General features: G+C 70.9%; 41 protein-coding genes, 1 pseudogene and 2 riboswitches. Of the genes and pseudogenes, 20 read left to right on the top strand and 22 right to left on the bottom strand.

Features of this window, described 5'->3' with window-relative positions; genetic code table 11:
- The 7 genes from E1166_RS07355 to solA form a co-directional block, all read right to left on the bottom strand.
- Positions 1 to 781, bottom strand: a 781-nt coding sequence (locus tag E1166_RS07355; protein ID WP_132336908.1) for an aminotransferase class III-fold pyridoxal phosphate-dependent enzyme, incomplete at its 3' end; no start/stop codon positions are given.
- A complete protein-coding gene (locus E1166_RS07350; protein ID WP_132336906.1) occupies positions 778 to 1644 on the bottom strand; it encodes an ABC transporter permease in 867 nt (288 codons plus the stop codon). The genes E1166_RS07355 and E1166_RS07350, both read right to left, overlap by 4 nt.
- Positions 1641 to 2537, bottom strand: a complete 897-nt coding sequence (locus E1166_RS07345) for an ABC transporter permease (protein WP_132336904.1) — start codon at positions 2535 to 2537, stop codon at positions 1641 to 1643. Before E1166_RS07345 ends, E1166_RS07350 begins: the two co-directional genes overlap by 4 nt.
- Positions 2538 to 2542: 5 nt before the next feature.
- A complete protein-coding gene (locus tag E1166_RS07340) occupies positions 2543 to 3673 on the bottom strand; it encodes an ABC transporter ATP-binding protein (protein WP_207914060.1) in 1131 nt (376 codons plus the stop codon).
- Positions 3666 to 4757 (bottom strand): ABC transporter substrate-binding protein, encoded by a 1092-nt coding sequence (locus tag E1166_RS07335; protein ID WP_132336902.1) that lies wholly within the window; start codon positions 4755 to 4757, stop codon positions 3666 to 3668. Before E1166_RS07335 ends, E1166_RS07340 begins: the two co-directional genes overlap by 8 nt.
- Before the next feature lie 31 nt (positions 4758 to 4788).
- The gene (locus tag E1166_RS07330; protein ID WP_132336900.1) at positions 4789 to 5778 is read right to left on the bottom strand and encodes a M14 family metallopeptidase; all 990 of its coding nucleotides are present in this window, start codon (positions 5776 to 5778) and stop codon (positions 4789 to 4791) included.
- Between the two features lie 50 nt (positions 5779 to 5828).
- Positions 5829 to 6959: an N-methyl-L-tryptophan oxidase gene (solA, locus tag E1166_RS07325; RefSeq protein WP_132336898.1), complete on the bottom strand. Its 1131-nt coding sequence runs from the start codon at positions 6957 to 6959 to the stop codon at positions 5829 to 5831.
- A 239-nt stretch (positions 6960 to 7198) separates the two neighbouring features.
- On the opposite strand from solA, the gene E1166_RS07320 reads away from it, so the two are divergent.
- Entirely contained in the window at positions 7199 to 7948 is a 750-nt protein-coding gene (locus tag E1166_RS07320) for an IclR family transcriptional regulator (RefSeq protein ID WP_207914059.1), read from the top strand.
- 160 nt (positions 7949 to 8108) lie between these two features.
- Here E1166_RS07320 and E1166_RS07315 read toward each other — a convergent pair whose 3' ends face one another.
- From E1166_RS07315 to E1166_RS07305, 3 genes are read right to left on the bottom strand one after another with little or no spacing between them, the layout of a single operon-like run.
- On the bottom strand, positions 8109 to 9584 hold the full coding sequence (locus tag E1166_RS07315) for an NAD-dependent succinate-semialdehyde dehydrogenase (protein WP_243710233.1): 1476 nt from the start codon (positions 9582 to 9584) through the stop codon (positions 8109 to 8111).
- Positions 9581 to 12424, bottom strand: a complete 2844-nt coding sequence (locus E1166_RS07310) for an FAD-binding and (Fe-S)-binding domain-containing protein (protein WP_132336896.1) — start codon at positions 12422 to 12424, stop codon at positions 9581 to 9583. The genes E1166_RS07315 and E1166_RS07310 overlap by 4 nt, the downstream gene beginning before the upstream one ends.
- Positions 12421 to 13680, bottom strand: coding sequence for an aminotransferase class III-fold pyridoxal phosphate-dependent enzyme (locus tag E1166_RS07305; RefSeq protein ID WP_132336894.1), 1260 nt, complete (start codon positions 13678 to 13680; stop codon positions 12421 to 12423). Before E1166_RS07305 ends, E1166_RS07310 begins: the two co-directional genes overlap by 4 nt.
- A 159-nt stretch (positions 13681 to 13839) precedes the next feature.
- On the opposite strand from E1166_RS07305, the gene E1166_RS07300 reads away from it, so the two are divergent.
- A complete protein-coding gene (locus E1166_RS07300) occupies positions 13840 to 15501 on the top strand; it encodes a PucR family transcriptional regulator (RefSeq protein ID WP_165944270.1) in 1662 nt (553 codons plus the stop codon).
- An 18-nt stretch (positions 15502 to 15519) separates the two neighbouring features.
- Here the strand turns inward: E1166_RS07300 and E1166_RS07295 are convergent, their stop codons facing one another.
- Positions 15520 to 18261: a Tat pathway signal sequence domain protein gene (locus tag E1166_RS07295; protein WP_132336892.1), complete on the bottom strand. Its 2742-nt coding sequence runs from the start codon at positions 18259 to 18261 to the stop codon at positions 15520 to 15522.
- A 160-nt stretch (positions 18262 to 18421) separates the two neighbouring features.
- Between E1166_RS07295 and E1166_RS07290 the strand changes: the two genes are divergently transcribed.
- Both E1166_RS07290 and E1166_RS07285 read left to right on the top strand, forming a co-directional pair.
- Positions 18422 to 20371, top strand: a complete 1950-nt coding sequence (locus E1166_RS07290) for a DUF2264 domain-containing protein (protein ID WP_207914058.1) — start codon at positions 18422 to 18424, stop codon at positions 20369 to 20371.
- Positions 20372 to 20431: 60 nt separating this feature from the next.
- Positions 20432 to 21499, top strand: coding sequence for a LacI family DNA-binding transcriptional regulator (locus tag E1166_RS07285; RefSeq protein ID WP_132336888.1), 1068 nt, complete (start codon positions 20432 to 20434; stop codon positions 21497 to 21499).
- 18 nt (positions 21500 to 21517) lie between these two features.
- Here E1166_RS07285 and E1166_RS07280 read toward each other — a convergent pair whose 3' ends face one another.
- From E1166_RS07280 to E1166_RS07265, 4 genes are all read right to left on the bottom strand, one after another.
- Positions 21518 to 23158: an extracellular solute-binding protein gene (locus E1166_RS07280; RefSeq protein WP_132336886.1), complete on the bottom strand. Its 1641-nt coding sequence runs from the start codon at positions 23156 to 23158 to the stop codon at positions 21518 to 21520.
- A 28-nt stretch (positions 23159 to 23186) separates the two neighbouring features.
- Positions 23187 to 24065: a carbohydrate ABC transporter permease gene (locus E1166_RS07275; RefSeq protein ID WP_132336884.1), complete on the bottom strand. Its 879-nt coding sequence runs from the start codon at positions 24063 to 24065 to the stop codon at positions 23187 to 23189.
- A complete protein-coding gene (locus tag E1166_RS07270) occupies positions 24062 to 25063 on the bottom strand; it encodes an ABC transporter permease subunit (RefSeq protein ID WP_243710232.1) in 1002 nt (333 codons plus the stop codon). Before E1166_RS07270 ends, E1166_RS07275 begins: the two co-directional genes overlap by 4 nt.
- Positions 25064 to 25491: 428 nt before the next feature.
- Positions 25492 to 26847 carry a glutamine synthetase family protein gene (locus tag E1166_RS07265; RefSeq protein WP_243710231.1) on the bottom strand — a complete coding sequence of 452 codons (1356 nt, stop codon included), beginning with the start codon at positions 26845 to 26847 and terminating at the stop codon, positions 25492 to 25494.
- A gap of 124 nt (positions 26848 to 26971) precedes the next feature.
- Between E1166_RS07265 and E1166_RS07260 the strand changes: the two genes are divergently transcribed.
- From E1166_RS07260 to E1166_RS07225, 8 genes and pseudogenes are all read left to right on the top strand, one after another.
- The gene (locus E1166_RS07260) at positions 26972 to 27553 is read left to right on the top strand and encodes a MarR family transcriptional regulator (RefSeq protein ID WP_207914055.1); all 582 of its coding nucleotides are present in this window, start codon (positions 26972 to 26974) and stop codon (positions 27551 to 27553) included.
- A 203-nt stretch (positions 27554 to 27756) separates the two neighbouring features.
- Entirely contained in the window at positions 27757 to 29121 is a 1365-nt protein-coding gene (locus E1166_RS07255; protein WP_132336878.1) for an aminotransferase class I/II-fold pyridoxal phosphate-dependent enzyme, read from the top strand.
- Positions 29122 to 29397: 276 nt separating this feature from the next.
- On the top strand, positions 29398 to 29976 hold the full coding sequence (locus tag E1166_RS07250) for a sigma-70 family RNA polymerase sigma factor (protein ID WP_132336876.1): 579 nt from the start codon (positions 29398 to 29400) through the stop codon (positions 29974 to 29976).
- A 71-nt stretch (positions 29977 to 30047) separates the two neighbouring features.
- The gene (locus E1166_RS07245; protein WP_132336874.1) at positions 30048 to 30815 is read left to right on the top strand and encodes a zf-HC2 domain-containing protein; all 768 of its coding nucleotides are present in this window, start codon (positions 30048 to 30050) and stop codon (positions 30813 to 30815) included.
- A gap of 96 nt (positions 30816 to 30911) precedes the next feature.
- Positions 30912 to 31514: a copper chaperone PCu(A)C gene (locus E1166_RS07240; protein ID WP_132336872.1), complete on the top strand. Its 603-nt coding sequence runs from the start codon at positions 30912 to 30914 to the stop codon at positions 31512 to 31514.
- Entirely contained in the window at positions 31511 to 32752 is a 1242-nt protein-coding gene (locus tag E1166_RS07235) for a Dyp-type peroxidase (RefSeq protein WP_132336870.1), read from the top strand. The genes E1166_RS07240 and E1166_RS07235 overlap by 4 nt, the downstream gene beginning before the upstream one ends.
- A pseudogene (locus E1166_RS07230) lies at positions 32725 to 33168 on the top strand (copper resistance CopC family protein); the annotation flags it as partial. The gene E1166_RS07235 and the pseudogene E1166_RS07230, both read left to right, overlap by 28 nt.
- Before the next feature lie 185 nt (positions 33169 to 33353).
- Positions 33354 to 34817, top strand: a complete 1464-nt coding sequence (locus tag E1166_RS07225; protein WP_132336866.1) for a PepSY-associated TM helix domain-containing protein — start codon at positions 33354 to 33356, stop codon at positions 34815 to 34817.
- Between the two features lie 139 nt (positions 34818 to 34956).
- Here the strand turns inward: E1166_RS07225 and E1166_RS07220 are convergent, their stop codons facing one another.
- Genes E1166_RS07220 through E1166_RS07205 form a run of 4 tightly spaced genes read right to left on the bottom strand, consistent with a single transcriptional unit; the run spans position 34957 to position 37534 of the window.
- Entirely contained in the window at positions 34957 to 35802 is an 846-nt protein-coding gene (locus tag E1166_RS07220) for an ATP-binding cassette domain-containing protein (RefSeq protein WP_132336864.1), read from the bottom strand.
- A complete protein-coding gene (gene cbiQ, locus E1166_RS07215; RefSeq protein WP_132336862.1) occupies positions 35796 to 36539 on the bottom strand; it encodes a cobalt ECF transporter T component CbiQ in 744 nt (247 codons plus the stop codon). Before cbiQ ends, E1166_RS07220 begins: the two co-directional genes overlap by 7 nt.
- Entirely contained in the window at positions 36540 to 36860 is a 321-nt protein-coding gene (locus E1166_RS07210) for an energy-coupling factor ABC transporter substrate-binding protein (RefSeq protein ID WP_132336860.1), read from the bottom strand.
- Positions 36857 to 37534: an energy-coupling factor ABC transporter permease gene (locus E1166_RS07205; RefSeq protein WP_132336858.1), complete on the bottom strand. Its 678-nt coding sequence runs from the start codon at positions 37532 to 37534 to the stop codon at positions 36857 to 36859. The genes E1166_RS07210 and E1166_RS07205 overlap by 4 nt, the downstream gene beginning before the upstream one ends.
- Before the next feature lie 28 nt (positions 37535 to 37562).
- A riboswitch (cobalamin riboswitch) is annotated at positions 37563 to 37735 on the bottom strand.
- A gap of 191 nt (positions 37736 to 37926) precedes the next feature.
- Positions 37927 to 38143, top strand: a riboswitch (cobalamin riboswitch).
- A gap of 119 nt (positions 38144 to 38262) precedes the next feature.
- On the opposite strand from E1166_RS07205, the gene E1166_RS07200 reads away from it, so the two are divergent.
- From E1166_RS07200 to ctaD, 5 genes are all read left to right on the top strand, one after another.
- Entirely contained in the window at positions 38263 to 40653 is a 2391-nt protein-coding gene (locus E1166_RS07200; protein ID WP_132336856.1) for a ribonucleoside-diphosphate reductase subunit alpha, read from the top strand.
- Between the two features lie 35 nt (positions 40654 to 40688).
- Positions 40689 to 41684 carry a ribonucleotide-diphosphate reductase subunit beta gene (locus E1166_RS07195; RefSeq protein WP_132336912.1) on the top strand — a complete coding sequence of 332 codons (996 nt, stop codon included), beginning with the start codon at positions 40689 to 40691 and terminating at the stop codon, positions 41682 to 41684.
- A gap of 323 nt (positions 41685 to 42007) precedes the next feature.
- Complete coding sequence (locus E1166_RS07190) at positions 42008 to 42982, top strand: hypothetical protein (RefSeq protein WP_132336854.1); 975 nt, start codon at positions 42008 to 42010, stop codon at positions 42980 to 42982.
- Positions 42983 to 43148: 166 nt separating this feature from the next.
- Positions 43149 to 43907 (top strand): alpha/beta hydrolase, encoded by a 759-nt coding sequence (locus tag E1166_RS07185; protein WP_132336852.1) that lies wholly within the window; start codon positions 43149 to 43151, stop codon positions 43905 to 43907.
- 137 nt (positions 43908 to 44044) lie between these two features.
- On the top strand, positions 44045 to 46048 hold the full coding sequence (gene ctaD, locus E1166_RS07180; protein ID WP_132336850.1) for a cytochrome c oxidase subunit I: 2004 nt from the start codon (positions 44045 to 44047) through the stop codon (positions 46046 to 46048).
- Positions 46049 to 46197: 149 nt separating this feature from the next.
- On the opposite strand, the gene E1166_RS31855 is transcribed toward ctaD, so the two are convergent.
- From E1166_RS31855 to E1166_RS30790, 3 genes are all read right to left on the bottom strand, one after another.
- Positions 46198 to 47436, bottom strand: a complete 1239-nt coding sequence (locus tag E1166_RS31855; RefSeq protein ID WP_132336847.1) for a cellulose binding domain-containing protein — start codon at positions 47434 to 47436, stop codon at positions 46198 to 46200.
- A gap of 11 nt (positions 47437 to 47447) precedes the next feature.
- A complete protein-coding gene (locus E1166_RS07170) occupies positions 47448 to 48914 on the bottom strand; it encodes an RICIN domain-containing protein (protein ID WP_165944269.1) in 1467 nt (488 codons plus the stop codon).
- A gap of 176 nt (positions 48915 to 49090) precedes the next feature.
- Complete coding sequence (locus E1166_RS30790) at positions 49091 to 49234, bottom strand: hypothetical protein (protein ID WP_165944268.1); 144 nt, start codon at positions 49232 to 49234, stop codon at positions 49091 to 49093.
- 269 nt (positions 49235 to 49503) lie between these two features.
- On the opposite strand from E1166_RS30790, the gene E1166_RS07165 reads away from it, so the two are divergent.
- From E1166_RS07165 to E1166_RS07155, 3 genes are all read left to right on the top strand, one after another.
- Complete coding sequence (locus E1166_RS07165) at positions 49504 to 50901, top strand: family 43 glycosylhydrolase (protein ID WP_207914053.1); 1398 nt, start codon at positions 49504 to 49506, stop codon at positions 50899 to 50901.
- Positions 50902 to 50961: 60 nt separating this feature from the next.
- Positions 50962 to 52359 carry a family 43 glycosylhydrolase gene (locus tag E1166_RS31435; RefSeq protein WP_132336843.1) on the top strand — a complete coding sequence of 466 codons (1398 nt, stop codon included), beginning with the start codon at positions 50962 to 50964 and terminating at the stop codon, positions 52357 to 52359.
- A 104-nt stretch (positions 52360 to 52463) separates the two neighbouring features.
- Positions 52464 to 52926, top strand: a 463-nt coding sequence (locus E1166_RS07155) for a 4'-phosphopantetheinyl transferase superfamily protein (RefSeq protein ID WP_207914051.1), incomplete at its 3' end; no start/stop codon positions are given.

Below are 52926 nucleotides of genomic sequence, written 5' to 3'. Positions count from 1 at the left end.
CCACCCGCCCGAACCCGGTGATCACCTCATCGGCGACGAGCAGGAAGCCGTACCTGTCGGCGAGGCTCCGCAACCCGGGCCAGTAGCCGTCAGGTGGGGTGAGGCAGCCCCCCCGGTTCTGCACCGGCTCGGCGATCAGCATCGCGATCGTCTCCGGGCCTTCCTCCAGGATCGCCGCCTCCGTCTCCGCCAGCAGGTAGGAGGTGAACTCGACGTCGGTGGCGAACGGCGGGGCGTGGTAACGGTTGGTGTTCGGGACGAACCGGGCCCGGATCGCCGGCCCGCCGTACGGCTCGGTGAGTCCTGGGTCATCGTTGAACGACAGCGCACCGAGGGTGAGCCCGTGGTAGGCGCCGCGCCGCGCGATGGCCTTGATCCGCTTCGGCTCACCGCGCACGGCGTGGTATTTGCGGGCGAGCTTCCACGCGGTCTCCACCGCCTCGGCGCCGCCGCTGGAGAAGAAGGTCTGCTCGACACCGTCCGGCGCGAGCGCCGCCAGGCGCTCGGCCAGCTCGACCGCCGTGGGATGTGCCGAGGCCAGCCAGAGCGGTGTGTAGCCCAACTCGGTCAACTGCCGACTCGACGCCTCGGCAAACTCTTCGGCGTAGGTGTGGCCGAGCTGGTTGCAGTACAGCCCGGAGAGCCCGTCGATGTAGCGCTTCCCGTCGACGTCCTCGACGTATGCTCCCTCGCCGCGGCGCACCACGAACAGGTCCTCGCCGACCGCGCCGTTCGCGGTCATGTTGAGCAGCAGGCGCTGCCGCTGCCCGACGGCGCTCATCCGGCATCACGCCCATGGTTGGCGATTCCGGCCGTCGCCTCCACCGAGAGCAGCGAGCCCCTCCGTCCGGAGCCGAGCCAGCGCACCAGGGCCACCAGCACCAGGGCAAGCAACGCCGCGGCGATGAGCAGCGCGCTGATCGCGGTCACGCTGGGATCGATGTCGAAGGTCAGGGAGTTGAACACCTGCACCGGCAGGGTCACGGTATCGCCGGAGGCGAGGAACTGGGAGATGAAGAACTCGTCGAAGCTGGTGATGAAGGAGAAGATCGCGGCGGCGATCATCCCCGGGGCCGCGAGCGGAAAGGTGATCCGCCGGGCCACGGTCAGCCGTCCGGCGCCCATGCTCGCCGCCGCGTCCTCCAACCGCTCGTCGATCCCACGCAGCGTCGCCACCAGGATCAGCACCGCGATCGGCGCGGCCAGCACCGTGTGCCCGAGGGCGATCGCGACCGGGCTGCCGAGCATGGCGGCCGGCTCGAAGAGCAGGAACAGGCCGAGGGCGATGACGACCTGCGGGATGATCAGCGGCCCCAGCACCAGGGCGTAGACCGCCGAGCGCAGCGGCAGTTCGCTGCGGGTCAGGGCGATCGCCGCGGTGACGCCCAGGATGAGCGAGAACACGGTGGTCAGGGCGGCGATGAGCGCACTCAGCGAGAGGGCGGCCGGCCACTTGCTGCCGTCGGCGACCAGGACCTCGTACCACTGCAGCGTCCACGAGTCCGGCGGGAAGGAGCCGAAGGCGTTGTCGCCGAACGAGGTGATGATGATGACGACCAACGGCAGCGCCAGGTAGAGCAGCATCACGGTGGCGCCGACGGTCAACGCCAGCCGCCCGGTCCGGGTACTGCGCAGCCCGATCATGAGTTGCTCCTCTGCTTCGCGCTGGCCCCGAGGGATCCGACGACCTTGAGCAGCAGCAGCCCCGCGAAGGTGATCAGCAGCAGGACGACGCCCTGCGCGGCCGCCCCGTTCCACCGGTAGTCCTTCGTCACCTGCTGCTCGATGAGGGAGGCGATCATCGTCTGGTTGGGGCCACCCATCAGCCTGGGGGTGACGTAGTAGCCGAGGGAGAGAATGAAGCTGAGCAGTCCCGCGCTGGCCAGGCCGGGCGCGACCAGCGGCAGGTAGATCCGGCGGAAGATGACCAGCCGGCCGGCTCCCATGCTGGCCGCCGCGGCGAGCAACCGCCGGTCGACACCCCGCATCACGCCGTACAGCAGCAGCACGGTGTAGGGCAGCATCACGTACGTGGTGCCGATGACGACACCGATCTCGTTGTAGAGCAGCTGGTACGGGGCACCCGGCAGGTGTACGGCCTGCATCGCCTCGTTGAGCACCCCGTAGTCGCCGAGCAGGATGATCCAGCCGTACGTGCGGACCAGCGCGCTGACGAAGTGCGGCGCCACCACGAGCACCATCGCCAGGGCCGCGAACAGGGGACGCATCCGCGACACCGCGTACGCCAGCAGGAAACCGAGGACCAGGCTCGCGAGCGCGGTCTCGGCCGAGATCCGCAACGTCGTCAACAACACGCTGAGGTTGATGCCGGTCAGCGTGTCGGCGTACCAGTGCAGCGTGAACCCGCCCTGCTCGTCCTTGAGGCTGAGCGCCAGAGTGCCCAGGATCGGGTAGACGAACAGGACCAGCAGGTAGATCACGACCGGGAGCGCGGTGAGCAGCCCGTAACGGGTCCGGCGGCTGGCCAGCGCGGCCCGGATCCGGGCCGCGGGCAGCGCGGGCGTGGAAACCGACATGGCTCTCACCCAGCCGATTCGGCGGCGAACAGGTTGATGTTGTCGGGGTCGGCGGTGATCCCGACCCGCTCGCCCACCTGGGGGGCGTTGCGGGCCGACACCTCCAGCCGGATCGAACAGTTGGCCCCGACGTTGACCACCACCCGGACCAGAGTGCCGACGTAGGTCACCGACTGCACGGTGCCGGAACAGAAGGCGTCCGCCGGCGCGCACACGTCCAGCCGGCCGGGCTGTACCGCCACGGACACCGGCGCGCCCTTGGCCAGCGCGTGCTGCCGGGCCCGCAGCAGTCCGCCGGTGTCCAGACGGACCAGGGTGTGCTCGTCGGTGTGGTGCTCGACGCGGCCGGACAGGAAGTTCGCGGCACCGAGGAAGTCGGCGACGAACGGGGTACGGGGCCGCTCGAACAGCTCGCGCGGGGTGCCGAACTGGTCGATCCGCCCGTCCCGCATCACCGCGATCCGGTCGGAGAGCACCAACGCCTCCTCCTGGTCGTGCGTGACGTAGATGACGGTGAGGCCCAGCTCGCGCTGGATCTTCTTGATCTCGGTCTGGAGCTGGTCACGCAGCTTCTTGTCCAGCGCCCCGAGCGGCTCGTCCATCAGGATCACCGGCGGCCGGTAGACCAACGCCCGGCACAGCGCGACCCGCTGCTGCTGGCCGCCGGAGAGCTGCCGCGGCTTGCGGTTGCCGAAGCCGGAGAGCCCCACCAGGTCCAGGGTCTCGAAGACCCGGCGGCGGATCTCGTCCTTCGGCACCCCGCGCAGCTGGAGCGGGAACGCGATGTTCTCCGCGACCGTCATGTGCGGGAACAGCAGGTACTGCTGGAAGACGAAGCCGAGGTTGCGCTTCTGCGGGTCCAGTCTCGTGACGTCGCGGCCACCCACCGTGATGGTGCCGGAGTCAGGCTCCACGAAGCCGGCGATCATCATCAGCGTGGTCGTCTTCCCCGAGCCCGACGAGCCGAGGAAGGTGACGAACTCACCGGCCGCGATCTCCATCGAGGCGTCCTCGACGGCGACCATAGGGCCGTATGTCTTGCGCAGGGCCACCACCGACAGCGACTTGCCGGTCGCGGCGGCCGGCTTGTCGCCGGCCCCCGCCACGGTCGGTGTGGCTACACCGAGATCAGTCACGAGCCCACTCCCGCCAGCGCTTGGAGACGGCCGACTCGTTCTTCAGCCACCAGTCGATGTCCACGTCGAAGCCCTTGTCGAAGAACTCCGGGGCGCCGGGCAGCTTCGCGCGCTCCTCGGCGGTCAGCTTGTCGTAGGCCGCCGCAACGGCCGGGTTCGCCGGGTAGAACTTGGCGATACCGGCCTGCACCTCGGGGCGCAGCGTGTAGTCGATCAGCTGGTAGGCGGCATCGACGTTGGCGGCACCCTTGGGGATGGCGTGCCCCTGGGCCTGGCGGCGACCGCCGGAGAGCTGGTAGGCCAGCGGCGCTCCGCCTGCGATCAGCTGGTCGAGCCGGCCGTGCCAGACGGTGGAGAGCGCCACCTCGCGGCGGCTGAGCAGCACGCCGGGGAGGTTTCCGGTGTCCCAGTACTTCTTGATGTGGGGCCTGATCCGGTCCATCGCCTTGAAGGCGCGATCCACGTCGAGGGGGTACAGCTTGTCCATCGGGACACCGTCGGCCAGCAGCGCGAACTCCAGCTCCGGGATGTCCGCGTCCGGGTTGCCCATGGAGCGGTTGCCGGCGAAGGCGCCGGCGTCCCAGAAGTCCGCCCAGGTGCCAGGCGCCTTGTTGCCGAAGGCCTGGGTGCTGTACGCCATCAGGGTGACGTAGTAGGACTTGCCGACGACGTGCTCCTCGACCATGTTCTCCGGCAGCTTGGCGCTCTTGAAGCTCGGAATCCGGTCGTAGTCCAGCGGCTCCAGCACGTTCTCCGGGACCCACCTGGCGAACTGGGCCAGCGAGTTGTCGATGAGGTCGAACTGCGGCCTGCCCTGCTTCATCTGGGCCAGCATCTGGGTGCCCGACAGGTTGACCACCTTGACCTCGATGCCGGTCTCCTTGCTGAACGGGGTGTAGATCCCCTTCTGGAGGGCTTCCCCGTAGGCCCCGCCACTGTTGCGGACGATCACCGTCTTGCTGCCGCCGCCGGTCGTGGCCCGGCTGGTGCCGGTGCCGCACGCGGCCAGTGAGGGTAGGACGGCGGCGGCCGCGAGGCCACCGGCTCCACGCAGGAGCGCTCGGCGCCCGAAACGGTGTTCCATTATCTGCCTCCTGGAGTTTCGTAAACGGGTTTCAGGCGGTGCTGGACGGCGGCGTGAACGGGGCGGCGATCTCTGCCAGGTGGGCACCCTGACGCACGGTCAGCCCCTGCATGCCGTAGATGATTCGGCCCGCCACCGGCGCGACGACCTTGTGCTCACTGCCGTCGACCGGATCGATGACCCGACCGATGGTCTGTCCCGAGGCGACGTCACTGCCCCGGGTGAAGTCCGGGTACCAGAGGCCGGTTGCCGGTGACTCCACGAACCCGACCCAGACCCATTCGGGGCCGTCGGTGCTGCCCGGTCCGCCGGACGGCGGCACCGCCACCACATCCAGCTGGTGCAGCAGCCGGTTCAAAGCACCGAGCAGCTTCTCCACGGCGGCCTCGTCACGCTGCCCGAGCTGGCCGGTCTCGATCAGCACGGCGGGGATGCCCTGGCGGGCCGCGGCGGCGTGACTGTTACCCCCGGAGGGGTCGGTGCCGAAGATGACGTACTCGTAACCTACGGCGTGGGCCATTGCGCGGGCCTTGGCGTCGAGGTCCGGGTCGCCCGTGAGGCGGTAGCCGACGAAGTCGCACAGCGTCTGGTCGATGCCGCCGCTGTGCAGGTCGGCGTAGGCGTCGGCGCCCGAGATGAGGTTCTCGAACAGCCACGCGGCGATCCGCTCGGTCGGGCTTCCGTCCGGATCTCCGGGAAACACCCGGTTGATGTTCACGCCGTCCACCGGCGACACGTTGAGCCGCCCCTGGTAGACGGCCGGGGGGTTCGCAACGGGACAGATGATCACCTGGCCACGCACCTCGGCGGGGTCGAGAAGTCCGGCCAGCCGGGTGGTGGCGTCGACGCCGACGAACTCGCCGCCGTGAACCCCGCCGGTGATGACCACCCTCGGCCCGGGCCGCGTGCCGTGGATCAGGGTCACCGGAATCCGCACGGTGATGGTGCCGAGGTCCGCGTCGATGACGCCCCGGATCTTGCTTCCGGCTTCGGCAACGAACGGGCCGACGGTCAAGGTCATGTCACACTCCCTCTGGTTCGAACCACGGCTGGTGGGGTGTTCGGGCTGGTTCATGCCGCCCCTCGCCCGACGGTGGAGAGGAAGTCGATCGGGTGCCGGGTCCCGCCGTCCAGAGCGAGATCGGCCGCGATGTCGCCGAAGGCGGGCGCCAGCTTGAAACCGTGACCGGAGAAACCGGCCAGCAGGATGACCGAGTCGCTGTCCGGCAGTGGACCGACCAGCGGGCGGCTACTTGCCGTGTAGCCCTCCATGAACACCGACAGCCGGATCGGGTCGGGGTGCAGGTTGGGCAGGTACCGCCGGACCTGCTCGCGGAAAATCTCCAGCTCCTGCGGCTGCACCACCCGGTCGAGAGCGTTCGGGTCGTCGACGGGGCGGTGCAGGGCCTGGGAGAGGCCGAGCTTGATGGAGATCCTGTCGTGCGAGGGCAGCCCGTAGCAGTGCGTGGGCCCGGTGCGGATGAAAGCCGGCGCCGCGTCGAACCAGCCGTCGGTGTCGCAGACGAACCAGGCGTTGACCAGCCGCTTGATCTCGACCTTCCAGTCCAGGTCCGGCAGCAGGTCGTTGATCCACGGGCCGACGGTGACCACGACCGTGTCGACGTGCTCGGTCCCGGCGTCGGTGTGGATCTCGACGCCCCGTCCGACCGGCACGATCTTGCGAACGGTGGTGTAGCGGTGGATCCGCGCGCCGAGCTGTTCGGCTCGGTTTGCCGCGCTCAGCACGGTCAGCTCGGGCCGGATGAAGCCGGCGTTGCGGTCGAGCACGGCCACGTCGCCGTCGGCGATGCGGTACTGGGGGAACCGCCGAGCCAGTTCGACGGCGTCCAGCACCTCGTGGTCGAGGCCGTGTTCGGTGATCGAGTCCAGCGCGGTGCGCATCTGGTGATGCTCGGCGGGTCCCATCAGCAGGCAGCCGGTGAGGCGCCGCAGTTCCCGGCCGGTTTCGTGTTGCAGTTCGCGCCAGAGCGTGTCGGCGTGCTTGATCAGCGGGACATAGCGTACGTCCTCGAACTGCGCGCTGCGGAACACCCGGGTCTCGCCACCGGCGGCACTGCGGTCGTGCCCCGGCGCGAACCGCTCGAAGCCGACGACCTCGGCGCCGCGCGCGGCGAGGCGCCACATTGCCTGCGCCCCCATGGTGCCGACACCGACGACGGCGACCCGTTTTCTGGTAGCCACGTAGATTCCTCCCGCCGTTGGAGCGGTGAAAGCTGATTGGTAGTGCCTCTCGCCGAGCACCCGGTCGCCGGTCTGCGTCCGAAGGGTGTTCTGAGGGGTCTGGGCCCGGTCGTTCCGCCTGGGGGGTATTCCACAATGCGGCACGGCGTGCTATGTTGTGGCACACAGCCTGGCACCGGTTGCGAATAGCTGTCAAGCCCCCCAACCTCGGGAAACACGAAAGTTACGGGAGAGCGAAGATGGAGATGAAGAGCGTGATCCGCAGCCTGCGCGTTCTGGAGGCGGTGGCGCAGCACCAGCCGGTGAGCGTCAGCGAGCTGGCCAAGCTGTTCGACCTACCCAAGTCGACGATGCAGCGGACGCTGATCACGCTCAGCGAGGCGGGCTGGCTGCGGGCCAGCCGCGGCGACCGCACACGGTGGGAAATCGGCGCACGGGTGCTCGCCGTCCGGCCCGCCGCGTTCCAGGGGTCCAGCCTCTTCGCAGCCGCGCGCGAGCCCATGCTCCGGCTCCGCGACGCCGTCGACGAGACCATCCACCTGTCGGTGCCCGACGGGCTGGAGTGCATGGTGGTCGTCGACCGGGTCGACTCCACCCAGACGGTACGGACCTTCTACCAGATCGGCGAAACCTCGCCGCTGCACACCACGGCGGTCGGCCACGCCGTCCTCGCGCACTTCTCGGCCGACGACATCAACGAGGTGGTTACTGGCAGTCTCCACCACTACGGCGCGTCCACCTTCACCGAGCCGGCCCAGCTACGGGTCGCGCTCGACCACGTCCGGCAGGTCGGTTACGCCGTCAACCGCAACCAGTTCCGGCCCGACGTGTGCGCCATCGCCGCCCCCATCCTCGACCGGTCGGGAACGCCCCTGGCCGCGGTCGCGATCTCCATGCCCGACTCCCGGTTCGACGACGATCGGCTGTCCGAGTGGGGACGCCTGGTCGCCGCCACAGCCGACGAGATCAGCACCCGGCACGGCGGGTAGCGGATCGGCCAGACGAGCCCACGAGCGCTTCCGACCGGACAGCGGAGGGAGCGTGATGTTCGAGGTGCTCCTGGTCCCCGGCAGGTCGGGCGACGGCCACCAACCTCCGCGTCGACAAGGCCCTGGCAAACCGACCTCGGTCCGCCAGGGCCTTGTCGAATCAGACCGGCACGGCGACGTACTTGTACTCGAGGAACTCGTCGATGCCGACGCGCCCGCCCTCCCGGCCGAGCCCGGACTGCTTGACCCCGCCGAACGGGGCCGCCGGGTTGGACACCAGGCCGGTGTTCAGGCCGACCATACCGACCTCCAAGCGTTCGCTGACGCGCAGCGCGCGGTCGAGATCGCGGGTGAAGACGTACCCCACCAGGCCCCACTCGGTGTCGTTGGCGACGCTGACGATGTCGTCCTCGTCATCGAAGGTGAGGATCGCCGCGACCGGCCCGAAGATCTCGGTCCGCAGCAGTTGGCTGTCATCGGCCACCCCCGCCAGCACCGTCGGCGGATAGAAGTAGCCGGGGCCGTCCGGCACCACACCGCCGACGAGCACCCGGGCCCCGTGGGCCACCGCGTCGGCGACGAGTTCCTCGACCTTGCCCCGACCGGTCCGGTCGATGAGCGGGCCGACGTCGACGCCCGGCTGCGTGCCCGGGCCGACGACCAGCGCGCCCATCCGCTCGGCGAGCCTCGCGGCGAACTCGTCGGCGACGCTGCGGTGCACGAAGAAGCGGTTGGCGGCCGTGCACGCCTCACCCATGTTGCGCATCTTCGCCACCATCGCGCCCGCCACCGCGGTGTCGAGATCAGCGTCGTCGAAGACGATGAACGGAGCGTTGCCGCCCAACTCCATCGAGGGACGGACCACCTTCTCCGCACACTGGGCCAGCAGGATCCGCCCCACCTGGGTCGATCCGGTGAACGACAGCTTGCGGATCTGACCGCCACGCAGCAGCGGTTCGACCACCTCGCCGGCCCGCGAGGTGGGGACGACGTTGAGCACCCCCGCCGGCAGTCCCGCCTCGGCGAGGATCTCGGCGAGGGCCAGGCTCGACAGCGGGGTCTGCGGAGCCGGCTTGAGCACCATCGTGCAGCCGGCGGCGACCGCCGGGCCGATCTTGCGGGCCCCCATGGCCAGCGGGAAGTTCCATGGGGTGATCAGCAGACAGGGGCCGACCGGTTGGCGCATCAACAGCATCCGGTTGCGCCCGTCCGGCAGCGTGGCGAACCCACCCTCGACGCGCACCGCCTCCTCTGAGAACCAGCGCAGGAACTCCGCGGCGTAGGCGACCTCGCCGCGCGCCTCGGCCAGCGGTTTGCCCATTTCCAGGGTCATCAGCCGGGCCAGTTCGTCGGTGCGCGACAGCACGATCTCGTACGCGCGCCGCAGGATCTCGCTGCGGGCACGCGGGGCGGTGCGGGCCCACTCGGCCTGCGCCGCGACGGCGGCGGCCACGGCCCGCTGCCCGTCCTCGGCGCGGCCGTCGGCGACGTGGCACAGCACCTCGCCGGTGGCGGGGTCCTCCACCGGCAGGGTGTCGCCGGCGAGGGCGTCGACCCACGCGCCGGCGATGAACAGCCGCTTGGGCACCGTGGAGACCACGTCGCCGGTGTCGGGCAGAGTGATCAGCGTGGTCACAACGCTCCTCCTGAGGGGTCGAGTAGTTCGGTGAGGTGGACGGTGTGTCGTGTTCCGGTGGCGAGGTGGGCCACCTGGGTGGCGCAGCTGAACCCGTCGGCGACGACACTGGCGCCGTGGTCGGGCAGCGCTTCCAGGCGGGGGCGCAGCGACAGCCCGGCCACCGCCATCGAGGTGGCGTAGTGCTCGGCCTCGAAACCGAAGTTCCCGGCCAGTCCGCAGCAGCCGTCCGCCTCGACGACGTCGGCTACGCCGAGACGGCGCAGCAGCTCGGCCGGCCGGTCGGCGCGAAACTCCGCGTACTCGTGGCAGTGCGTCTGCAGCAGCACCCGCTCCGGCAGCCCGGACGGTCGCCAATCCGGCGCCGCGAGACGGTTCAACGCGCCGGTCACCGTGTGGACCCGGGCCGCGACACGCCGCGCCGCGTCCGTGCCGAGCAGTTCCGGCACGTCCCGGCGCAGCGCCGCCGCGCAGCTCGGCTCCGGCACCACGATCGGTAGGTCCGCCTCCGGTCCCCGGTCGAGGTGCGCCACGGTACGCGCCATGACCCGGCGGGCGACGCCGAGCTGGCCGGTGCTGACCCAGGTCAGCCCGCAACACAACCCGCTACGCGGCGCGACCGGTACACCGGCGGTGGTGAGCACCCGGCCGGTGGCGGCGGCGACCTGCGGCCGGAACGCCCGAGTGAAGGTGTCGACGAAGAGCACCGCGGCGGGGCTGTCGCTGGCGAGGCCGCGCAGGTGCGCGCCGAGCGCCCGCCGGGGCGCGAAGGCCGGGACCGCCCGCTGCGGGGCGACCCCACCGACGCGGGCGAGCAGCCGGCCGAGCGGGCCGCGCAGCATCGCGTTGACCGGTCGCGCCGCGGCGGTGGCGACCCACGCGGTCAGCGGCAGCCAACCCAGCGAGTAGTGCGACCGGGGTCTGATCCGCCCGCGGTAGTGGTGGTGCAGGAACTCGGCCTTGTAGGTCGCCATGTCCACGCCGGTGGGGCAGTCGGTCGAACACGCCTTGCAGGCGAGGCAGAGGTCGAGGGCGTCGCGAACCGCGGTGGAGCGCCACCCGCCGGTGACCGTCCCGCCGCGCAGCATCTCCTGCAGCACCCGCGCCCGCCCACGGGTGGAGTCGCGTTCGTCACCGGTCACCCGGAAGCTGGGGCACATCACTCCCCCGGCGTCACTGCGGCAGCGGCCCACCCCGATGCAGCGCCGTACCGATCCGGCGAGGCCCTCGGTGTCGTGCGGGTACGTGAACGCGGTGCGCAGCCGGGGCGCGGGGATGACAGCCAGGTCGGCGTCGATCGGCGCGGGTGCGACAATCACGCCGGGGTTGAGCAGCCCGTCCGGATCGAGGATCCGTTTGAAGTCGCTGAACGCCGCCAGCATCGGCTGGCTGTACATGATGCCGAGCAGTTCGCTGCGGGCGCGACCGTCGCCGTGCTCCCCGGACAGCGTGCCCTGGTGTCTCGTCACCAGGCGCGCGGCGGCGTGCAGGAACCGGCGCATCGTCGCGCGTCCGGCCGGCGTCGCCTGGTCGAAGTTGATCCGTACGTGCACGCAGCCGGCGCCGAAGTGCCCGTACAGCACACCGGTCAGCTCGTGCTCGGCGAGGAGCGCGCGGAAGTCGCGCAGGTATCCGGCGAGCTGCTGTGGGGCGACCGCGGCGTCCTCCCAGCCGGCCCACGACTCGCCGCCGTCGAGCAGCCGTGCCGCCAGACCGGCGCCGTCCTCGCGGACCCGCCACAGCGAACGGCGCTCGCCACCGTCGGCCACCACCCGACCGGCGACGAGGTGTCCGCGCGACCGCAGCGTGGTGAGCAACTCCTCCGCCCGGGACGCCACCTCCCGCTCGTCGTCACCGTCGAGCTCGACGTAGAGCCAGGCCCGGCCGTCGGGTAGGCCGGTGACCGAGTCGGCGCCGCCGCGCTGGCGCATGGTGGCGACGATGGCCTCGTCCAGGCCCTCCACCGCGCTGGGCGAGAAGGCGAGGATCTCCGGCACGTCCTCGGCGGCGTCGACCACGTCGTCGTAGCCCAGTGCCAGCAGCGTGGCGGCGGCCGCGGTCGGCACCAGGCGTACGGTCGCCCTGACCACGACCGCGCAGGTGCCCTCGGTGCCGACCAGGGCGCGGGCGAGGTGGAAGCCGTGCTCGGGCAGCAGATGCTGCAACTGGTAGCCGGAGACCTGCCGTGGCAGGCGGCCCAGCTCGGTACGGATCAACCCGAGGTGGTCGGTGACCAGGCGACGCAGTTCGGCCGCGACCCGGGCGGCGTGCGGTTCGTCGGCCCCGGCGACCGCCCGCAACCCGGTCGGGTCGGCGATCGCGTGCAGGCCGTTCCCGGTGATGATCTCCAACGCCTCGACGTGGGCGCTGGTGCGGCCGTGGCGCACCGACCGGTTCCCGCACGCGTCGTTGCCGATCATGCCCCCGAGGGTGCAGCGGCTGTGTGAGGACGGGTCGGGACCGAAGGTGAGACCGAAACGGTCCGCCGCCGCGCGCAGGTCGTCGAGGACCACGCCCGGCTCGACCACCGCGGTGCGGGCGACCGGATCGATGGAGATGATCCGGTTCATGTGCCGGGAGAAGTCGATGACCACACCGGGGCCGACGGCGTTGCCCGCCATGCTCGTGCCGCCCCCGCGGGCGGTTACCGGGATGCCCAGTTCCCGGCAGACCCCCAGCAGGGCACGGACCTGGTCCACGGAGCGCGGAAACGCCACCGCACGTGGCGGCACCCGGTAGTTGGACGCGTCGTAGGAGTACTGCGCCAGCCGGCCCGCGTCGGTCTCCACCGGCAGGTCGGCGGCGACCCGGGCCAGCCGGCGCAGCAGTTCCGCGCTCATGGCGTCGGCGCACCGGCGGCGACCGCCGCCGTCCAGGCCCGCAGTCCCTCGTCGATCGCCTCCTCGTCGACCACCAGGGCCGGGATCATGCGGACGATGTGGTTCCACGCCCCACACAGCAGCAACAGCAGGCCCTCGTCGACGGCGGCCCGCTGCACCCGGGCGGCGGCCTCCGGGTCGGGCTCCCCCTCGTCGGTGACGAATTCGCACGCCTGCATCAGGCCCAGGCCCCGCACGTCCCCGATCCGGGGGTTGCCGGCCGCCACCGCCTCCAGCCCGGCGCGCAGCCGCTTGCCCATCACCTCCGCGTTGGCCACCAGACCCTCGTCGCGCACCACGTCGAGGGTCGCCACCGCGGCCGCGCACGCCACCGCGTTCGCGCCGTACGTCCCACCCTGCGACCCCGGCCACGCCAGGCGCATCAGCCGCTCCGGCGCGGCGATGCCGGAGAGCGGAAAGCCGCTGGCCAGGCCCTTGGCGGTGACCAGGATGTCCGGTACGACGTCGAAGTGCTCGTGGCCCCAGAACCGCCCGGTCCGGCCGACACCGGTCTGCACCTCGTCGAGAATGAGCAGGAAACCGTGCCGATCGGCCCGCTCCCGCAGCCCGCGCAGGAAGCCCTCGGTGGCCGGAACGTACCCGCCCTCGCCCAGCACCGGCTCGACGATGACGGCCGCGGTGTCGTTGGGCGCGGAGATCGTCTGCAGGACGTAGTCCAGTTCCCGCAGTGCGAACCGGGTCGCCGTCTCCTCGTCCCAGCCGTAGCGGAACGCGGTCGGGAACGGGGTGACGACCACCCCGCTCATCAACGGCGAGAAGCCGGACCGGAACCGCGTTCCGGAGGTGGTCATCGAGGCGGCGGCGACGGTGCGGCCGTGGAAACCGCCATGGCAGACCAGGATGTTCGGCCGACCGGTGGCCTGGCGGGCCAACCGCATGGCCGCCTCGACCGCCTCGCTGCCGGAGTTGGTGAAGAACAGGCTGTCCAGCTCTGCGGGCAGGACCTCGCCGAGCTTCGCGACGAGGCGCCGCAACGGCTGGTGTAGAACGGTGGTGTACTGGCCGTGGATCAGGGTCGCGACCTGCTCCTGGGCGGCCTGCACCACCCGCGGGTGGCAGTGCCCGGTGCTGGTCACCCCGATCCCGGCGGTGAAGTCGAGGAAGCGGCGCCCATCCTCGCCGTACAGGTACACGCCCTCCCCACGGACCGCGACCACCGGGGTCGCCTGCCGTAGGTGCGGCGACAGCTCTGTCATGATCATCTCCCGTTTCGAGCAGCGAGGTCGTCACTGACCGTCGCAGCCGCCGGGACGCGGAACAAGGCACAATCCGTCACCCGCGACCCGCGCCGAGCAGACGTTTTGTCACCCGCAGACCTTGCGGAGACCCCGAACCGCCTGGTTCCATTACTCACCGTGACGGAATCGCCGCCTCCCGACCGCACCCCGCTCACGGTGGCGGACGTACTACGTCTACCGGTGCTCGCCGCCGGTCAGCCCACGGTCGTCTGCGGGCACGACCGGTTGTCCCGCGCGGTCCGGTGGGTGCACGTCACCGAACTGACCGACCCCGCCTCCTTCCTCAAGGGCGGTGAACTGGTGCTCACCACCGGCATGCCCCTGCCCACCGAACCCGCCCTGATCCGCAACTACGTCGACGAACTGGCCCAGGTGGGCGCGGCCGGCCTCGTGATCGAACTGGTCCGCCGGTACCGGCAGCCACCCGACGCACTGGTCCGTGCCTGCCGTTCCCACGACCTGCCGCTCGTCGTACTCACCAGGGAGGTCAACTTCGTCGACGTCACCCAGACCGTCCACGCCCTGATCCTGGGCAGCCAGGTCGAGTCCCTTCGCCGGACCCAGCAGGTCCACGAGGCGTTCACCTCGCTGACGCTGCGCGGTGCGTCACCCGACGAACTGGTACGCGCCGCCGCCGAGATGAGCGGGCACCCGGTGGTCCTGGAGAACCTGATCCACCAGGCGATACTCCACGACACCGCCGGCCGCCCCCTCACCGACGTGCTCGGCGGCTGGGAACGACGCTCCCGGGCCACCTCCTCGCCGCAGCGCACCGATGTCTGCGGGCCGGAATCCTGGCTGGTCACCCCGGTGGAGTACCAAGGGGAACGATGGGGCCGGCTGGTCATGGTGCCCGACTCCACCTCGCCACCCACCTTCGGCGCGGACCAGGTCATGGTGCTCGAACGCGCCGCGATGGCGCTGAGTATCGCCCGGCTGGTGCACGGCCGCCCCTGGGAACGCGCCGCCCACCGCACGGCGCTGCTGGACATCGTCGAGCGGCGTTACCGCTCCGCGCCGGAGGCCCGCGCCCGCCTCGACGCGCTCGGGGTGCCGACGCACGGCCGGCAGCTCGTCATCGTCCTGGTCACCGTCGCCGAGGGGATGGGCGAACTCGAGAAAACGGTGGTGCAGGAACTGCGGGACGCGGGCGCGAGGGCACTGGTCGCGGAGATCTCGGGTACCCGCGTCGGCGTACTCCTCGCCCTGCCTGCCACCCGCACCTGGCGACCGGTGGTGGAGCGGGTGGCCAAGGCCGTCCGGCACCGGCATCCCGCCGCCGTGGTGAGCGTCGGCGGTGAGGTCGACGACCTCACCGAGGTGGCCCGGTCCTTCCAGGACGCGGTGCGAGTCGGCGAGGCGGCCGTCCCCGGGGAGCGCGCCTACGTCGAGCGGTCGGACATCGGCCTGCGGGAGCTCCTGCACGCGCTGCGCAACGAGGTGCAGCTACAGGACTACGTCGAGCGGTGCCTCGGCCGCCTGATCGAGCACGACGACCGGCACGGCGGCGACCTGCTGGCCACCCTGCACGCCTACCTCGACGCCGCCGGCAACAAGACCCTCGCCGCCCGGCGCCGATCGATCTCCCGGCAGGCGCTCTACGAGCGGTTGCACACCATCGAACGTCTCCTCGACCGGGACCTGGAGTCCGGCTGGGACCGGTCCGAACTGCACGTGGCCCTCACCGCGCTCGAGGTGCAGCGGTTGTCCGTCGGCGCGCCCGGCGGCGAGCCCGCGGGCCGACCGGCGGTGCGCCGGCCGACAACCACCGACACGTGATGACTCCTGGACCGCCCGTCAGGGCAGGTGGTCGCCGACCAGCGCGAGGCACTGGATCGCGGCGAGGCCGTACTGGGCACTGGCGTTGGTGGAGACGAAGCCGGCCTCGTCGACCGGCTTGAGCACGGCTGGCCCCTCGACCCGCACCGAGCGGAACCCGAGATTCCGCGGGTAGCCGGCGTGACCGGTGTAGAACTCCTGCCAGGCACGGGCCGCGAGGGTTCGGTCGCCGAGCTTCGCGGCGGCGTACGCGGTGAGCCGGGAGTGCGCCTGACGCAGGTTGAGGTTGCCCAACGACTGTCCGACCTCGGCGGTCTGCTCGGCCGCGGTGCCGTTGTAGAGCCGGCAGTACTGCAGCCACGCGTTGGTGAACTCGGGCATGTCGACCAGGTCGATCAGTTCGCTACAGATCTCGACCAGGCCGAACACCGCGCCGAGCGACCCGACCGACACCGCCGGTTGGGCGGGGGCGAACGTTCCCGTCTCCAGGTCGTAGCGGCCACTACCCTGGATGAAGCCGTTGGGCATGGCGGCGATGGTGCGCGCGGTGTTGAGCAGTTTCGTCCGGGCGGTCGGGTCTCCCCCGCGTTCCCACTCGGTGAGCCAGGCCGCGGCCAGGCCGCTCCAGTCGGTGCCGGTGCTGATGGACAGCGCGCGCGGGTCCGGCTCGTACGGCTCGGTGCGGATCTTGCGGATCGGGTCGAGGACGAGGAAGGTCCGGTCGGAGTCGACCAGGTCGCGCATCAGGTCACCCGCGCGTTCGTCGGCGGTGAGGAAGTAGTAGAAGCGCCGGTACGCCGCGGAGCTGATCCGTAGCTGTTTGGCGCTGTCGGCCCAGTGCAGCACACCGTGCCGGGTGCCCAGGTCGCGGTACTTGCCGAGGTGGTAGACGTCCACCTCGCCGGTGTGCCGGGTCATCGCCTCGGCGAACCGGAACACGTCGGCCCGCCCGGAGCGCAGGTAGTGGTACCACAGCCACAGGTCGGGCGACAGTTCGGAGTTGGCCCAGGCGTATCCCCCGACGTCGTACCGCCACACGTGCCGGTCGGCGTCGTAGCTGTGCATGATGTCGCCGTAGTTCCAGAACCCGTACCACGAGCGCTGTTCCACCTGGTTGCGGTGGTGGTCGAACAGGAAGTCGAGGCGGTCCTCGATCTCGCGGCGGGCCGGGGTGCTGCGGTCGACGGGACTCCAGTCGCCGAAGACACCGGCGGCGTGCAGGCTGGCCGGCGGGGCGACGATCAGCGGTGGCTTCCGGACGGCGTCGGCGAGCTGGGACAGGCGCTCGGCGGACGGCGTGCCGGCCAGTGCCCAGAACGACAGCTCGGTGGTGCGTGCCACGCCGTAGGGGCTGCCGAAGCCGGGTTCGTAGTCCTCGTACGTGATCTCCAGGCCTTCGAGCTGCTCGGGGTAGGTGTCCTGGCCCATTCCGTCGTGGTAGAAGCGCAGGTCCATCGGCGCGGCGTCGGGTGACCAGAGCCAGACGGTCACCTCGGCCGCGTCGCCGGCCGCGCCCCGGATGTCGAGCTGGCTCGGGTGCAGTTGCCAGAAGTCCTTCATGCCGAACGCGAGTCCGCCGGAGACGCCGCCGACGTACCCGAGACCGGCGGCGCGGCGGCCGGTGTCGACCTGGATCCAACCGTGCCCGGCACTGGTCCGCTTGCGGATGTCGAAACAGCCGTCGGAGAGCTGCCGGAGGCTGTAGTCGCCCCAGGCCGGTATGAGGTGCAGCCGGCTCGACACGCGGGTGTCCCAGGTGGACACGTCCGGTGTCGGACGGCCGGCGATCTGCGCCTGCCGTACCGCCGCGCCGGGGTCGCGTCGCAGGCCGGTGAGGCCACGGACCGCCTCGCCGAGCACGCCGTCGCCGTCCCCGGCGAAGCGGATGTGCCGGTCGTGGAGCTGGTCGGTCATCGGCACCTGGAAGCGGACGCCGAGGCCGCCGATGAAATCCTTCCTCTCGTCGCCGTCGAAGACGAACGTGTGCATCATCCGGATGCCGTCGCTGCCTGCGTACAGGTACAGCCGCACGGTGAACGGCAGCCACCCGCGGCGGCCACGGAAGATCCGGTGCCGTCCCTCGATGCGCACGACCGCGCGCACCGGACCGCGCTGTTCGACGGTCACCGCCCGGACCTCGCCGGTGAACCGCTCGGTGCGGACGACGGCCGGAGCATCGTCGGCGTTGTCCCTGCGCAGGCACACGAGCGTGCCGTTCTTGGCGACCGTGCGGCCGGCGCGGACGATCGACGGCACCAGAACGTAACCACTGCGGGCGATCGTGCACCGCACGACGCCGGTGTCCACCTGGATCGTCTTGGCGGTCTCGATGATCCTCAGGGGTTGGGCCGGCGCGACGGCCGCACCGGGGCGCAGCAGGTACGCCTCGGCGGGTGGGGCCTCGGTGCCGATGGCGTGGGCGGTCCACTTGACCGAGCCGTCCGGCCAGAAGCCGATCGGCCAGGACTGCACGGGTACCGCCGCACCCCCGGCGGTGGCCAGCGACAACTCCTGATTGTGGGCGAGGGTGCCGCGCGGCCAGGGCACGCCCCAGGTGGTGCCGACAAGCGCCGCAGGCGCGCCGCCCTCGAGCCAGCGCAGCGGAACGTCGGGCGGATCCGCGGCAGCGGTCTCGGCGCGGCCGGTTGGGGCGGTTGGCCGGGCCGGTGCTGCGGCGGCCGGTTGGGACAGCGGCAGCCGGGTGGCGGCGCCGGCGAAGGCGGCACCCATCAGGAGACTGCGTCTGGGCAGCTGGGACATGGCGCACTCCACGTGAGGGGATCCACGGCCGAAGACCTGTTATGGAAACGCTTACTATCATGTGCAGGTAATCAGAGGCATCGATAGCCTGTCAACACCCTCCACAGCGCCCAATCTGCTGCTTCCCACCACATTGATCGTCACCCGTGAGGTGCCTATGTTGAAACTTGCCGACACAAACGCTTTAACCCGCATTCCACCTGTCGACGGCTGGTCGTCGCCGTACACCGGGTGGACCAGGGCGCACTGGGAGACGGTGGCCGACCACCTGCTGGCGGCGGTCACGCCGCACGCGGTGCCGGGTTTCGCCCAGTACCGGCTTCCCGGGCGGCCCGGCGACGCCGGCCTGACCAGTGACGGCCTGGAGGGTTACGCGCGGACGTTCCTCCTGGCCGCCTTCCGGATCGCGGGCGCCGGCGGCAACGTGCCGGCGGACCTCGTCGAGCGGTACGCGGACGGCCTCGCCCACGGCACCGACCCCGGACACCGGTACGCCTGGCCGGCACCGGCCGACTGCTCGCAGCAGATCGTGGAGGCCGCCTCGATCGCGTTGGCGTTGCACGAGACCCGCCACTGGCTGTTCGACCGACTCGACGACCGGGTGCGGGAACGGGTCGTCGACTGGCTCGCCGGCTTCGCGGGCCGGCGGACGTGGCAGAGCAACTGGGTGCTGTTCCCCGTGGTGATCCAACAGTTCCTGGCGCAGGTGGGCGGACCGCACGACCCGGCCGAGATCACCGGCGGGCTGGACCGGATCGAACAGTGGTACGTCGGGGACGGCTGGTACACCGACGGTGCCGGTCAGTGCTTCGACTACTACGCCGGTTGGGCGATGCACCTGTACCCGCTGATGTGGGCACGGATGTCCGGCGACCGGGAGCGCGGCTGCCGGTACCGGCAGCGGCTGCGCGCGTTTCTGGAGCAGTATCAGCACATGTTCGCCCGGGACGGCGCTCCGGTGCACCAGGGCCGGTCGCTGTGCTACCGGTACGCCGCCGTCGCCCCGTTGTGGCTGGGCGAGTTGATGGAGGCCAGCCCGCTGCCCGCCGGCCGCACCCGCCGAATTGCCAGCGGAGTGCTGCGGCACTTCGTCGAGCGGGGGGTGCCGGACGAGCGAGGGCTGCTGGGTCTCGGCTGGTACGACGACTTCCTCCCGACCGTCCAGCACTACTCCGGGCCAGCCTCGCCGTACTGGGCGGGCAAGGGCTTTCTCGGCCTGCTGCTGCCCGCGGACCATCCGGCGTGGACGGCCCGGGAGAGCGCCGCGCCGATCGACGACGGCGACCGGGCCGTCGCGATGCCCGGTCCCGGCTGGCTGCTGCACGCCACCCGGCACGACGGCCTCGTGCGGGTGGTCAACCACGGCAGCGACCGGGCCCGCCACCTCGCCGCCGACGGGCTCGAGGACCCGCACTACGCCCGCTTCGGGTACGCCTCGCACGCCGCACCGGAGGCCGGCGAGGCGGCCCGCGCCCGGGCGGTGGACGGTCATCTCGCCGTGGTGGCACCGGACGGCACGGTCTCGCGTCGCCGCCGGATCGAGCCGGTCGCCGCGTACGACCGGTTCGCCGCCTCCGCCTACGAGGACGAGTTGCCTGTCGGTCCGGTGCTGGTGCAGACCGCCTCGGTCGTGCGGGGGCCGTGGGAGGTGCGTGTGCACCGGGTCACCGCGCCGCCCGGCTGCGGGGTACGCGAGGGCGGGTACGCGCTGGCCGCCGACCACCCGCCCGCCGAGCGGACCGGACCGGGATGGGCACGGGTGCGGCGGCCGGACGGGCTGGCCAGCGTCGTGGTCGCCCTGCACGGCCTCCGCGACGCCGCCGTGGCGAGGTCGGTCGACTCGAACGCGTACGGCGCGTGCTCAGCCACCCCCTACCTGACGGCGCCCGATCACCCGGGTGGCAGCACCCTCTACGTCTCGCTGGTGGCGCTCACCGGCGACCGCGTCGTACCGGACGCGCTGCGGGAGTCGATCGTGGCGGTGGTCGACGGAGACCGGGTGGGAATCCGATTCCCGGACGGGGAACGGATCGAGCTGACCATGGGCGCCGCGCCGGCCTACGCCCGTCATCCGGTCACCGGCGCGTCGGTCCACTGGCCAACGGCTTGACACCACTCAACGCGGACCCGATCATTTCTGTAACCGTTTTCTGAAACCAACGGGGTGGCGATGGCGCGACGGGCGAACGAAGCTTCGGAGGGCCGGCGCCGGTCCACGATCCGTGAGGTCGCCGACCGGGCCGGGGTGTCCGTGGCGACCGTCTCCCGAATCCTGACCGGCAGCTACCCGGCCGCTCCGTCGACCCGGGCGCGGGTGATGCGTGCGGTCAAGGAACTGGACTACGTGGCCAACGCGCACGCCCGGGCGCTGGCCGGCAGCCCGAGCAAGAGCATCGCGATCGTGCTCAACTCGGTGATCTCGCCCCACTACGCCCACGTGGCGCAGGGCGTCGAGGCCCAAGCCGCCGCCGAGGGGCGGCTGTGCCTGATCGGCACCACGGGGGGCGACCCGGAGCGCGAACTCGCGATGGTCAAGTTCATGCGGGAACAGCACGCCGAGGCGGTCATCCTGGTCGGCAACGTGGTGGCCGACGAGAAGTACCGGCAGCGGATGAGTCAGTACGCGCACGCCCTGGCCGCGATAGGTTCCCGGCTGGTGCTGTGCGGACGCCCGCCGCTCGGCGCGGACGTACCCGCGGTCGTCGTGGAGTACGACCACGCAGGCGGCGCGTTCGCGGCCACCAGCCACCTGCTGTCCGCCGGGCATCGCCGGATCCTCTGCCTGGGCCACCGCGCCGGTTACACCACGGCGGAGGGGCGGCTGGCCGGGTACCGGCGGGCGTTGGCCGCCCACCGCCTGCCGCACGACCCCGCGCTGGAGGTCGAGGGCACGATGGAGTGGCACGAGGGCTACCGGATGATGACCGAACGGCTGGCCGCCGGCGCCCGCGACTTCACCGCCGTCTTCGCCATCAACGACCTGATCGCCGGCGGTGCCCACCGGGCGCTCGTCGAGCACGGACTGCGGGTGCCCGACGACGTGTCGATGGTCGGCTTCGACGACCTGCCGCCCTCGCTCGACCTCAACCTGACCACCGTGCACCTGCCCCACGAGGAGGTCGGGCGCACCGCCGTACGCCTCGCGCTCGAGCACGAGGCGCGCGGCGGCACCCCGCCCCACGTCATCCTCGGCACGCACCTGGTGGTACGCGACTCGGTCCGACCGATTCTGCGGTGACGGCGCCGCAGGCCCGGCTCACCTGGCCGCGGCGTACTCGGCGGCCAACTCCTCGGCGAGCTTGTCGCCGCCGGCCTGCCGCCATTGAATGACCGCGTCCTGCCAGGCGGAGAGCGGCTTGCGGCCGAAGACGATGGCCGACACCGCGTCGCCGACGATCCGGTTCAGCTCGGCCCCCTTGCTGCTCTGCGTCGCCGAGCGCAGCCCGACCGCGGGGTCGGCGACACTGCTGGGCAGTACCGCCTTCTCCCACTCGTGCACGGCGCGGGCCGCCTCGGGGTGTCCCGGCAGGTACAGCACGGCCGGCGCGACGCCGATGTACTTGACCGGCAGGTTGGTGTTGTTCTCCACGCCGGCCAGCGCGCTGGGCGCGATGCCGTTGGCGTTCTTGGTGTAGTGCACGCCCTCGACACCAAAGGTGGCCAGCTCGTACTCCGCGGTACCGAACGGCGCGCTGAGGTAGTTGCAGATGCGCAGAAGCATCTGGATCCGCTCGGGGCTGGCCTTCCTGAAGGCCACGTGGCCGAAGAAGCCGGTGCCGCGCCAGGGCGTCGGGGCGGGTCCGTAGGGCCGGCCCAGATCGAGCTGGAACCTGCCGTTGATCTTGGCGAGGGTGTTGGGGGCCACCGAGCCGAACCCGTCGCTGATCGACACCACCGTGCCGCTGTGCCAGAACGTCTGCAGGTCGGTGGCGCTGAGCGTGAGGCTGTCCGGATGGTAGGCCCCGGCCTCGGCGAGGCGGCGCATCACCCCGAGCGCCTCCTCGTACTGCCCGGTGGTGAGGGTGCTGACGAATTTCCCGCCGTCCACCCGCCACTGGTTGGGCGCGCCGAGCGAACCGGCGTGGTAGGCGATCGCCCCGGAACCGCCGAACAGGGACTTGGAGCCCCCGATACCCCACCGCCGACCACCGGTGACCTTCCGCATCGCGGCCAGGTATCCCTCGGTGTCCCAGTCGACCGGCACACCGGCCTGGTTCAGAGCGGTGCGGTTGACGAACAGGCTGTTACCCGGTGCCGGCCGCTCCAGCGGCACGCCGTAGATCCGGCCGCTGATGCGACCCATCGCCTGCCAGGCGCGCGTCGGGATGTTGGCGAGGTTCGGGTACTGCCGCACCGCGTCGCCGCCGACCAGGTCCGAGATGTCGGCGCACTGCGCCTGGACGAACTCGGCCGCGCGAGGTAGCGCCAGCTGGCTGAACATGATGATGTCCGGCAGGTCGTCGCCGGAGGCCATCAGCGTGGTCATCTTCTGGCTGTACTCGGCGTCGGGGACGACCACGATCCTGAGGTTGACGTTGAGCGCCTTGTTGATCGCCTGCCAGAACCGGTTGGCCTCCACCGGTCTGGGCGGAGCACCGTAGGTGATGACCATCGCGGTGACCTCGGAGCCGTCACCGACGGTGTCGTGCACCGATCTGACCACCTGCTGCGGATAGGTCAGGTACAGGGGTTGCACGCCGTTCGCGTCACCGGGCGCGTCCGGCGGCGGCCCGGAGAACGGCACGTACGTGGGCCACGGCACGAGATCCTTGCCGGCGTTGCCGACATCACGTTTCGCACCGTCACCACAACCGGCCAGCAGCGGCCCGGCGACACCGGCCAACGCGCCCGCGCCGGCCAACTTCAACAACGACCGCCGGGGGTAGTGGACAGCCATGCGGTCCCTCCTCTCTAGAGGGTGGCAGCTACGCCTTGAGGGCTCCGGTGAGGACACCCTTGACGAAGTAGCGCTGTAGGAACGGATAGACGAGCACGATGGGCGCGGTGGCGAGCACCACCACGGCCATCTGGGTCGACTGTGGCGCGGCGGTGGCCACGGCCTCCCCGGTCATGTCGGCACCACCGGTGACGTACTGCCGCAGAACGGTGCCGATCGGCCATTTCGACTGGTCGTTGAAGTAGATGATCGCCTCGAAGAACCGGTTCCAGTACGCCACCGCGTAGAACAGGCCGACGACCGCCAGCACCGCCTTGGACAGCGGCAGCACCACCCGCCACAGGATGGCCAGATCCCCCGCGCCGTCGATGCGCGCCGCCTCCAGCAACTCGGTCGGGATGGACTGGAAGAAACCGCGCATCACGACCAGGTTGAAGACATTGACCAGGAAGGGCAGGATCAGCGCGGCGTACTGGTCGAACAGCCCGGTGGTACGCACCACCAGGAACAACGGGATCATCCCCGGCGGAAACAGGAACGTGAACAGGACCAACAGCAGGACCGGCCGGCCGCCGTACACGCCCGGTCGGCTGAGCGCGTACGCCAGGAGGACGGTGCAGGTCAGGCTCAGGGCGGTACCGGCGAGGGTGACGCCCGCGCTCACCAGCAGGGCGCGCGTCACGACGCCCCCGTCGAGGATCTCGGTGTACGCGTCGACGGTGATCCGTCGCGGCCACACGACCCAGCCACCGTTGGCGATCACGTCCTGGGGCGCGGCGAGGCTGGTCGCCACGACGGTCCAGATCGGAAACAGCACGAGCAGCACGACCACCGTGAGGGCGATGGCCTTCGCCGCCCGGACGGCCGGCCCGGGCCGCCCCTGCCAGGCGGGGTACGTGTGCTTCATCGCTGGTACACCCCCTGCTCGCCGAGCCGGTGCGCCACCTTGTTCGCCGTGTAGACGAGCGCGACGCCGATGACGCCCTTGAACAGGCCGGCCGCGGCCGCGTAGCCGAACTCGCCGTTGGCGAAGCCGGTGAAGTACACGAACGTGTCGAGCACCTCCCCGACCTCCGGGCCGACCGCCTGCCGTTGGAGGAAGAACTGCTCGAAGCCGACGTCCAGGAACTCACCGAGCCGCAGTACGAGCAGCAGCACGATGACCGGTCGGATACCCGGCAACGTCACGTGCCACAGCCGACGCCACCAGCCGGCGCCGTCCAGCGCCGACGCCTCGTACTGCTGCTCGTCCACCTGCGACAACGCGGCGAGGAAGATGATGGTGGCCCAGCCGCACTCCTTCCAGAGCACCTGCGCGACCACCAGCGGCTTGTACGCCTCCGGGTTGCCGATGACGTGGATGGTGCCCAGCCCCCACTCGTCCAGCCACCCGTTGACCACGCCGGCACCGCCGAGCATGTGCTGGAACAGCGCCACGACGATCACCCAGGACAGGAAGTGCGGCAGGTACACCACGCTCTGCACGAACCGCTTGACGACGTCGCCGACCAGGCTGTGCAGCAGCAGCGCCAGGGCCAGCGGCGCGGGGAAGAAGAAGACGATCTGGAGCGCGGCGATCAGCACGGTGTTGTGGACCGCGTTCCAGAAGTCCGGGTCGCCGAACATCTGCCGGACGTTCGCCAGCCCGACCCACTCGCTGCCCGCGATGCCCAGAAACGGCACATAGTCCACGAAGGCCAGCGTGTTTCCGAACAAGGCGCCGTAGTGGAAGACCAGGAAGTAGGCGACGCCGGGGGCCATCATCAGCAGCAGTAGCCGGTCTCGGCGGAACCGCTGGCGATGACCGCGGCGCGCCCCGGGGGCGACGCGCCGGACACCGCCGTCGATGGGGGTGGCGGCCCGCCGCCCGACGTCGGACGACCGCTGGGCATCGATCGCGCTCACGTCGGCGGCCCCTCCCGTGCCATGACCTTCGGTCATTCGGCCGTAACAAAGTGGGAAGAAGATAAAACGTTTACCTATCCGAGTCAACCACTGGACCTTGTCTACCTTGGATACGTAGGCTTGTCGCCGGGTAACCGTTTACATCGACGAACTCGACCGGAGGACCGGGGCGTCCCGCCGCCGCACTGCGCGATGTGGACGTGCTGCTGACCGGCGGGGACTGCCCGCGCGTCGGCGAGCCGGTGCTGGCCCCGGCACCACGGTTCGGTGCCGTCGTCCACACCGCCGGCTCGGTGCAGGGACACCTCGACCCGGCCGTGTTCGCCGGGGCATCGCCGTCCCCTCGGCCGCGCGGGCGAACGCGGTGCGGGTCGTCGACACCGTCGCCGCTGTCCTACGGGACAGAACCGTACGACGACGCCCTGCGCTCAGCTGAGCTGGGCGTACTCGCGGAACTCCCAGTCGGTGACGTACCGCCGGAACCGCGCGAGCTCGTCCCGTTTGAAGGTGAGGAAGGCGTCGACGAAGGACTTGCCGAGCACGTCGGTGAGTTCGTTGTCGGCCGCCAGGGCGTCCAGCGCCTGGCCGAGGTCGGTGGGGAGCTCGGCCGCGGCGGTGGTGTCGGCGGCGCGGCCGGTCGCCGGGGCGGGGGGCTCGGTCGCGGCGGTGATGCCGAGATGGATCGCGGCCAGCAGACCGGCGATGGCCAGGTAGGGGTTGGCCGTGCCGTCGCCGAGGCGGACCTCCAGCCGGGTGGCCGCTCCGCGTTCCGGCGGGATGCGCACCATGGCGTGGCGGTTGTCCAGACCCCAGTTGATCAGCCACGGGGCGATCGTGTCCGACCCGAGCCGCTTGTAGGAGTTGACGGTGGGGTTGAGCAGCGCGGACAGGGCGGGCGCGTGATCGAGGACGCCGGCCAGGGCGTGCCGGGCCGTGGCAGACAGGCCGTGCGGCTCGTCCGGGGCGGCGAGGACATTGCCGCCGTCCGCGTCGACGAGGGAGACGTGCAGGTGGAATCCCGACCCACCGCCGTCGTTGGACGGCTTGGCCATGAACGTGGCCAGCCGCCCCTCGGCCCGGGCGAGTTCCTTGACCGCGGCCTTGAACCGGAAGGCGCGGTCCGCGGCGTCCAGCGCCGGGGAGTGGTTGAGGTTGATCTCGAACTGGCCGCCGTCGAACTCGCGGTTGCCGCCGCTGACGTCCAAGCCGAGGGTGTGCAGGGCGCGCACGGTACGCAGCAGGTGTCCGTCCGGGTCGCCGCGCCGACCGGTGGTGTAGACATTGCCCGGGGCGCGGGCGTAGCGCCGCCAACCGGTGGCGGCAGTGGCGTCCGGCTCGAACAGGACGTACTCCAGTTCCGGGCCGACGACCGCGGTCAGGTCCGCGTCGGTGAGTCGGGCGAGGACCCGGCGCAGCAGGTCCCGGGATGATTCGGGCACGCTCCGGTCGGTGGCTGCGTCGCGTACGTCGCCGATGCACCAGGCCACGTTCGGCTCCCAGGGCAGCGGGACGACGGTGTCCAAATCCGGACGTACCAGGATGTCCGGCATTCCCGCCTCGATGCCGCCGGCGATGTCGGAGTGCTCCCCCCGGGCGCCGGTGTGGTAGACGGCGCGGCTGAAGGCGAGGCCGTGCCGGGCCGCGTACGGCAGCTGGTGGAGCAGGATGTCCCGGCTCCGGTCGGAACCGATCAGGTCCGGAAAGGCGACCCGGAGGACATCGACCCCCGCGGCGTCGAGCGCCGCCATGGCGCGTCCGACCTGGGCGGCTGTCTGGGCACTCAATGGATACTCCAGGTGCAGGGAAGGCTTCTATTATGTCCTGGTTTACGCCTGCCCCACCGAAGCACCCCGACAGGATACATTTGGCCTCAAACGAGTCGTCCACCCCGACACCGAGGAGAAGTCCGTGCTCAGGCAGCGCCGCTCCATCACCGAGACCGAGCAGGCCATTCAAGAACGCCTGGGCGGGCTGCCACTGCAACGTGAGGCGATGGCCGCGGTGGGCAACATCCACCGCGCCGCCGCGGCGATCCGGCAGCACCTGGAGAACTCGGCCCTTCGCCCGCACGAGTTGACCTGGACCGGCTTCGTCGTGCTCTGGGTGCTGTGGATCTGGGGCGAGGCGGAGTCCTGGTCGGTGGCCGAGGAGGCCGGCATCTCGAAGGGCACGCTGACCGGCATCTCGCAGACCCTCGAGTCGCGCGGACTGGTGGCCCGCTCCCCCCACCCCGAGGATCGCCGCCGAGTCCTACTGGCGCTGACCCCGAAGGGAGAGAACCTCATGGAGGAGCTGTTCCCGGCCTTCAACGCGGAGGAGGCGTTCGTCGCCGCCCCGCTCGACCTCGCCCAGTGCCGGCAGCTCGCCGAAGGGCTGCGTGCCATCATCAGCCAGCTCGAGACTCACGGCGAGCAGCGCAGGCGGGACCTCCTCGACGGCGAGAAGCTGGCCCCTCGACGCTCGGGCCGCCGCCCGCGCCAAAAGCCCTGACGCCGCCCGGAATCGGCACCGAATCGTGTGAGGTCACACAACAACCTCGCCCCCTTGACGAACCGCGGTGGACCTGGTTGTTTGTTTGGAGTCAAACGGATTGAGGCAGGGCATGGCTCGTGAACCCCACACAGCGGGAGGTTCAACGCCCCGGCGCGCGACCCCGGCCGCCGCGACCGGCCAGACCAGCAAGGAGTGACCCGATGGACCTGACCAGGTGGTTGGCCGCGGCGGTCGCGTCGAACGCCGACTGGGCCAAGAGCTTCGGCCCCTACGAACCGCACCCGGCGCTGGCCGTCGACGACAGCCGGTTCACCGAGGTCTTCGCCACCTTCACCGAGCGGCTCAAGGACAACTACCCCTTCTTCCACCCCCGCTACGCCGGCCAGATGCTCAAGCCGCCCCACCCGGCGGCCGTGGTGGGCTACCTGACCGCGATGTTGATCAATCCCAACAATCACGCCCTGGACGGCGGGCCGGCCACCGCCGCGATGGAGCGTGAGGTCGTGCAGCAGTTGGCCACCATGTTCGGGTACGACACCCACCTCGGTCACCTGACCACCAGCGGCACGATCGCCAACCTCGAAGCCCTCTTCGTGGCCCGCGAACTGCACCCGGGCAGGGGCGTCGCCTACAGCACCGAGGCCCACTACACACACGGCCGGATGTGCGGTGTCCTCGGCGTGGAAGGCTTCTGCGTACCCACCGACGACCTCGGCCGGATGGACCTGGACGCGCTGGAGGACCTGCTGCGTACCGGCCGGATCGGCACCGTCGTGCTCACCGCCGGGACGACCAGCCTCGGCGCCGTCGAGCCGATCCACGAGGCGCTGGCCCTGCGCGAGCGGTACGGCGTGCGGATCCACGTCGACGCCGCCTACGGCGGCTTCTTCACCCTGTTGGCAGGCACGGACGGCCCCGAGGGACTGCCGGCCGAACCCTGGCAGGCCGTCGCCCAGAGCGATTCGGTGGTGGTGGACCCGCACAAGCACGGCCTGCAACCCTACGGTTGCGGCGCGGTGCTCTTCCGCGACCCGACGGTCGGCCGGTTCTACCTGCACGACTCGCCGTACACGTACTTCACCTCGGAGGAACTGCACCTGGGCGAGATCAGCCTGGAGTGTTCCCGTGCCGGTGCGGCGGCCGCCGCGCTGTGGCTCACCTTCCAGCTGCTGCCACCCACTCGGGACGGACTGGGCCGGGTGCTCGCGGCCGGCCGACGGGGGGCGCTGCGCTGGGCGGAGCTGATCGAACAGTCCGAGCACCTGGTGCTCTACCAGACCCCGCAGCTCGACATCGTCAGCTACTTCCCGGTGACCGAGAGCAACGCGCTGTCCCAGATCGACGCGGCCAGCAACCGGATCCTGCACGAGGGGATGACCGACAGCCGGGAGCCGGTCTTCCTCAGCACGCTGCGGGTCGACGCCGAACGCTTCACCGCCCGGCACCCGAAGATCACCGCGGATGCCGACGGCGCACGCATCCTGCGCAGCGTACTGATGAAGCCGGAATCCGAGACGTACGTCGATCGGCTGCACGAACGTCTGGAGCAGCTGGCCCGCCGATGAGCGCCGCCATCCGCTGCGCCCGGTGACCATCCGCCCCCGGGCGCCCGGCCCCGCCTCGGGGTCCGGTCCATGGTCGGCTGAACGACTGTCCGGCGTGGTGTCGGACCACTGATCCGCCGGCCTCGGCCGGACCGCTGCCGGTGTCAGCAAGCACGCCGGGCGCTTCCGCCGCAGGCCGCGCACCGGACAAGTGGACAGCGGCGGCAGTGCGTACCGTACGCTGCCGGGTAACTACTGCGACAGGGGCCTCGTTGCCGTCGGGGCGGGCGACAGGAGATGCCGAAGGTGAGCGACGACGACGGGCAGGTCACCGCTTGGGCGCTCGCCGCCGGGCGGGGCGACCGCGAGGCCGCAGCCGCGTTCGTCCGGGCCACCCAGTCGTACGTCCGGCGTTTCCTCGCCGCACTGGTCTCCCCAGACGAGGCCGACGACCTGGCGCAGGAAACCTACCTGCGGGCGATGCGGTCACTGCCGTCGTTCGCGGCCCGCTCCTCGGCCCGAACCTGGCTGCTCGGCATCGCCCGGCGGGTCGCGGTGGACCACGTGCGCGTCGCCACGTCCCGTCCCCGCACCGTGCCGCTGTCGGATTCCTCGGAGCCCGCCGACCCCCGGTACAGCGGCTTCGACCAGCGGGTCACGCTGGAACAGATCATCGCGGCGCTGCCGGGGGACCGGCGGGAGGCGTTTGTCGCCACCCAACTACTCGGGCTCTCCTACGCCGAGGCCGCCGAAATCTGCGGCTGCCCGGTCGGGACGATCCGCTCCCGGGTCGCCCGAGCCCGTGAGGACCTGGTCGCCGCCGTCGCCGTCCAGCCTGTCCGTCGGCGGCGGGCGCGGGAGGACACAGCCGGCTGACCGGCGTGTGACCTGCCCCGCCGACCACAAGCCGCGGGAACCAACACCGCTTCCCGAGCGACTACCGGTACATGGGGTGTGTGCAGTGGCGTGAGGTGTTGTCGGCCCAGCTCGACGGTGAGGAGAGTCCGGCCGAGCGGTTGGCGGCCGAGAGACACCTGGTCGGGTGCGCGGGCTGCCGGGCCTGGTACGACCAGGCCGCCGCGGTGACCCGCCGGGTCCGGCTGACGCCGACCGGCAGCGAGGTCGACCTCACCGAGGCCGTTCTCGCCGCCCTACCCCCGGCCGCCCCGCGGCGGCGGCTGCTGCGGCTGCGGCTGCGGCTGCGGCTCACGGTGAGCCTGCGGGCGGCGCTGGCGCTGATCGGGGTGCTGCAGCTCGTGCTCGGCCTTGCCCAGGTCGGGAGAGGCGCCGCCGGACCACACATCCACGCCGGTGGCCCGCTGGCCTCCGGGCACCTGTGGCACGAGGCGGCGGCGTGGAACATCGCGGTCGGCGCCGGCTTCCTGTTCGTGGCCGCCCGGCGTACCCCGCCGACCGGACTGGTGCCGACGCTGTCGGCGTTCGTGGGCACGCTGGTGCTGCTGTCGGTCAACGACCTGACCACCGGCCGGGTGGACACCACCCGACTGGTCAGCCACGCCTTCCTGCTCACCGGATACCTCATCGTCGTGGCCCTGTCGCGTACCCAGGCACGACCGGGCGACCCCGCCGGCCGGGCCCGTCCCGGCGGGAGCCGCTGGCGGCTGACCGAGGACGACGTGCCCGCGCCCGCCCTGCGACTGCTTCCGTCCCCGCACCCCGGGTCGGCCCACCACCGGTACGACACGGCGGCCTGACCACCGTCCGGTGTGACGCGGGTTACCACACCGGCGGGAACCGTCGCCGGTGCGAATCCGACCAACATGCCGACACCTACTTCGAGGGGACACTTCATGCCAAACTTCCGATCCGGCCGGCTCCTGCGCCCGGCAGCCCTGCTCGCGGCTGCTCTCGTGGCCGCGTCCGGCGCCGGCTGCGGGTCGTCGGGCGGCACGTCGACCGCCACCCCCACCGCCTCGCCGACGGCCTCGGCGTCGGTCGGTACGGCGGGGGTGCTCGGCATCCGCGACCCGTGGGTGAAGGCCGCCGACCACGGCATGACCGCCGCGTTCGGCACGCTGGTCAACGACGGTGACACCAACGTCACCCTGACCGGTGCCACCACTGACGTGTCGCCGATGGAACTGCACGAGATCACCATGCGGGACGGGAAGATGGTCATGCAGGCCAAGCAGGGTGGCATCGTGATCAAGGCGAAGAGCCGGCACGTCCTGCAGCCCGGCGGCGACCACCTGATGCTGATGAACCTCACCCGCCCGGTGCCGGCCGGTGACGAGGTGGCTGTCACGCTGACCTTCGCCGACGGCCGCACCCAGACCTTCACCGCGGTCGCCAAGCCCTTCACCGGCGCGCAGGAGAGCTACGCCCCGGGCCACGGCCAACCGGCGCACGGCACCTCGGCCACCCCGAGGACGAGCCCGAGCCCGGCCTCATGATCGCAACGTCCGGCATCCAGCCGGTGAGCCGGCGGCGGCTGCTCACCGGCGGGGCCGTCGCCGCCGGTGGCACCCTGGCCGGGGCCGCCGCCATCACCGCCGCCCGCTCCGACACCCCGGGCGGGCGCACCGTCGAAGCGGTCCCGGTGGCGCAGGTCGGCACCGCCGTCGAGCCGTTCCACGGTCCCCGGCAGTCGGGGGTCGCCACGGAACCGCAGGCGCACGCCTCCTTCGTCGCGTTGAGCCTGCGGTCGGAGGTCGACCGGGCGGCCCTGCGGCGGATGCTGCGCCTGCTCTCCGACGACGCCGCCCGGCTCACCCAGGGCCGCCCGGCCCTGGCCGACACCGAGCCCGAACTCGGGCTGCTACCGGCCCGGCTGACCGTGACCTTCGGCTTCGGCCCTGATCTCTACCGCGCCGCGGGCCGACCGGACCGGCGTCCCGAGTCGGTGACGGAGCTGCCGCCGTTGCGTATCGACCGGCTCCAGCCCCGCTGGTCGGGTGGGGACCTGCTGTTGCAGGTGTGCGCGGACGACCCACTGACCGTCGCCCACGCCCAGCGGGTGCTGGTCAAGGACAGCCGCCCGTTCACCACTGTACGCTGGGTGCAGCAGGGCTTCCGGCGGGCCGCCGGGTCCGAACCGGGGCGTACCCAACGTAACCTGTTCGGCCAGCTCGACGGCACCGCCAACCCGAAGCCGGGCGGCCCGCTGGACAACGCGGTGTGGGTTCCCGACGGCCCCGACTGGCTACGCGACAGCACCACCCTCGTGGTCCGCCGGATCAGCATGAACTTGGAGACGTGGGACCTGCTCGGGCGGGTCGACCGGGAGTTGGCCACCGGCCGTCGCCTCGACACCGGAGCCCCACTGACCGGAACCGCCGAGCACGACGAGCCGGACTTCACCGCCCTCGGACCCGACGGGCTGACCGTGATCCCGGACTTCTCCCATCTCACCCGGGCGCACGTGACCGACGACCGACTCAAGATCCTGCGCCGCCCCTACAACTACGACGGGACGCCCGCCGCGGACGGCACCGCCGACAGTGGTCTGATCTTCGCGTCGTTCCAGGCCGACATCGGCAAGCAGTTCCTGCCCATCCAGCGGCGCCTGGCCGAACGGGACCTGCTCAACGAGTGGACCACCCCGATCGGCTCGGCCGTCTTCGCGATCCCAGGGAGGCCCGGCTCACCGAGCCGCCGGCACGGATCACGCTGCGGTTCATGCAGAAGCTGAACCCGGCCTTCACCACCATCGTGCTGTCCGACGCCACCGCCCGGAAGGTGACCACCGGTGAGCCTGCCGTCAGCGGCACGGCCGGCACCGTGACCGTCGACGAATCCCTGGCCAACGGCACCTACACCGTGGCCTACCGGGTGGTCTCCGCCGACGGGCACCCGGTGCAGGGCTCGTACCGGTTCCACGTCGCCGACCCCACCGCCACCGACCCCACCGCCGACGTGGCCGGCACGCCAGCCGCCTCGACCCCGACGGTCGAACCGTCCGCCACCCCCGCAGGCCCCGTCACGGCGTCGTCCGAGCACGCCGGCGGAGCGAACGTCCCGGCGCTGGTCGGCGGCGGGATCCTACTGGCCGCCGGGGTGCTCACCGGGGGGATGGTCCTGCTCCGCCGGCGCCGCGCCGGGCGCTGACGAGCCGTCGGCGACTGCCGCGCACACCTCCGCACTCCACATCGGACGGCAATCGGTAGGCATCAGCCCGGAACTTTTCCATCCGCCAACCCGACTACTCGACCGGGAGCGGCGGCCGGGCAGCCACGGCTCGAAGGGCACGAGCCACACCGATCACCAACCCTCTTTCCCGATCGGAGTAGTCGATGTCCGTGACCGAACTGTCCGACGACCGTACGCCGGGGCCCACTGCCGCACCGGACGGCGGACGACCGGCCCGTCGGCCCACACCCCTCGTGGCGCTGCTGACCCGCCTGCACTTCTACGCCGGCATCCTGGTCGCCCCGTTCCTGCTGGTCGCCGCCCTGACCGGCCTGGCCTACACCATCACCCCCCAACTGGACCGGGCCCTCTACGGCGACAAGCTCACCGTCGCGACCATCGGCGACCAGCCCACCCCCCTGGCGGCCCAGATCACCGCCGCCCGCGCCGCGCACCCCGACGGCACCCTCACCGGCGTGTTGCCCGGCACCGGCGAGCAGACGACCCAGGTGGTCTTCGCCCAGCCCGACCTGGGCGAGAAGCAGCACACCGTCTACGTCGACCCGTACACGGCAGAGGTCAAGGGGCAGCTCACCACCTGGTTCGGCGCCACCCCGGCCACCACCTGGTTGGACGACCTGCACCGCAACCTGCACCTGGGCGACCTGGGCCGGCACTACTCGGAGATCGCCGCCAGTTGGCTGTGGGTCCTCGTCGTCGGCGGGATCGTGCTGTGGTGGCGCCGCCGCGCCAGCAACCGTTCCCGGGTCCGGCACCTGCTCGTGCCGGACCTGTCTGCCGGCCGGGGCGTGCGGCGTACCCGGGGCTGGCACGCCACCACCGGCGTCTGGCTCGCCGTCGGCTTGCTCTTCCTCTCCGCCACCGGCCTGACCTGGTCCCGTTACGCCGGCGACAACTTCAGCGCCGCCCTCGGCGCGCTGAACGCCAGCCGCCCTCCGCTGTCCACCGTCCTCGACGGCGCACCCCCCGCCACCGGCGGTGGTGAGCACCAGCACGGCGGTCCCACCACCGGAGCCGACGCGGACCCGGCGACGTACGACCGGGTGCTGGCGGTCGCCCGCGACGCTGGCCTGGCCGGTCCCGTCGAGATCACTCCCGCCGAGGAACCCGACAGCGCCTGGACCGTCGCCCAGACCGACAACACCTGGCCGGTCGGCCGCGACCGCGTCGCCGTCGACCCCGCCGCCGGCACGATCACCGCCCGCAGCGACTTCGCCGACTGGCCCCTGCTCGCCCAGCTCAGCAACCTCGGCATCCAGGCCCACATGGGCCTGCTGTTCGGCCCGGTCAACCAGATCCTGCTCGCCGCGCTCGCCCTCGGCCTGCTCTGCGTCATCGTCTGGGGCTACCGCATGTGGTGGCAGCGCCGCCCCACCCGGGTCGACCGGCGGCTGCCGGTCGGCATCCCGCCCGTCCGCGGCGGCGTACGCGGCCTGCCGTGGTGGGCGCTGCTGCTCGGTGTGCCGGTCACCGTGGCCGTCGGCTGGGCGCTGCCCTGGTTCGGCGTCACCCTGCTCGGCTTCCTCATCGTCGACGTGATCCTCGGTGTGGTCGCCCGACGTCGCCGCGATGCCGTTCCGGTCTCGCCCGCGGCGACGGGCGGCTGATCCTTGCGGGCCGTCCGGCCGGTCACGCCCGAACGTGGCGACCGGACGGCCCGGCGCTCGGCCAGGTACCGCCCGGTGTGCGCGGTGCCGTCGTACGACAGCTGGCGCGCGGTGGTGCCACCGTGGGCGGTGGCCGGGGTCAGGTGCCCCGATCCGGTTCCGCGGTGAGCAGAGCGGCGAGGTCCGCGGCGCACCGGGGTCGCTTCCCGGCCAGGCCGGGAACCCGGTCGAGAAGCCGGTGCACCAACGGAGCCCAGGCCGGCAGCAGGTGCGCCGCGGTGAGCAGTGCCGGGTCGGCCAGCGCCTCGCCCGCCGGCATGGCGCACACCCCACCGCCGCTGACCACGGCCACCGTGTCCGCCCAGCGGAAGGCGAGGTCGACGTCGTGGGTGGACAGCACCACCGTCGTACCGGTGGCGTGCAGGTCGTCCAGGGTGTGCAGCAGTTCCTCCACGCCGGCCGGGTCGAGCCCGGCCGTCGGCTCGTCGAGGATGAGCAGCCGGGGTCGCATCGCGACCGCACCGGCGATGGCCACCCGCTTGCGCTGACCGTAGGACAGCAGATGGGTCGGGCGGTCGGCGACCGACGTCACGCCGAGCGCCGTGAGAGCCTGGTCGCAGCGCTGCCGGACCTGTTCCGGCGGCAGCCCGAGGTTGACCGGTCCGAAGGAGACGTCCTGCCGGACACTGGCGGAGAAGAGCTGGTCGTCCGGGTCCTGCAGCACCAGTTGCACCTGCTGGCGTACCGTCCGCAGGCCGGCACGGGTGTGCCGCATTCGGCTGCCGGCGACGGCGATCCGGCCCGCGGAGGGCGTCAACGAGCCGGCCGCCAGCCGGAACAGGGTCGTCTTGCCGCCACCGTTGGGCCCGACCACCGCCAGCCGTCGGCCCGCCTCCACCCGAAGGTCGACGCCGGTCAGGACCGGACGGTCCGGCTGGTAGCCGAAGTGCACGCCGGCGAACTCCAGCAGCGGCCCGGTCACCACGTCGGCGCCACCAGGACGGTGGCGGCGACGATCGCCGCGAGCAACCCCACGGTCGCCGCCACGAACGGCGGTGACACCGGCAGCGCCTCCACCTGCACCGCGAGCGATCCGGTGTATCCCCGCAACGCCAACCCCTCCTCCAGCCTGCGGGCGCGGTCGAACGCCCGGACGAACACCGCGCCGGCCTGCCCGGCGACCGACCGGTACGCGGCCCGCCAGGTCCGGAAGCCGAGCCGCGCCGCCTGCGCCGCACGGACCGCCCGTGCGCTCTCCATCAGCAGGAAGAGCATCCGGTACGTCAGCGCGGCGACCTCGCTGACCGCCGGGGGGACCCCCAGCCGGTGTAGCCGGGGCAGCACGTCCGACAGCGGCGTGGTGGCGCTGAACAGCAGCAGGCAGGCCAACGCCGCCACGGACCGGCCGGCGGTCTGCGCCGCCAGCGCGGGACCGGCCGGGTCGAGCGTGACCCGTGCCGGCGCCGGCATCGTCACCAGCAGCGGCACCGTCGAGGTCGCCACGAACAGCAGCGGCACCCGCGCCGCGCGCAGCACCACGGCCGGTGCCACCCGGGCCGGGCCGACCAGCAGCACCACGGCCGCCGCGCCGGACAGCGCCGCGCCCGGCCACGGGGGCAGGATCACCGCGCAGGCCAGCAGCCCGAGGGAGAGCAGCGCCTTCTCGGCCGGGTGCCGTGATCGCCACACTCCGGTGTGGGCCGCGGCGTCGAGGGCGAACACCTACCCGCGCGGCTGCTCGGCGGCGGCGTCGCGCTGCCGCTGCCGGGTCCGGGCGACCCCGAAGTAGTACCCGAGGAACCCCGCACCCAGCGCGGCCTGGAGCGCGAACAGCGCCGACTCCACCTCACCCGAGGGTGGTTCGTAGAGCGGGGTGAACCACGGCTCGTAGTCGGGGTGATCCTCCACGATCGCCTGCTCGGCCAGCGCGTCCGCGCCGGCGAACGGTTCCTCTCCCGACCCGAGGCCCAGCGCCAGCGGCACCACCGCAAGGGCCAGCACCGCGAGCAGCAACAGCAGGTTGACCCGGGTGAAACGCTTCATGCCCGCACCTCCGCCGCCCGGAACACGCCGAGCCGGCGCAGGTCGTCTCCGCTGGTCCGGGTCAGCAGCCGGATCACCAGTACGGACAGCAGGCCCTCGCTGACGGCCAACGGGATCTGGGTCACGGCGAAGATCCCGCCGAACTTCGCCAGCGCGCCGGCGAACCCGGTCGACGGGTCGGGGAAGGCAAGCGCCAACTGGGCGCTGGTGACGCAGTACGTGGCCAGGTCGCCGAGCGCCGCGGCGGCGAAGACCGCCACGCCCAGACCGCCGCCGGCCCGGCGGACCAGCAGGTAGACCCCGTACGCCACCCAGGGGCCGATGATCGCCATCGAGAAGATGTTGGCACCCAGCGTGCTCAGCCCGCCGTGGGCCAGCAGCACCGCCTGGAACAGCAGCACGATGCCGCCCAGCACGCTCATCACCGGCGGCCGGAACAGCACCGCCCCCAGCCCGGTGCCGGTCGGATGCGAGCAGGAACCGGTCACCGACGGGATCTTCAACGCGGAGAGCACGAACGTGAACGCGCCCGCCGCTCCGAGCAGGAGTTTCGTCTCCGGGTCCTGCCGCACCTGGCGGACCAGTGCCCGGCTGCCGTGGACGACGAACGGTGCGGAGACCGCGAACCATGCCGCGGCCTGCACCGGGGGCAGATACCCCTCGGCGATATGCATCGAGGACCTTCCTCTCCAGCACCTCGTGGATGAGATCACCTGTCAGGGCCGGTCTCCTGGCTCCCGGATCGATGCTTCCTCCGGCCTTCCCAGGCCCAGGTGGGCCCAGTGGCGTCGTCGGAGGTCGCTACCCGGTCACAGTGGCGAGGGCCGCGCCGGTCTTCCACCGGCTTCCCGTGCACCCTGACGGCGAGAGGCTATCGGGCTGCCACCGGCGGAGCAAGCGGCCGACGCGAGCTGGGCTCACCACCGCCCGGCTCGGACGCTGCCCGGATCGGGGTCACCGGGCCCCGCGGCAGGCGGTGCCGCCGCCACCAGGCCGACGGCCGATGAGACGAAGCCGACACATCGACACGACATCTGGTGTTGCCTGCCCGATAGCAGCGGCATATATGGTGTCCCCCGCAGCTGGTTCGGTCGCCCCTGGTGGACGGTCGAGGCAAGAGGGAACCCGGTGCGAGTCCGGGACTGCCCCGCAGCGGTGAGTGGGAACGACCGCCGTCACCACGCACTGGGCCCACCGGGTCTGGGAAGCGACGGCCAGTAGGCGACCGGCGAGCCCGGTCACGCCCGCGAGTCCGAAGACCTGCCAGCGCGCCGTTCGCGTACGCGAACGGCGGTCGGAGGTCACGCGGGACGACCGACGCCAGCACGAGCCTGCCTTGCCGGCGGTCCGTTGGCGTTCTCCCGCGCGGCGAAGACCATCGGAGACAGTGCGAGGAGAGACGATGACGGTCGGGCAGGAAAGGCCGGCGTCCGGTGTGGGCGCACCGGAGCAGCGCCGCCAGGTGATGCAGGTGCGCAAGCGCAACGGCGACAGCGAGCCGGTGGACGTCAACAAGATCGTCAAAGCGGTCGAGCGGTGGGTCGCCGACCTGGACGAGGTGGACCCGCTGCGGGTGGCCACCAAGACGATCAGCGGCCTGTACGACGGGGCGACCACCGCCGAGCTGGACAAGCTGTCGATCCAGACGGCGGCAGAGCTGATCGGCGAGGAGCCGCAGTACTCGAAGCTGGCGGCGCGGCTGCTGGCCGCGTTCGTGGACAAGGAGGTCCGCGGGCAGCAGGTGGCCAGCTTCAGCCAGTCCATCCGGTACGCCCACGGCCTGGGCCTGATCGGCGACGACACTGCCGCGTTCGTGACCCGCAACGCGCGCAAGCTGGACGACGCCGTGGACCCGACGGGTGACCTGCGGTTCGAGTACTTCGGGTTGCGTACCGTCGCCGACCGGTACCTGCTGCGCCACCCCGAGTCCCGGCTGGTGGTGGAGACACCGCAGTACTGGCTGCTGCGGGTGGCCTGCGGGTTGTCCGAGACGCCGGCCGAGGCGATCGGCTTCTACCGGCTGATGTCGTCGCTGGCCTACCTGCCCAGCTCACCGACGCTGTTCAACTCGGGCACCCGGCACACCCAGATGTCGTCGTGCTTCCTGGTCGACTCGCCCCGCGACGAGCTGGACTCGATCTACGAGCGGTACCACCAGGTGGCGAAGCTGTCGAAGTTCTCCGGTGGCATCGGCATCTCCTGGTCGCGGGTACGCGGCCGGGGCGCGCTGATCCGTGGCACGAACGGCCGGTCGAACGGCATCGTGCCGTTCCTGAAGACCCTCGACGCCGGCGTCGCGGCGGTCAACCAGGGCGGCCGACGCAAGGGCGCGGCCTGCGTCTACCTGGAGCCGTGGCACCCGGACATCGAGGAGTTCCTCGAGCTGCGCGACAACACCGGCGAGGAGGCCCGGCGCACCCACAACCTGAATCTGGCCAACTGGATCCCGGACGAGTTCATGCGCCGGGTGGAGACGGACGGCGACTGGTCGCTGATCGACCCGTCCGACGCGCCGGAGCTGCCCGACCTCTACGGCGAGGAGTTCGACGCCGCCTACCGGGTCGCGGAAAAGAAGGCGGTCCGCACCGTCAAGGCCCGGGATCTGTACGGGCGGATGATGCGTACCCTGGCGCAGACCGGCAACGGGTGGATGACCTTCAAGGACCGATCCAACCGGCTGTCCAACCAGACCGGCGTCCCGGGCAACACGATCCACCTGTCGAACCTGTGCACCGAGATCCTGGAGGTCAACAGCGACACCGAGACCGCGGTGTGCAACCTGGGCTCGGTCAACCTCGGCGCCCATGTCACCACGGACGGGGTCGACTGGGAGCGGCTGCGTTCCACCGTCCGTACCGCGGTGGTGTTCCTCGACCGGGTCATCGACATCAACTACTACCCGGCCGAGCAGGCGGCGGCGTCGAACCCGCGCTGGCGACCGGTCGGGCTCGGGCTGATGGGCTTGCAGGACGCCTTCTTCACCCTGCGTCTGCCGTTCGACTCACCGGCCGCGAAGGAGCTGTCCACCCGGGTGCAGGAGGAGATCTTCCTGACCGCCCTGGAGACCTCCACCGGACTCGCCGAGCGGTTCGGCCCGCACCCGGCGTACGCCGAGACCCGCGCCGCCCGCGGTGAACTGCACCCGGACCTGTGGGGCGTCGAACCCACCCAGGCCGAACGGTGGGCGGCGCTGCGGTCGAGGATCGCAACCCACGGGCTGCGCAACTCGCTGCTGGTCGCGATCGCCCCGACCGCGACGATCGCCTCCATCGCCGGCTGTTACGAGTGCATCGAGCCGCAGGTGTCCAACCTGTTCAAGCGCGAGACCATGTCGGGCGAGTTCCTCCAGGTCAACACGTATCTGGTCGGCGAGCTGAAGGCGCGTGGGCTGTGGACGCCGGAGATCCGGGAGCAAATCAAGCGTGCCGAGGGGTCGGTACAGGGAATCATTGACCTGCCCGCCGACGTGCGTGAGCTGTTCCGTACCGCGTGGGAGCTGCCGCAGCGGGCGCTGATCGACCTCGCCGCCGCCCGCGCGTCCTACGTCGACCAGTCGCAGTCGCTGAACCTGTTCCTGAGCGCGCCGACCATCGGCAAGCTCTCGTCGATGTACCTGTACGCCTGGAAGTCCGGTCTGAAGACCACCTACTACCTGCGGTCGCGTCCCGCGACGCGGATCCAGCAGGCCACCGTCGCCGTCACCCCGGCGGTGACGCCGCTCGTCGCGATCAGCGACGACGAGGCGCTGGCCTGCTCCCTGGAGAACCCCGAGAGCTGCGAGGCCTGCCAGTGACCACGACCTCCGAACCCCGCACCGACACCCGGCACATGCTGCTCAACCCCGGCATGGACCTGACCCTGCGCCCGATGCGGTACCCACACTTCTTCGACCGGTTCAAGGACGCGATCAAGAACACCTGGACCGTCGAGGAGGTCGATCTGCACTCCGACCTCGCCGACCTGGCCCGGCTCTCCCCCGCCGAGCAGCACCTGGTGTCCCGGCTGGTGGCGTTCTTCGCCACCGGCGACACCATCGTCGCCAACAACCTGGTACTCAACCTGTACCAGCACGTGAACTCCCCGGAGGGCCGGCTCTACCTGTCCCGGCAACTCTTCGAGGAGGCGGTGCACGTCCAGTTCTACCTGAACCTGCTCGACACCTACGTGCCCGACGAGAAGGAGCGCTTCGCCGCGTTCGCCGCGATCGAGAACATCCCCTCGATCCGGCGCAAGGCCGAGTTCTGCTTCCGCTGGATCGATTCCATCTTCGAGCTGCGCGAGCTGAGGACCCGGGACGACCGCAGGGCGTTCCTGCTCAACCTGATCTGCTTCGCCGCGTGCATCGAGGGCCTGTTCTTCTACGGCGCCTTCGCCTACGTCTACTTCCTGCGTTCCCGAGGGCTGCTCAACGGCCTCGCCTCCGGCACCAACTGGGTGTTCCGCGACGAGTCCATGCACATGGCGTTCGCCTTCGACGTGGTGGACACCGTCCGGCGTGAGGAACCGGACCTGTTCGACGACGAGATGGCCGCCCAGGTACGCGACATGCTCGCCGAGGCCGTCGAGTGCGAGGCCCAGTTCGCCGAGGACCTGCTCGAACAGGGCGTCTCCGGGCTCTCCCCGGCGGACATGCGACAGTACCTGCAGCACGTGGCCGACCGCCGGCTCGCCCAGCTCGGCATCGCACCGCTGTACGGCTCGACGAACCCGTTCGCGTTCATGGAGTTGCAGGACGTCCAGGAGTTGTCGAACTTCTTCGAGCGGCGGGTGTCGGCGTACCAGGTGGGCGTCACCGGCAGCGTCACCTTCGACGACGACTTCTGACCGGCAGTCGGCCAGCACCAGGGGGAGCAGTGGGCACGGTTCGCCCGGCGCGGATCACCTCGATCCGCGCCGGGCGGGCCGCGCCCGGCTCACCGTCCGGTGCGGCACTCACGTACGTCCTCACTGCCAGGCGACTTTGGCGAGTCACCGGACGTGCGGTGGAATCCACCGGCCCTGGCCGACGGTTCGGCCTACGTGCCTGGGCGCCGCTGCCCTGCCATCCTGAGGCGGTGGCGTCAGGGCGCCCGTACGCACCTGAAGATAGCTAGGTATGCGGCGTGCGGAACCTGCCGCCGCTGCACCACCTGATGACGGGGGTTGTCATGACCGGTCGCGCAGCGGCGTTACTCGTCGGGCTCCCGTTGGCGGTGGCCGGCTGCGCCGGCACGGCACCGGCCGGCGACACCGTGCCGGCGTGGCAACGTTCCCCCGGGCCACCGACGGTTCAGCCGAGGTGGGAGGCATGCGCCACCGCCACGGCCGGGCAGGAGGCCGACCTCGACCACAGCCAGGCGGCGCTCTCGTTGCCGTTTCTGGAGGACGGGTTCCGGCCCGTGGCCGCGGCCGTCTGCCGGGCCGAGCCGCGACAGCGGCCCACCGGCGGCTCGGATCTGGTCGCCGTCGAGGAGCGCGCGGACGACGTGGGCCGCCTGGTGGCCGCGCTACTACTGCCGGACGACACGTCGCCGGTGGACGCCTGCACCGCGGAGATGCCGTTCGTGCCGTGGCTGGTGCTGCTGGACGCGCAGGGTCGCTGGGTACGCCCCGGCGTGCCGACGGACCCGTGCGGGAAGCCTCGCCCAGAGTTTCGCACCGCCTACGAGCAGCTATCGACCCGGCGCGTCACCACGCGGGTGCTGCGCGAACTGGAGTCGGATGCGGCCGCCGCCAGCGGGTGCAGCCAGCGGTGGTCGGACATGGTGTGGGCGACGGACCAGGACGGCGTCGGCCAGGACACCACGCCCGGCCCGCTGCCCGCCGACGGCGCGTCCATACGCGTCTGCGTCTATCGCGTTTCGGAGGACGAGCGAGGTGGCGCAAAGCCCGCCGGTGAGTTCGAGTCGGGTCGCGAACTGCCCGCCGCCCGGTGGACGGAAATCAGGCGGGAGCTCTCCACCGCCGGGCCGGCCGCCGAGTGCGGCACGCCGGGCAGCCGCTTCGCGGTGCTGCACCTGGGCACCGGGTTCGTCTGCGTGGAGATTGACGGTTGCCGGCGGGTGCTGATCGACAGCGGCAGCGGCCCTGGTTCCATCCGGCAGAGCACGGCCAAGCTGGCGTCCCTGCTCGTCGGCCGGTGACACCCCGACAGTCCGCACGAGCAGCGAGGCCGTGCGGCCCGGTTCGCCTCGGCGCGCCATGGACGTGCGAGATACCCGCCGGCAGGTTCGGGCCGAGGTTCGCCGGGTAGACCGAACCCCCATTGCCCAGGCCGAGTCACCTCGGCGCGGAGGTGTGCACCGACAGATGCGCGACGCGGTGGTGGGGCCCGGCGGGGCCCGGATGCGGTGGGTGGAGGTGTCCGGCGAGGCGCCGGCACGGGTGTACCTGCACGGCCTGGGGGCGATGTCCGCGCCGTACTTCGTCCCGGTGGCCACCCGGCCGGAGTTGGCCGGGCACCGGTCGCTCTTCGTCGACCTGCTCGGCCACGGGCTGAGCGACCGCCCGCGGGCTTTCGGCTACACCCTGGAGGAGCACGCCGCCACCCTCGCCACGGCGCTGGACATCGCCGGGGTCCGCGGGGCCGACGTGGTGGGGCACAGCATGGGCGGCGGGGTGGCGGTCGTGCTCGCCCACCACCGGCCCGACCTTGTCGGCCGGCTCGTGCTGGTGGAGGCCAACCTGGAGCCGAGCCCGGCACCGGTGGTCGGGGGCAGTGGCATCAACGCGTACCCCGAGGACGAGTTCCTTGCCGGCGGTCTCACCGAGACCCTCGACCGGGTCGGACCGCTCTGGGCGTCCACCATGCGACTCGCCGACCCGGTCGGCCTGTACCGCAGCGCCGTACACCTGGTTGCGGCGACCCGGCCCACCATGCGGCGGATGCTGGAGCGCCTGTCGATCCCCCGGACGTTCATCCAGGGCGAGCAGGGCGCTGCGGTACGCGACCCGGATGGGCTCACCGCCGCCGGCGTGCGGGTCGTGACGGTCCCGGCGGCCGGCCACAACGTCATGCTCGACAACCCGGAGGGGTTCGCCCGTGCGGCCGCCGCCGGTCTGCTCTGACGGGGTGAAGCCGCTGGTCGGGTGGCTCACCCGCATCCGACGCACGGGACCGATCCGTGCCGGTAGTGTGGCATTACTCCGTTTAGCAATGTAAGGGGCATTCGCCCCATCTCCAATACCAGGGTGAGGCGAGCGAGATGTCGAATCGGACGGCGCAGCCGGCACGGGACCACGGGCCGGCGGTGCTCGTTCCGGCCATGTCCGGCGGCTATCCGGGGCCGCTGCGGCGGCCGCTGCCCGGCGCATCGCTGATCAAGTTCCTGGCCACCACCGACCACAAGCAGATCGGACTGCTCTACCTGCTCACGTCGTTCGGGTTCTTCGTCGCCGCCGGGGTGGAGGCGCTGCTGATCCGGGCCGAGTTGGCCCGGCCCGGAATGCAGCTCCTCTCCGCCGAGCAGTACAACCAGCTGTTCACCTCGCACGGTGCCGTGATGCTGCTGCTGTTCGCCACCCCGGCGGCGTTCGGATTCGCCAACTACATCGTGCCGCTCCAGATCGGCGCACCCGACGTCTCGTTCCCCCGGCTCAACGCCCTGGCGTACTGGCTGTACCTCTTCGGCGGGCTGATGGTCATGGGCGGGTTCATGACCCCGAGCGGCTCGGCCGACTTCGGCTGGACCGCCTACACCCCGCTGAGCAGCGTCGAGCACTCGCCCGGCGTGGGCGCGAACATGTGGGTCGTCGGGCTGACCGTCTCCGGCCTGGGCACCATCCTCGGCGCGGTCAACCTGATCACCACGATCCTGACCCTGCGCGCCCCCGGCATGACCATGTTCCGGATGCCGATCTTCACCTGGAACATGCTGATCACCAGCCTCCTGGTGGTGCTGGTCTTTCCCCTGCTCGCCGCCGCCCTGCTGGCACTGATGGCCGACCGGCTGTTCAACGCCCACGTCTACGACGCGGCCACCGGCGGGCCGATGCTCTGGCAGCACCTGTTCTGGTTCTTCGGCCACCCCGAGGTGTACATCATCGCGCTGCCGTTCTTCGGCATCGTCACCGAGATCATCCCGGTCTTCTCCCGCAAGCCGCTCTTCGGCTACAAGGGCATGGTCGCCGCCACGATCTTCATCGCCGGCTATTCCATGATCGTCTGGGCGCACCACATGTTCACCACCGGCCAGGTGTTGCTGCCGTTCTTCGCCGCCACCACGTTCCTCATCGCCGTACCGACCGGGGTGAAGTACTTCAACTGGCTCGGCACCCTGTGGAAGGGACAACTGACCTTCGAGACCCCGATGCTGTTCGCGATCGGTTTCCTCGTCACCTTCCTGCTCGGTGGACTGACCGGCGTGCTGCTGGCCAGCCCACCCGCGGACTTCCACGTCCACGACAGCTACTTCGTCGTCGCCCACTTCCACTACGTGGTGTTCGGCACCGTGGTCTTCGCCCTCTTCGCCGGAATCTACTTCTGGTTTCCCAAGATGACCGGCCGACTCATGGACGAACGCCTCGGCAAGATCCACTTCTGGACGATGTTCACCGGCTTCCACGGCACGTTCCTGGTCCACCACTGGCTCGGGGCCGAGGGCATGCCCCGCCGCTACGCCGACTACCAGCCCCAGGACGGCTTCACCGGAATGCACATGTTCTCCACCGTCTGGTCGTTCGTGCTCGGCATCTCCACGCTGTTCTTCATCTGGAACGCCTGGAAGTCCTGGCGCTACGGCCCTCGGGTGACCGTGCAGGACCCGTGGGGCTTCGGCAACTCGCTGGAGTGGGCCACCAGTTGCCCACCCCCGTTACGCAACTTCGACGCGATGCTGCGCATTCGCTCCGAACGACCCGCCTTCGACGCCAAGTACGGTCCGCACGTCGCCGACCTCGGCCGCGACCTGCCGCAACGCGACGTCGAACCCCGGCAGACCCTGCGTGAGGAACTCCACGCCGAGAAACGGGTTCCCGAACCGCCCCAGCGGCAGGGGGCGTACGGCCCTCGGGAGGTGACCGAGTACCAGCCGGCCCCGGAGTCCGGAGCGCGACCGGTGGAGGTACCCGACCCCGAACACATCCGACGGCCCAGCTTCGACCAGACCGACGAACCCGAGCGCGACCCCTGGGGCGGAGAGCGTAGCCCAACAGATCCCGGTGACCGGTGGCAACGGCCCGAGGGCGGCACCGGAGCCGACGAGCGGTAGCCCACCAGGCCCCGGGGCGGAACTGGCCACCGTGGCCGTGCCTGCCCGAGGCGGCTCGGGCGGGCGGCAGTGCGCTGAGCGCGGTACGCGCAGGATCCGCCGAGACGCTCCGCGTCCCGGCGGATCCTGTCATCTCCTGTCGGAACCCGTCATCGCAGATAGGCGGCGAGGCCGAGCCGCTGGTTGCGCACCGCGCCGGCCACGACACCGGCGATCTGCCGGGCGCCGGCCGCCTCGAAGTGGGTGTGGTCGTTGCAGAAGAACGCGCCCACCGGGCCCTGCGTGTAGTCGCCGTTGTTCGGGCACAGACCGAGCCGGTTGTAGAGCGTGTAGCTCAGCCGGTGCAGGTCGATGACCGGCACGTTGCCGTTCGCGACGGCGGCGTCGAACGTTTCGGTCAGGAAGCCCCGGTTGCCGACCGCCGTGTTCCCGTTGCACCTGATCGCGGCGACGGGCGTGAGGAAGACCGGGTGGGCGCCACGCTCGCGAGCCGCCCGGGCCATCACCCCCAGCAGTTCCTTGTACCGAGCCGATCCCACGTGCCGGGGGCAGGTGCTCGTCCCGTCGTTGATGCCGAACTGGATGAACAGGTAGTCGCCCGCCTTCATCCCGGTAGACCGGTCGAGCATGGCCCGCCAACGGCTCGAGTAGGTGGCCGGGCTGACGATGCACTCACCGGCGGAGTTCTTGTTGCTGGTGACGTTCGGGTCGTACAGCCAGGTCTGGATGCTGCGGCCACCAACCGCGCTGTTGACCACCGTGACGCCGTTGGCGAAGTACGGGGCGAACTGGCCACCCCAGCCGGCCGGGCAGGCAGCGCCGCCGGACGGGTTGGCCATCGTGGAGTCGCCGGCCAACCACACGGTGACCCGGCCCGGCGACGCGGATGGGCTGCTCGGCGACGTCGGTGGGCTACTCGGCGACGCGGGTGGGGTCGACGGCCCGGCGCAGGGCGACACGGTGGGCGTGGCGGCACCCCCGCACACCGTGCCGTTGAGGGTGAACGTCGGCGGCACCGGATTCGCCGTGGTCCAGGAGCCGTTGAACCCGAAGTTCACCGTCGCGTTGGTCCCGATGACGCCATTGTGGCCGGCGTTCCTGGCCGTCACCGCCGCGCCATTCTGGGTCACCGTGGCGTTCCATGCCTGGGTGACGCCCTGGCCGGTGACGAAGTTCCAGGTGAGCGTCCAGCCGTTGATCGCGTCGCCGTGGTTGGTGACGGTGACGTCCGCGCCGAAGCCGCCCGACCACCGGCTGGTCACCCGGTAGTCCACCCGGCATCCGGCCGCGGCCGCGACCGCGAGCTGACCGGTCACGACGTAACCGCCGGCCAGGGTCGCCAGCACGACCGCCATCAGTGTCGCGAGCTGACGTGTCGACACCCGCATGACTGCTCCCCTCACCCAATCACCAGTTGCCACTGCTGGTTCGTGCCGCCGTTGTCGCCGCGTTGCACTAGCGCGGTCCCCTCGGCGGTGGATCCGCCCGGCACCTCGAGCAGCTTCCCGCTGTTGCGGTTGACGAGCCTGACGTGACCGTCGACGGGGACGGTCTGCCAGTGCTGGTTGGTGCCGGCGTTGTCGCGGTACTGGATGACGGCCGCGCCGTCGCTGGTGGAGCGGGCGTTCACGTCGAGCACCTTGCCGCTGGCCACGTTGACGAGCTTGTTGAACCCGCCACCGGCGTCCACGAGCTGCCACCGCTGGGCTGCCGCGCCGATGTCGGTGGCCTGGACCGCGGCCGCGCCGTCGGCGGTGGAGTTGCCGCTGACCGCCAACACCTTGCCGCTGTTGCGGTTGACCACCTTGTACTGGCGGGTCGGCGTGGTCGTGCCGAGGCGGGCCGCGACGATCGGGGCGAGCCGGTCGGCGATCATCTGGTGACCGCGGTCGTTGGGGTGCACGGCGTCGCCCAGACCCTCGGCGGTCAGCCAGCCGTCGGTGTTGACGAAGTAGACGTTGCGGTCACCGGAGTTGTTGACCGCCTGCACGGCGGCCTGGGTTTCCGCCACGTACCGGCCCCGGAAGGTCTTCAGCGCGAGGATCGCGGCGTGGGGGTACTTCGCGCGGATGTTGCGGATGAACGCCGTGTACGACGCCTGGAAGGTGGGACCCGACACGCTGTGCCCCACGTCGTTCGTACCGAGGTTGATGACCACCGCATCGGCCCGGTAGCGGGAGAAGTCCCACGGCGTGGAACTACCCGCGTCGATGTTGAAGTACCGCCGCTCCATTCCCCAGCAACCGTCCGGCGCGGCGACCAGGCAGGCTCCGCCGATGGCGATCTGGGTGTGCTCCACGCCGAGCCGTTCCCCGACCAACCAGGCGTAGTCCGTGATGGCCAGCTGGGAACTGCCCGTGCCCGCGGTGATCGAGTCCCCGACGAACTCGACCAGCTTCGGCGCCACCGGCAGCGGATACGTGCGGGCGCCGGAGTCCAGGACCAACCCGGTGAACACGGCGTCGCCGTTGTACGAGCCGGCCCGCTGCCGGTAGGAGACCACCAGCGTGTGGTTGCCGGCGCGCAGCGGGGTCGGGGTCAGGTTCACCGTCCCGCTGACGTTGCGGTAGTTCACGAACGGCCCGCCGTCGATACTTGCCCAGAACTCCACCGCGTTGCGCTGCTTGAGCCGCACCGTCGTTCCGGTGAAGCCGGTGCGCAGGTAGGCCCCGGCCCAGTTCGACGCGAACGCGGCGGTCGAGCTGCGGTCCCAGCGACCGATGAAGGAGATGTTCGGGTCCGAGGTGGACCCGTCTCCGGGCGCGGCGTCGGCGGGAGCCGCCACCGCGACGGTCGCGGCGGCCGCGACCGCCATCGCGACGACGGTCCTGGCGATGGTGTGGAACAGGCGTTTGGATGGCCCCATGTGATCGTCCTCCCGATGCCCTCCGGATACAGCCGGAAAGCGCTTGCCGTACGATAGGAAGCGATGGGAATCGATGTCGATCGGGCGGTCGCCAGGCGGTCGGTTCGCTGCGCCGGGCGGCATCGGCGCGCTGGACCGACCTACGGGTAAGGTCACGCGACCAGGTTGACCAGACGTCACCGCTCGGCGCCGGCGTCGTCGGTGTCAACTCGCCCCTCGGCGCGCAGGACGTACGTGGTGACGCTCTGTGCGGGCAGATCCCGCGAGGCGGTGCCGCCGGCAGCAGCACACCGACCGGCGATGGGGCGACGCGTCGACACCGTGGCCCTCAGACCGCCAGACCCTCGATGAAAGCCCCACGACACCGGCACCACTATGCCGGAGTTCATCGATCGACACGTTTGGACGCCGTGGCGACACTTACTGCTACCTATCCGGGGCTGAGAACGCTAACACCCCGCAAAAGCGAAGACAATCCTTAGAACGTGATGTTTCGTCCACCGCCACAACCGTCGTGGCTGATCTTTCCGAAGGCCGGACCGGACGGCCATTGTCATCGTCCAGCGAACCGTCACGAAGGACACCGCCGATGCGAATCGCCTCCGCCCTCGCCTTACTCACCGTGGCCATCGCCGGCACGGTGCTCGCCGCGCCGGAACCCGTCACGGCTGCCGCGTCGTTGCCCACCGCCACCCAGTCGCTGGAGTCGGTCAACTATCCGGGCCGGTACGTACGACACCTCAACAACGCCGGCCAGCTCGCGGCGGTGACCGCCAGCAGCGACGCCCAGACCAAACGGGACGCCACCTTCACGGTCGTGAACGGGCTGGCCTCGCCGACGTGCTACTCGTTCCAGACCAAGGACGGGCTGTTCCTGCGGCACCGGGACTGGCGGCTGCGAGTCGACCCCAACACCGGGGACCAGACATTCCGCGCCGACGCGACCTTCTGCGCGGTCGCCGGATCGGTCGCCGGATCGATCTCGCTGGTCTCGTACAACTATCCGGACCGTCGGATCCGGCACCGTGACTTCGTGCTCACGCTCGACGCCTACCAGGACAATCCCCAGTTCCGGGCGGACAGTTCGTTCCGCCTCGCCGCGCCGTGGGCACCGAAGACCACGAAGAATCCGGTCATCCCCGGTCTGTTCGCCGACCCACACCTCACGGTTCTCAACGGCCGCTACTACCTGTACCCGACCACCGACGGCTACGCGAGCTGGAGCGGCACGTACTACAAGGCCTTCTCCTCCACCGACCTGGTGAACTGGACGGACCACGGCGTGATCCTCGACCACGGCCCGGATGTGTCATGGGCGGACAACTCGGCCTGGGCCCCGGCCGTCGCGGCCAAAAACGGCCGCTACTACCTGTACTTCAGCGGCGGGCTCGCCAGCGGCAACACGGCCAAGCACCTCGGCGTGGCCGTCGCCGACTCGCCGACCGGACCGTTCCGCGACGCGCTGGGTCAGCCGCTGATCCGCAGTGGCCAGTATTCCGGCCAGGCGATCGACCCGATGGTCTTCACCGACACCGACGGGCGTTCCTACCTGTACTGGGGGCAGGGGGTCGCCCGGGTCGTACCGCTGAACGACGACATGGTCTCGTTCGACCCGGCGCAGGTGCGCGTCATCACCCCGGCCGGCTACAACGAGGCGCCGTTCGTGTTCGAACGCAACGGCGTCTACTACTTCATGTGGTCGGAGAACGACACCCGCAGCGAGGACTACCGGGTCGCGTACGCCACCGGGCCCTCGCCGCTGGGGCCGTGGACCAAACGGGGAATCGTGTTGCAGAAGCGCCTCGACGCGGGCATCAAGGGCACCGGTCACCACTCCGTGGTCCGTGCGCCCGGGAGTGACACCTGGTACGTCGCCTATCACCGGTTCGCCGTGCCCGCCGGCAACGGCACCAACCGGGAAGCCGCCATCGATCGCCTGGAGTTCCATTCCGACGGGACGATCCGCCCGATCCTGCCGACTCTCTAGGAGACATTCATGTCCATAGTATTCACCGGCCGTGCCGCCGCATTCACGGAGGCGTGTCGCGTGGCCGCCGTCCGGATCGTGACCACCACCCGGACGGCGGCCGGACGGGCCATGGCATACCTCGCCACCGCGGTGGTGGTGTCGGCAGGGACGCTGGTCGTCGGACCCAGCACTCCGGCGCACGCGGCAAATCCGATCGTCAACCGTTTCGCCGCGGACCCCTCGATGCTCGTCTCCGACAACCGCGTGTACATCTACGCCACCGACGACGCCACCAACAGCGGCACGTACTGGGATTCCACCGCCTGGCGGGTGTACTCGTCGGCCGACCTGGTCAACTGGACCGACCACGGCGCGCCGTTCTCGCTCAGCGGGTTCAGTTGGGCCCGGCAGTACGCGTGGGCGCCGGAGGCCGTCGAACGCAACGGCTACTACTACCTCTACCTGCCGGTGGACCGGACGAAGATCGGCGTGGCGCGAAGCACCTCCCCCGTCAGCGGCTTCGTCGACGCCCGCAGTGAGGCCATGATCGAAAAGGGACGCGACGCCAACACCGGCGAGGAGCCCATCGACCCGGCGGTGTTCGTCGACGACGACGGTCAGGCCTACATGTACTTCGGCACGCGAACACCGAAGGTGGTCCGGCTGAACCCTGACATGATCTCCACGTCGGGCGCCATCCAGAACGTCACGATCACCGGGTCGACCGTTTACGGCGAGGCACCCCACCTGCACAAGCGCGACGGCACCTACTACCTCTCGTACTCCACCGGCTGGCCGGGGCAGATCCACTACGCCACGGCCACCAGCCCGTTGGGTCCGTTCACCTACCGTGGCGTCATCCTCGACTACACCAACGTCAGCACCAACCACCAGTCGATCGCCGAGTACAACGGCCAGTGGTACATCGCATACCACCGCAACGGCCTGCCCGGCGGAAGCGACTTCCGCCGCTCCCTGGCAATGGAGTACCTCAGCCACAACCCCGACGGCACCATCCCACGGGTGGCCCAGACCAGCACCGGCGTCGGCAACCCCGTCCCCGGCATCAACCGGTTGCAGTCGTACAACTTCACCGACCGGTACGTGCGGCACGTCAACTTCGACGTCCGCATCGACCCGAACGTGAGCCCGGCAGCCGACGCCCAGTGGCGGATCGCACCCGGGCTGGCCAACTCGGCCAGCGGCTACGTGTCGTTCGAGTCGGTGAACCACCCGGGCTACTACCTGCGGCACGTCAACAACGACTTGGTCCTCGCCGCAGCCGACGGCACCGCGGCCTTCGCCGCGTCCGCCACGTTCCGCCGGGTGCCAGGGTTGGCCGACTCCACGGCGGCATCGTTCCAGTCCTACAGCTCACCCGACCGCTACCTCCGCCACTACAACTACCTGCTCCGGCTCGACCCCATCAGCACCGCCATCGGCCGCGCCGACGCCACCTTCCACATCACCAGCTAGTAACGCGCGACGCCCGGTGGTGGCCCACGCCATCACCGGGCCGTCTGCACCGGCATCCGGGCGCATCCTCCGCATCGGGTCGGGACTGTGCCATGGTGGTCGTCATGTCAGAGTCGATCGGGGTCTGGCTGTCCGACGTCATGAGCGCCGACGACCTGGCCCGGCACGCCGCGGGCCGGTCGCTCGGCGTCGACGCCCGTCAGGTCGCGCTCGGCCGGGAGCCGGCGGGCCGTCCGTACGTCGTCGGGGCACCGGGATTGCACCTGACCATCAGCCACTGCCGGGGCCTGGCAGCGGTCGCGGTAGCCAGGCACGGACCGGTGGGCATCGACATCGAGCAGGTCCGTCCGTTACCCGCGGCCGAGCTCGCCCGGCGGTGGTTCTCCGGCCCGGAGGCGGACTGGGTCGCCGCGCACCCCGACCACTTCCTGCCGCTGTGGACCCAGAAGGAGGCTGTCGGCAAGGCGCTCGGCATCGGCCTGCGTCAGGGCGGTCTGCACCGGTCGATGCCGCTGCCACCGGCCGCCGCGCTCACCGCCACCGTTGCGGGCCGCCCCACCATGGCGG

It is taken from the genome of Micromonospora sp. KC213 (assembly GCF_004348325.1).
In the GTDB taxonomy this organism is placed as follows: domain Bacteria; phylum Actinomycetota; class Actinomycetes; order Mycobacteriales; family Micromonosporaceae; genus Micromonospora.
This window is presented reverse-complemented; position numbering and strand designations above follow the sequence as displayed.

Excerpts from the sequence above, each read along its gene's own strand:
- E1166_RS07350 (WP_132336906.1), bottom strand. The coding sequence starts at position 1,644 with ATGATCGGGCTGCGCAGTACCCGGACCGGGCGGCTGGCGTTGACCGTC.
- E1166_RS07345 (WP_132336904.1), bottom strand. The coding sequence starts at position 2,537 with ATGTCGGTTTCCACGCCCGCGCTGCCCGCGGCCCGGATCCGGGCCGCG.
- E1166_RS07335 (WP_132336902.1), bottom strand. The coding sequence starts at position 4,757 with ATGGAACACCGTTTCGGGCGCCGAGCGCTCCTGCGTGGAGCCGGTGGC.
- E1166_RS07330 (WP_132336900.1), bottom strand. The coding sequence starts at position 5,778 with ATGACCTTGACCGTCGGCCCGTTCGTTGCCGAAGCCGGAAGCAAGATC.
- E1166_RS07320 (WP_207914059.1), top strand. The coding sequence starts at position 7,199 with ATGGAGATGAAGAGCGTGATCCGCAGCCTGCGCGTTCTGGAGGCGGTG.
- E1166_RS07310 (WP_132336896.1), bottom strand. The coding sequence starts at position 12,424 with ATGAGCGCGGAACTGCTGCGCCGGCTGGCCCGGGTCGCCGCCGACCTG.
- E1166_RS07305 (WP_132336894.1), bottom strand. The coding sequence starts at position 13,680 with ATGACAGAGCTGTCGCCGCACCTACGGCAGGCGACCCCGGTGGTCGCG.
- E1166_RS07295 (WP_132336892.1), bottom strand. The coding sequence starts at position 18,261 with ATGTCCCAGCTGCCCAGACGCAGTCTCCTGATGGGTGCCGCCTTCGCC.
- E1166_RS07285 (WP_132336888.1), top strand. The coding sequence starts at position 20,432 with ATGGCGCGACGGGCGAACGAAGCTTCGGAGGGCCGGCGCCGGTCCACG.
- E1166_RS07280 (WP_132336886.1), bottom strand. The coding sequence starts at position 23,158 with ATGGCTGTCCACTACCCCCGGCGGTCGTTGTTGAAGTTGGCCGGCGCG.
- E1166_RS07275 (WP_132336884.1), bottom strand. The coding sequence starts at position 24,065 with ATGAAGCACACGTACCCCGCCTGGCAGGGGCGGCCCGGGCCGGCCGTC.
- E1166_RS07255 (WP_132336878.1), top strand. The coding sequence starts at position 27,757 with ATGGACCTGACCAGGTGGTTGGCCGCGGCGGTCGCGTCGAACGCCGAC.
- E1166_RS07250 (WP_132336876.1), top strand. The coding sequence starts at position 29,398 with ATGCCGAAGGTGAGCGACGACGACGGGCAGGTCACCGCTTGGGCGCTC.
- E1166_RS07245 (WP_132336874.1), top strand. The coding sequence starts at position 30,048 with ATGGGGTGTGTGCAGTGGCGTGAGGTGTTGTCGGCCCAGCTCGACGGT.
- E1166_RS07240 (WP_132336872.1), top strand. The coding sequence starts at position 30,912 with ATGCCAAACTTCCGATCCGGCCGGCTCCTGCGCCCGGCAGCCCTGCTC.
- E1166_RS07235 (WP_132336870.1), top strand. The coding sequence starts at position 31,511 with ATGATCGCAACGTCCGGCATCCAGCCGGTGAGCCGGCGGCGGCTGCTC.
- E1166_RS07225 (WP_132336866.1), top strand. The coding sequence starts at position 33,354 with ATGTCCGTGACCGAACTGTCCGACGACCGTACGCCGGGGCCCACTGCC.
- E1166_RS07210 (WP_132336860.1), bottom strand. The coding sequence starts at position 36,860 with ATGAAGCGTTTCACCCGGGTCAACCTGCTGTTGCTGCTCGCGGTGCTG.
- E1166_RS07205 (WP_132336858.1), bottom strand. The coding sequence starts at position 37,534 with ATGCATATCGCCGAGGGGTATCTGCCCCCGGTGCAGGCCGCGGCATGG.
- E1166_RS07200 (WP_132336856.1), top strand. The coding sequence starts at position 38,263 with ATGACGGTCGGGCAGGAAAGGCCGGCGTCCGGTGTGGGCGCACCGGAG.
- E1166_RS07195 (WP_132336912.1), top strand. The coding sequence starts at position 40,689 with ATGCTGCTCAACCCCGGCATGGACCTGACCCTGCGCCCGATGCGGTAC.
- E1166_RS07190 (WP_132336854.1), top strand. The coding sequence starts at position 42,008 with ATGACCGGTCGCGCAGCGGCGTTACTCGTCGGGCTCCCGTTGGCGGTG.
- E1166_RS07185 (WP_132336852.1), top strand. The coding sequence starts at position 43,149 with ATGCGCGACGCGGTGGTGGGGCCCGGCGGGGCCCGGATGCGGTGGGTG.
- ctaD (WP_132336850.1), top strand. The coding sequence starts at position 44,045 with ATGTCGAATCGGACGGCGCAGCCGGCACGGGACCACGGGCCGGCGGTG.
- E1166_RS31855 (WP_132336847.1), bottom strand. The coding sequence starts at position 47,436 with ATGCGGGTGTCGACACGTCAGCTCGCGACACTGATGGCGGTCGTGCTG.
- E1166_RS07170 (WP_165944269.1), bottom strand. The coding sequence starts at position 48,914 with ATGGGGCCATCCAAACGCCTGTTCCACACCATCGCCAGGACCGTCGTC.
- E1166_RS07165 (WP_207914053.1), top strand. The coding sequence starts at position 49,504 with ATGCGAATCGCCTCCGCCCTCGCCTTACTCACCGTGGCCATCGCCGGC.